Below are 53,163 nucleotides of genomic sequence, written 5' to 3'. Positions count from 1 at the left end.
CTTTGGCGGCAGGCCCGACGGTGACGGCGACCGCCCACGTCGTAGCTTCGGCGGCAAACCCGGCGGTGACGGTGACCGCCCGCGCCGCAGCTTTGGCGGCAGGCCCGACGGTGACGGTGATCGCCCGCGCCGGAATTTCGGGCCCAAACCCTCGGGGGATGGGGCGCCGAAGGGGCGTGGGGGCAAGCCTTTTGGCAAGGGCGGGCCGCGCTCGGGCAAGCCGGGCGGGCGGCCGCGCGGCTAATCAGGTCACGATAAGCGCGGATCGCATCTTGCGTCCCCGCGCCCGGCAGCTATAACCCCGGACGATTTGCGCATTTCAACGAACGTCCGGGGGCTGGCCATGCCAAAAAGAACCGATATCAAATCAATCCTGATCATCGGCGCAGGGCCTATTGTCATCGGACAGGCATGCGAATTTGATTACTCTGGCGCTCAGGCTTGCAAAGCCCTGCGCGAAGAAGGGTATCGGGTGATTCTGGTCAACTCGAACCCGGCGACGATCATGACCGATCCGGAAATGGCCGACGCGACCTATATCGAACCGATTACCCCCGAGATCGTCGAAAAGATCATCGCAAAGGAACGTCCCGATGCCCTGTTGCCGACGATGGGCGGGCAGACCGGCCTGAACACCGCTCTGGCGCTGGCCGATGCGGGGGTTCTGAACCGCTATGGGGTAGAGTTGATCGGCGCTCAGCGATCAGCCATCGAAATGGCCGAGGACCGCAAGCTGTTTCGTGAGGCGATGGATCGGATCGGGCTGGAAAATCCGCGAGCGACCATCGTATCGGCCCCGAAGCTGGCGAATGGAAAATACGACATCGCGGTCGGCGTGGCCGGTGCCATCGATGCGCTTGAGGAAATCGGCCTGCCTGCCATCATCCGACCCGCCTTTACACTGGGCGGTACGGGCGGCGGCGTGGCCTATAATCGCGACGATTACGAACGGATCGTGCGGTCCGGGCTGGATGCCTCGCCCGTCGCGCAGGTTCTGATCGACGAAAGCCTGCTGGGCTGGAAGGAATACGAGATGGAGGTCGTGCGCGACCGCAACGACAATGCCATCATCGTTTGTTCCATCGAAAACGTCGATCCGATGGGCGTACATACCGGCGATTCGATCACCGTCGCACCTGCGCTGACCTTGACGGACCGTGAATATCAGCGGATGCGGAACGGCAGCATCGCCGTGCTGCGCGAAATCGGCGTGGAAACCGGTGGCTCGAACGTGCAATGGGCGATCAACCCTGCCGATGGGCGTATGGTCGTGATCGAGATGAACCCGCGCGTCAGCCGTTCATCCGCGCTGGCGTCCAAGGCAACGGGCTTTCCGATTGCCAAGATCGCGGCGAAACTGGCGGTGGGTTACACGCTGGACGAGCTGGACAATGACATCACGCGGGTCACTCCGGCCTCGTTCGAACCCAGCATCGACTATGTCGTGACGAAAATCCCGCGCTTTGCCTTCGAAAAATTTCCCGGCAGCAAGCCCGAACTGACCACCGCCATGAAATCGGTGGGCGAAGTGATGGCGATTGGCCGCAGCTTTCACGAATCACTGCAAAAGGCGCTGGCCTCAATGGAAAACGGCCTGACCGGGCTGGACGACATTGCCATCGAGGGGGCTGCCGAACAGGGTCGCCCCGCTGTCATTGCCGCCCTGTCGCGTCAGACCCCCGACCGCCTGCGCCTGATCGCCCAGGCCATGCGCCTAGGCCTGACCGATGACGACATCCAGCGGATCACCCATTTCGACCCGTGGTTCCTGTCGCGCCTTCGCGAGATCGTCGAGGCCGAGAATACCGTCCGCGACAACGGCTTGCCACGGGAACCCGAGGGGCTGCGCGCCCTGAAAATGATGGGCTTTACCGACGCGCGCCTTGCCACGCTGACCGGCCACGACGAAACCGACATCCGCCGCGCCCGCGCTGCTGCCGACATTCGCCCGGTGTTCAAGCGGATCGATACCTGCGCCGCCGAATTCGAGGCCCAGACCCCCTATATGTATTCTACCTACGAGGCCCCCGCGATGGGCGATGTGGAATGCGAAGCCCGGCCGAGCGATGCGAAAAAGGTGGTCATTCTTGGCGGTGGCCCGAACCGGATCGGGCAGGGGATCGAATTCGACTATTGTTGCTGCCATGCCTGTTTCGCGCTGACCGCAGCCGGCTATGAAACCATCATGGTCAACTGCAATCCCGAAACCGTCAGTACCGATTATGACACCTCGGACCGTCTGTATTTCGAACCGTTGACCCTGGAGCATGTGCTTGAAATCCTGCGCGTCGAACAGGAAAACGGCACGCTTCATGGCGTCATCGTGCAGTTCGGTGGGCAGACCCCGCTGAAGCTGGCCAACGCGTTGGAGGCAGAGGGGATCCCGATTCTTGGCACGTCGCCCGATGCTATTGACCTGGCCGAGGATCGCGAGCGTTTTCAGAAATTGCTGAACGATCTGGGCTTCAGGCAGCCGGTTAACGGCATTGCCAGCTCTGATGCGCAAGCCATTGAAATCGCAGAACGGATCGGTTTTCCGTTGGTCATCCGCCCGTCTTATGTGCTGGGTGGCCGCGCGATGGAGATCGTGCGCGACATGGATCACCTGAAACGCTATATCACCGAGGCGGTCAATGTTTCGGGCAAGAACCCGGTGCTGCTGGACAGTTACCTGACCGGCGCCATTGAGGTTGATGTGGACGCGCTGTCCGACGGTGAACATGTCCATGTCGCCGGGATCATGGAACATATCGAAGAGGCCGGGGTCCATTCCGGCGATTCGGCCTGTTCGCTGCCGCCGCATACGCTGGACCGTGCCACTATCAAGGAACTGAAACGCCAGACCACTGCGCTGGCCATTGGCCTGAATGTGAAGGGGCTGATGAATGTGCAATTCGCGCTGAAGGATTACGAAATCTACGTGCTTGAGGTGAACCCCCGCGCCAGCCGCACCGTGCCTTTCGTCGCCAAGGCCACTGATTGCGCCATCGCCTCGATTGCCGCTCGCCTGATGGCGGGTGAGCCGATGTCGAATTTCCCCGCGCGCGATCCTTACCCCGAAGGCGTCGGCCCCGAGGATGACCTGCCCTTCGCCGATCCGCTGACGCTGGCCGATCCGATCACGCCGTGGTTTTCGGTGAAAGAGGCGGTGTTACCCTTTGCCCGCTTCCCAGGCGTCGATACGCTGCTTGGCCCCGAGATGCGGTCCACCGGCGAGGTGATGGGCTGGGACCGCAACTTTCCGCGCGCATTTCTGAAAGCCCAGCTTGGCGCGGGCACCACCCTGCCGCATCAGGGGCTGGTATTCATCTCGGTCAAGGATGCCGACAAGACCGGGGCGCTGGCCCATGCTGCCAGTGATCTGTGCGCGATGGGTTTCGGGATTGTCGCGACCAGTGGAACGGTCGATTTCCTGTCGGCCCACGGGGTGACGTCGCAACGTGTCAACAAGGTGTACGAGGGTCGTCCCAACATTGTGGATCGCCTGAAAAACAACGAGATCGCGATGGTGCTGAACACGACCGAGGGTGCGCAGGCCATCGCCGATTCCCGCGAAATCCGCGCGGTCGCGCTGTATGACAAGATCCCGTATTTCACCACTGCCGCCGGCAGCATCGCCGCCGTCGCCGCGATCCGGTCGCGCGAAGAGGGTGAAGTCGGGGTCAGGTCGTTGCAGGCGTGACAGTGACCATGGGCGCAGCACCAGCGTCAAATCAGAAAGTCAAAGCCAGACAACAAGATCAGATAAAAGTCGCCAGGCTTTACCAACGCCCCCGGTGATTGCCCCATATCCACCGTCAGACCCGAGCCGTAACTTGTCACGGGTTTCGGACACCGGGTCTGCCGCCGCCCAGGGGGCAGTCGGTTGCTGGCCCGGCGCGCTTTGCACTGGCTTCCGGGCCGGGAAAGCGATCACTTTGTCGGGCTATAACCGTTCGATTTAACGCTGATCCTGCGCAGATTTTGTCATCAGGAACCGCTTTCGTCGGCTGTACCTGCGGCAAGATCGGGCTGTCCGGGTCGGGTCATCTGAGGCGAGATCGGCTCTGCCGGTGCGTCAGCCCAGATAGGCTCGCAGGCCTGGCGGCGGGTTGTCCAGCAGCGGGCCGGTCGGGGTAGGGGGATGAGCGGCTCCGGCTTCGATCAGGATCGTTTCCGGGGCTAGGCTGCGGGCATCCTGCGGATCATGCGTCACCATGAGGACGGTGGCCTTGGTGTCGGCTGCGATACCGGCCAGCAGCTCCAGCATCCCGGATTTCAGCGCCGGACCAAGGGCGGCGAAGGGCTCGTCCAGCAACAGGACGGGGCGGCTGCGCAGCAGCACGCGGGCCAGTGCGACGCGGCTTTGCTGGCCGCCCGACAGGCTGGCGGGGCGGCGCGGGCCCATTCCCGACAGGCCCACCTGTTCCAGAGCCCCGGCGACCCGGCGGTGCTGGTCGCGGTCAAGGCGCAGGTCGGGGCGCAGGCCAAGACCTATATTTTGTGCAACTGTCAGGTGGGGAAACAGATTGTGGTGTTGAAACAGGAAAGAGATCGGCCGCTGGCCCGGCGGCAGGTCGGTGATGTCCTGCCCGTTCCACAGGATTCGCCCGCGGTCAGGTGCCAGAAACCCGCTGATCAGCGCCAGCAGCGTCGATTTTCCCGCCCCCGATGCGCCGATGATCGCGACGCGCGCGGCCTGCGGGATCGTCATATCCGCGCGCAGGGTGAAATCGTCCTGCGTCAGGGTGATGTCGTGCAGTTCAAGCAAGTCTGCCTCCCCGGTCGAACAGCCAGAACAGGCCGAAACTGATCGCCATCAGCAGCACTGCGCAGGCCGAGGCGTCCGCCATGCGATAAGAGTTCATCAACTGGTACAGCTTCAACGGCAGGGTCGGGCGATCGCTGGCGAACAGGGTGATCACCCCCAGATCGCCCATGGCCAGCGCGGCGGCCAGCCCCCCCGAAAACCCCAGCGGACGGGCCAGCCGGGGCAGCGTCAGAAGGCGCAGCCGCGCCCCACCGCGCATGTCCAGCGCATCGGCCAGCCGACCGTAATCAGCCTGCAGAATCAGCGCCGCAGGGATCATGGCGCGCAGGCCGAAGGGCAGGGCCATGACGGCATTGATTGCCACAGTGACGGGCAGGGCCAGCGCCTCGGTGGCAAACCAGCCGCGCAACAGGATGAACAGCCCGGTCCCCAGGACCAGCGGCGAGGCGATCAGAGGCAGCATCCCGGCAGCCTCGACCCACCGCGCGGCACCCTGCGCAATGGCCAGTGCCAGTGTCAGGCCCAGGATCATCGCCAGCCCCGCCGAGGCCAGCGCCATCGCCACCGATCGCGCAGCCGCCGCCCAGACCTCGGGCGGCAGGGTGTGGATATTTGGAATGCCCTGTATGGTCACGGCGGCGATGGGCCATAACAGAAAACCGGCGGCCAGCCCGATGACCAGCGTATCGCCGGCGCGTCTCCAGCCCGGAGGGGCGGGGGGCATGCGGATATTGTCCAGCCCCGCGCCGAAACCCGCCGGCACCGCGATCCTGCGGGTCAGCAGCAGCGCGGCAATGCAAAGCCCGATCTGCATCAGCCCCAGCATCGCTGCCCGTCCCAAATCGAAATCAAAGCGGAATGCCTGATAGATTGCCAGTTCGACCGTGGTGGCCGATGGCCCTCCGCCAAGGGCAAGCGCCACGGTGAACGAGGTCAGGCAAACCAGAAACACCGCCAGCCAGGCCCCCGGCAGCACCTCGCGCAGCATCGCGCATTCCAGATGCCGGGCGACGTCGCGCGGGCCGAAGCCAAGGCTTTCAGCCAGCCGGAACCGTTCGGCCGGGATCGTCTGCCAGCCTTGCAGGATCAGCCGCACCGACAGCGGCAGGTTGAAGAACACATGCGCAAGGATCACCCCCTGCCAGCCATAGATGCTGAACTCTGACAGGCCCATGGTGCGCAACCCGTCATTGATCGCGCCGTTGCGACCAAAGACGGCGATCAGCCCCATGATCGCCACGATCACCGGCAGGATGAAGGGTGCCCCCAGCAATGTGACAAGCGCGGCCCGCCCGGCAAAGCGCCGCCGCGCCAGCGCGCGTGCCACCGGCACCGCCAGCCCGGCGGACAGCGCCGCCGACAGCGCCGCCTGCCACAGCGTGAACCACACGGCCCGCCAGTCCCAAGGCCCAAGCCCCGACAGGCCACGCGCCTGCCAGGCGACGGCGGCCAGAGTGCCCAGAACCAGCGCCGCCAGCCCCGTCGCGACGGCTGGCCCCGGCCTCACCCTGAAAACGCCCGCAGCCATTCATCCAGTGCCGGTTTGCGCAAGGCCTCGGCCTCGTCCTCGGAATAGAACAGCGTCTTGCCGGGTCTGGGCAGGTCGCGCATGACCTGTGGCCATTCTTCTTGCGACAGTTTCGCGGGCAGAGACCAGTTGGCCAGCGGGATCAGGCGCTGAAAATCCGGGGTCAGGATCCAGTCCATGAATTGCTGTGCCAGCTTGGGCTGATCGGTTCCCTTCAACTGCGCGGCCAGTTCGGCCATGAAATAATGCCCTTCGGCAAAGATGGCGGCATGTTTGGTCGCGTCGCCCTCGGCCTCGATGTGATAGGCGGGCGAGGTGGTATAGGACAGAACCATATCAGCCTCGCCCGAGGTGAACATGCCATAGCTTTCGGACCAGCCTTTTGTCACGGTCAGCACCTTGGGGGCCAGCTTTGCCCATGCTTCGGGTGCCCGGTCGCCATAGACGGCCTTGACCCAAAGCAGCAGCGCCAGGCCGGAAATCGACGAGCGCGGATCCTGAATGACGATCTTCAGATCGTCGGGTGCGTCCAGCAATTCGTCAAAGCTGCGCGGCGGGTTGGCTGTGCGGGTCTCGTCATAGATGAACGCGGTTTCGCCCCAGTTATAGGGCAGGAAAACCGGATCGCTCCATTCGACCGGCAGGGACATGCCGGAAATGTCCTGCCCGTGCGCCGCGAACAGCCCCGAGGCGCGGGCGCGCGCCGTCACGTCGGTGTTCAGGCCAAAGACGATATCGGCGGGGCTGCTTTCGCCCTCCATCAGGATCCGGGGCAGGATGTCGCCGGTCACGAATTTCAGATCGCAGTTGCAAAAGGCTTCGAATCCTTTCTCGATCTGCGGGCCGGGGCCCCATTCGCTTGCGATATAGTCACCGGCATAGACGGTCAGAACGGGCTTGTCCTGCGCGGCGGCAGGGTCTGCTGCCAGCAGGGCAAGGGCAATCATTCGGATTTTCATCGCTGTGCCTCCTTTCATCAGAGTTACGAAAGAAAGGGCAGCGAAACCTTCCCTCCGCCGGCGTTAACCGGATCAGGTTCAACGGGTCCGCAAATGCGTCTCAGCCTATAATGGCACCCCGAGGTAAGGGTGAATGTAGAGGTTTCACCGGCGCGCGCAAGCGGTTAGAAACGCCCCGAGGCAGAGGCAAGGGACGGCGATGAGCGATCAGCCCACTCCGATGATGGCGCAGTATCTGGCGATCCGCGAGGCAAACCCCGGTGCGCTGCTGTTCTATCGCATGGGCGATTTCTACGAGATGTTCTTTGACGACGCCGTTGCTGCTGCGGCGGCGCTGGACATCGCGCTGACGAAACGCGGCACCCATCAGGGCGAACCGATCCCGATGTGCGGCGTGCCGGTCCATGCCGCCGAAAGCTATCTGCTGACGCTGATCCGCAAGGGTTTTCGCGTGGCCATTGCCGAACAGATGGAGGATCCGGCCGAGGCCAAAAAACGCGGCGCGAAATCGGTCGTGGCGCGCGATGTGGTGCGGCTGGTCACGCCCGGTACCCTGACCGAGGAATCGCTGCTAGAGGCGCGGCGGCACAATTTTCTGGCTGCCTTTGCAGTGGTGCGCGACGACAGCGCGCTGGCTTGGGTCGATATTTCGACCGGGGCCTTTCAGGTGATGGACTGCCCGCTGCCGCGACTTGCGCCGGAACTGGCCCGGCTTGCGCCCCGCGAATTGCTGGCCACCGATGGGGCGGGGCTTGACGATCTGGCCGCCGAGGCCGGGGCGGCGCTGACCGGCCTGTCCCCCGGTGCCTTCGACAGCGCGGCGGGGGCGCGGCGGCTGTCTGCGCTTTACGGGGTCGAGACGCTGGACGGGTTCGGCAGCTTTACCCGCGCCGAGATGTCGGCGATGGGGGCGATCGTCGATTACCTTGAGATGACGCAAAAGGGCAATCTGCCTCTGATGCGTCCGCCTGCGCGCGAAAGGGCGGGCGGGGCGATGCAGATCGACGCTGCCACGCGCCGCAATCTGGAACTGACGCAGGCGCTGTCGGGCGGGCGCGACGGATCGCTGCTGCATGCCATCGACCGGACGGTGACGGCGGCGGGGGCGCGGCTTCTGGAACGCCGGATCAGCGCGCCGGCCCGCGATCTGGCGCTGATCCATGCCCGGCAGGACGCAGTGGCGGGGCTGGTCGATGACGCGCGCCTTGCCGCCGATCTGCGGGATGCGCTGTCCCGCGTGCCCGACATGGACCGTGCCCTGTCGCGTCTGGCGCTGGACCGGGGCGGGCCGCGGGATCTGGCGGCGATCCGGGCCGGTCTGACGCAGGGCGCGCGCATTGCCACGCGGTTCCCGGCAGATGCTGCCGAAGTGCTGCTTGGGGCCGTGCGGGATTTGACGGGGCACGACGCCCTGATTGACCTTCTGGATGACGCGCTGGTGGCCGAACCGCCGCTGCTGGCCCGCGATGGCGGCTTTGTCGCCCCCGATTACGACGCCGATCTGGACCAGACCCGCAAGCTGCGCGACGAGGGGCGCGGCGTGATCGCCGGGATGCAGGCCGAATATGCCGCGCTGGCCGGGGTGCAAAGCCTCAAGATCAAGCACAACAACGTTCTGGGCTATTTCATCGAAACCACGGCGACCCATGCCGAAAAGATGCTGGCCCCGCCGCTGTCGGAAACCTTCATCCACCGCCAGACCACCGCCAACCAGATCCGCTTTACCACGGTCGATCTGTCGGAACTGGAAACCCGCATCCTGAATGCCCGCGACCGCGCGCTGGAGATCGAGCGCGAAATTTTTGCCCGCCTGCGCGCCGCCGTGCTGGAGCGCGCAGCGCCAATCGGACAGGCCGCCCGCGCGCTGGCCGAAATCGACCTGGCGGCGGCTTTTGCCGATATCGCCACGGGCGAGGGATGGACCCGCCCCCGCGTCGATGACAGCCGCGCCTTCGTGATCGAAGGCGGGCGGCACCCGGTTGTCGAACGCGCGCTGCGGCGCAAATCCGAGGCTTTCGTGGCAAATGACTGCGACCTGACTGACGGCGACACGCCGGCGATCTGGCTGCTGACCGGTCCGAACATGGCGGGCAAATCCACCTTCCTGCGCCAGAACGCGCTGATTGCCGTTCTGGCGCAGGCCGGCGCGTTCGTGCCCGCGCGCCACGCCCATATCGGCATGGTCAGCCAGTTGTTCAGCCGCGTGGGTGCCGCCGACGATCTTGCGCGGGGACGCTCTACCTTCATGGTGGAAATGGTCGAAACCGCCGCGATCCTCAATCAGGCCGACGATCACGCGCTGGTGATCCTTGACGAGATCGGGCGCGGTACGGCGACCTGGGACGGGCTGTCCATCGCCTGGGCGGTGATGGAACATCTGCATGCCACCAATCGCTGCCGCGCGCTGTTCGCCACCCATTATCACGAGATGACGGCCCTGACCGCCCGGCTTGATGGGGTGGAAAACGCCACCGTCGCGGTCCGCGAATGGGAGGGCGAGGTGATCTTTCTGCACGAGGTCCGCAAGGGCGCGGCGGATCGCAGCTATGGCGTGCAGGTGGCGCGGCTGGCCGGTCTGCCCGCCAGTGTTGTGGATCGCGCGCGCGAGGTTCTGGACGCGCTGGAATCGGGCGAACGCGAGGGGGCCGCACGGCCCGCCGCCCTGATCGACGACCTGCCGCTGTTCCGCGCCGCCCCCCCGGCACCTGCGCCCGCGAAACTGAAATCCAGCCCTCTGGACGCGCGCATGAAAGACGTGCATCCCGACGCCATGTCCCCGCGCGAGGCGCTGGATCTGATCTATGAACTGAAGGCCCTGACCGGAGAAAACGCATGAGCTTCAACACCTTTGGCCGCGAATTCCGGTTCACCACCTGGGGCGAAAGCCACGGCCCCGCCCTTGGCGCGACGGTTGATGGCGTCCCGCCCGGCATCGACTTGGACGAGGCATTCATCCAGCAATTCCTGGACCGTCGCCGCCCCGGCACCAGCAAGCACACCACCCAGCGCCGCGAGGCGGATCAGGTGCGCATCCTGTCGGGCCTGTTCGAGGGCATGACCACCGGCACCACGCTGCAACTGCTGATCGAAAACACCGATCAGCGCAGCAAGGATTACGGCGAAATCGCCCACAGTTTCCGCCCCGGCCATGCAGACATCACCTATCATCTGAAATACGGCATCCGCGACTATCGCGGTGGCGGGCGGTCATCCGCGCGCGAGACGGCGGCGCGGGTCGCGGCGGGGGGCGTGGCGCAGGCCGTGCTGCGCAGGTTGCTGCCGGACCTGCGCATCACCGGCTACATGGTGCAGATGGGCGCGTTGCATCTGGATCGCGCGCGGTTCGATTTGTCGGCGATTCCCGGAAATCCGTTCTTCCTGCCCGACACTGCGGCGGCGCAGGAGTGGTCCGATTATCTGGACGGGATCCGCAGGGACCAGAACAGCGTCGGCGCCGCCGTCGAGGTTCTGATCCAGGGCTGCCCGCCCGGTCTTGGCGCGCCGGTTTATGCCAAGCTGGACACCGATCTGGCCGCCGCGATGATGTCGATCAACGCGGTGAAGGGCGTCGAGATCGGCGAGGGCATGGCGGCCGCTGCCCTGACCGGCACCGCGAATGCCGACGAAATCCGCATGGGGCCGGATGGCCCGCAATTCCTGTCGAACCATGCCGGCGGCATCCTTGGCGGTATCTCGACCGGGCAGGACATTGTGGTGCGGTTTTCGGTTAAACCGACCAGTTCCATCACCACCCCGCGCCGCACGATCAACGACCGTGGCCAAGAGGTCGAGCTGATCACCAAAGGCCGCCACGACCCCTGTGTCGGCATTCGGGCTGTCCCCGTGGCCGAAGCCATGGCCGCCTGCGTGATCCTGGACCATCTGCTGATGGACCGCGCCCAGACCGGCGGACAGCGCGGGCGGATCGGCTAAGCAGGATTTCCGAAAGGTGGATGCCGGTTTTCGGATAAAAATCCCGCGAAATCAAAAAGCCTAAGCAGGCATTCGTGGGCGAAGGTGCGAGTATCTGCCTGGCGCGTTTTCAAGGTGATCCAGACGGTAAAGGCGCGGCGATGTTTTCAGCAGGACGCGCTGAAACAAGGCGTAACCCTGACGGCAGCCCAGAGATCGGGGCATTTTTTTTTACGTCACCGGGAATAATCTGCGCCGCCGAACGTCATCCGATTGTCACATAACTTTCGTAAGAGCGTCACGTGGCCCCGATAGATGACCACCAGCCCGCTTGGGGCAAAGATTGTTTCAGGAGAGATCCATGACCACCGTCAAGTTCACCGTTTCGGCGCTTGCCGTGATTGCTGCCTCGGCCACCGCTGCCGCCGCGCGCGACCAGATCCAGATTGCCGGTTCGTCCACCGTGCTGCCCTATGCGACGATCGTTGCCGAAGCCTTTGGCGAAAATACCGATTTTCCGACGCCAGTTGTGGAATCGGGCGGCTCGTCTGCCGGTCTCAAGAAATTCTGTGAGGGCGTGGGGGATAACACCATCGACATCGCCAATTCCAGCCGCAAGATCAAAGACAGCGAGATTCAGGCCTGCGCCGCTGCTGGCGTGACCGAGATCGTCGAGGTGCGCATCGGCTATGACGGCATCGTCTTTGCCAATGCCGCTGCCGGTCCGGATTTCGCCTACACGCCCGCAGACTGGTTCAACGCGCTGTCGGCCAAGGTCGTCAGGGACGGCAAGATTGTCGATAACACCGCGACCAACTGGCATGATGTCAATCCCGACCTGCCCGATCAGGAAATTCTGGCCTTCGTGCCCGGCACCAAGCACGGCACCCGCGAGGTGTTCGAGGACAAGGTGATCCTTGCGGGTTGCGAGGATTCAGGCGCGATGGAGGTTTTCAAGGCCGAACTGGGCGATGAGGACAAGGCCAAAGAGGCCTGCATGACTCTGCGCACCGATGGCCGTTCGGTCGATATCGACGGCGATTATACCGAGACACTGTCGCGAATCGGCAGTGACCCCCACGGCATCGGCGTCTTTGGCCTGTCCTTCTATGAGAACAACATGGACAAGCTGAAAGTCGGCACCATGTCGGGCGTCACCCCCTCGACCGAGACCATCGCCTCGGGCGATTATCCGGTGTCCCGCCCGCTGTATTTCTATGTGAAGAAACAACATGTCGGCACGATCCCCGGCCTTGAGGAATTCGCCCAGTTCTTCGTGGCCGACGAACTGGCCGGCCCTGATGGCCCGCTGGCGGAATACGGGCTGGTGTCCGATCCCGAACTGGCCGCGACGCAGGAAGCCGTCGCGAACCTGACCACGCTGCAATAACCCCGGCAGCGGGCGACGCGGTTGATCCGCGTTGCCCGCCTTTCCCGTCCCACGCCATCCCGCGAGGAAATCACATGCCGTTGTCCTGGGCGTTGATCGCAAGCCTGATCCTGGCCTTCGCCGGCTATATGGTCGGTCGCAGCCGGGCCTTTGCCGCCGCTGGCAGCGATGTGCGCAACCTGCACAGTCGGCCGGTCTATCACGGTTCTCTTGTCGCGCTGTCGGCGCTGTTGCCGGCCTTGGCCGTCATGACGGCCGGGGCGCTGCTGCGGATGCAGGGAATTGTCCCGGCGGAAAGTGGCAGCATCGTCGGTCTGGCCGCCCTTGCCGCCGCCGTGGCCGGACTGGGCCGGGGCGTGACGCGAATCGAGGCGGGCTTTCAGGCCCGCAATGCGGTCGAGAGGATCGTTCTGGGTCTGCTGATCCTGTGTTCGACCATCGCCATCCTGACCACTGCCGGGATCGTTCTGTCGATGCTGTTCGAGACCGGGCATTTCTTTCAGAAATACAGTTGGAGCCAGTTCTTCCTTGGCACGGAATGGACCCCGCGTTTTCAGGGCAACTCGAAACTGGGGATCATCCCGCTGATCTGGGGCACGCTGTATATCAGCCTGATTGCACTGCTGGTTGCCGTTCCCATCGGCCTGTTCGCCGCGATCTACATGTCGGAATATGCCAGCCAGCGGGTGCGCGGCATCGCCAAACCCGCCATCGAGGTTCTGGCCGGGATCCCCACCATCGTCTATGGCCTTTTTGCGCTGGTGACGATCGGGCCGATGCTGCGCGACCATTTCTCCAGTCCGCTGGGGCTGGGCAATTCCGGCTCGTCCGTGCTGACCGCCGGTCTGGTGATGGGCATCATGCTGATCCCGTTCGTCAGTTCCCTGTCCGACGACATCATCAATGCGGTGCCGCAAAGCCTGCGCGACGGCGCGTTGGGCATGGGCTCGACCCCGTCCGAGACGATCCGCCAGGTCGTTCTGCCCGCCGCGCTGCCCGGCATTGTGGGGGCCATCCTGCTGGCCGCCAGCCGCGCCATCGGCGAGACGATGATCGTCGTGCTGGGGGCCGGGGCCGCCGCAAGGATGAGCCTGAACCCGTTCGAGGCGATGACCACCATCACCGTCAAGATCGTCAGCCAGTTGACCGGCGACAACGACTTTGCCGCGCCTGAAACGCTGGTTGCCTTTGCCCTTGGGTTGACGTTGTTCGTCATTACGCTGGGGCTGAACATTGTCGCACTGTATATCGTGCGCAAATATCGCGAGCAGTACGAATGACCGATTTCCCCATGCCCGCCGACCTGTCCGCAGCCGACACGCGGAAACCCTCGCTTCTGGCACCCGATGCCCGGATGCGCCGCCGGAATGCCGCCGAGAAACGGTTCCGCATCTATGGTGCCACGGCCATCGGAATCGCCTTGCTGGCGCTGATCCTGCTGATGGCAACGATCCTGCGCGACGGGACGGCTGCGTTCCGCCAGACCTATCTGTCGATCCCGGTCGCGCTGGATGCCGCGAAGCTGGATCCAAAGGGCAACCGCGATCCTGCCCAGATGGCCAAGGTGCTGACGCTCAGCTATGGCAAGGTTCTGGACAGCGCGGTCGAAACCGCCGTCGCCGATAACGGCATTCAGATCGGGGGGCTGTCCAAAAAGGACATCGACAATCTGGTTTCGAAAGAGGCATCCGCGCAGCTGCGCAACCGGGTGCTGGCCAATCCCCAGCTGATCGGTCAGACGGTCGAGGCCGATGTCCTGGTGAATGGCCGGGTGGATGGATATTTCAAGGGCCGCGTGACCATGGCCAGCGCGGCGACCGACAGCAACACCTCGCCCCGGCAATTGCGGCTTGCCGATGCGCTGAAGGACAAGGGACTGCTGGAAACGCGGTTCAACTGGAATTTTGTTACCAATCCCGATGCTTCTGATCAGCGCCCCGAGGCGGCCGGTGTGGGCGTGGCGATCCTTGGTTCGTTTTACATGATGTTGGTGGTGCTGTTCGTGGCTGTTCCGGTCAGTGTCGCGGCCTCGATCTATCTTGAGGAGTTTGCGCCCAAAAACCGCTGGACCGACATTATCGAGGTAAATATCTCGAACCTTGCCGCCGTTCCCTCGATCGTGTTCGGCATTCTCGGCCTTGCCGCCTTCATCAACTTTGCCGGTCTGCCGCAATCGGCACCAATTGTCGGGGGGCTGGTGCTGACGCTGATGACGCTGCCCAGGATCATCATTCCCGCCCGCGCCGCGCTGAAGGCGGTGCCCCCTTCGATCCGCGATGCGGCGCTTGGGGTGGGCGCGTCAAAGATGCAGTCGGTCTTTCACCACGTCCTGCCGCTGGCAATGCCCGGCATTCTGACCGGTACGATCATCGGTCTGGCGCAGGCTTTGGGCGAGACCGCGCCGTTGCTGCTGATCGGCATGGTCGCCTTTGTGCGCGAATATCCCGCCGCGCCGCCCGAAGGGCTGTTCGATCCTGCCTCGGCCCTGCCGGTGCAGATCTATAGCTGGACGCAGCGCGCCGATCCGGCCTTTATCGAACGGGCCTCGGGCGCGATCATCGTCCTTCTGGTCTTTCTGCTGTGCATGAACCTGCTGGCCATCTGGCTGCGCCGCAAGTTCGAACGCCGCTGGTAATCTTGCCAAAGGAGGCAAACATGTACGACATGAAGCAAGTGGAGAGCATCGTGGCTCAGGATGACATCAAGATCGCCGCGCGGAAGGTGCAGGTCCATTACGGCGACAAGCACGCCCTCAAGGATGTCGATGTGGACATTCTGGACAAGACCGTGACCGCCTTCATCGGCCCCTCGGGCTGCGGAAAATCGACTTTCCTGCGTTGCATCAACCGCATGAATGACACCATTCCCATCTGCCGGGTCGAGGGCAGGATCACGTTGGACGGCGAGGATGTTTATGACCGCCGCGTCGATCCGGTGCAGTTGCGTGCCAAGGTCGGCATGGTCTTTCAGAAGCCGAACCCCTTCCCCAAGTCGATCTTTGACAATGTGGCCTATGGCCCGCGCATCCACGGCCTTGCCCGCAACCGCGCCGAACTGGAAGATATCGTCGAAAAGGCGCTGCGTGGCGCGGCCCTGTGGAACGAGGTCAGGGACCGTCTGGGCGAACCCGGCACCGGCCTTTCAGGTGGTCAGCAACAGCGCCTGTGCATTGCCCGCGCCGTCGCCACCTCGCCCGAGGTGCTGTTGATGGACGAACCCTGTTCCGCGCTGGACCCCATCGCCACCGGCCAGATCGAAGAACTGATCGACCAGTTGCGTCAGGAATTTTCCGTGGTGATCGTTACCCACTCCATGCAGCAGGCCGCCCGCGTCAGCCAGAAGACCGCGTTTTTCCATCTGGGCAATCTGGTGGAATATGGCGACACCGACACCATCTTTACCAAGCCCAGGGATTCACGGACCGAATCCTATATCTCGGGCCGCATCGGCTGATCGAGGAGCTGCAGGAATGACTAACCGGGACAGACATATATCCTCGGCCTTCGACCGGGATCTTGAGGCGATTCAGGCGCTGGTCGTCAAGATGGGCGGCATGGTCGAGGCGGCCATTCTGGACGCGGCGACCGCGCTGGAAACCCGCGACGAGGAACTGGCCGAAGAGGTGCGCCGCCGCGATAAGGCCATCGACCAGATGGAGGCGCAGATCAACGAAGAGGCCGCCCGCCTGATCGCCCTGCGCGCGCCTACCGCCACCGATCTTCGCATGGTGCTGGCGGTGATGAAGATCGCCGCCTCGCTGGAAAGGGTGGGCGACTATTCCAAGAACATGGCCAAGCGGACGCATGTGCTGTCGCAACTGCCCGCGATCAGCGGCGCGGGCATGGCGCTGCGCCGGATGAGCCAGACGGTCAGCCGCATGATGCAGGACGCGCTGGATTGTTACATTCGCCGCGATACCGATCTTGCCCATGACGTGCGCCACCGCGATCTTGAGGTGGATCAGATGTATAACGCCCTGTTCCGCGAATTTCTGACGCATATGATGGAGGATCCGCGCAACATCACTGCCTGCATGCAGTTGCATTTCATCGCCAAGAATGTCGAACGGATGGGCGACCACGCCACCGCGATCGCCGAACAGGTGATCTATCTGGTGACGGGCGAACTGCCCGACGATGCCCGCCCGAAATCCAGCAGCGTGCCGTTCGAAGGCGCGGTCGGCACCGGCAAGGGATAGGAACATGACAGCACGACAGGCCCCTTGCGTATTGGTCGTCGAAGACGAGGGCGCGCAGCGCGAGGTTCTGCGATACAATCTTGAGGCCGAAGGCTTTCAGGTCGTCGTCGCTGAAAATGGCGAGGATGCGCTGCTGCTGATGCAAGAGGAACAGCCCGATCTGGTCGTGCTGGACTGGATGCTGCCAAAGGTCAGCGGCATCGAGGTCTGCCGCCAGATCAAGGCCGATCCGGCGACGCGCGGTGTGCCGATCATCATGCTGTCCGCCCGGACCGAAGAACCCGACCGTGTACGCGGGCTGGAAACCGGGGCCGACGATTATGTCGTCAAGCCCTATTCCGTGGTCGAACTGATGGCACGCCTGCGGACCCAGTTGCGCCGCACCCGCCCCGCCACCATGGGCGAAAGGCTCAGTTTTCAGGACATTATCCTTGACGCCGCCGAACATCGGGTATTTCGCGGGGGCCAGCCCCTGCATCTTGGCCCGACCGAGTTCCGGCTGTTATCCACGCTGATGGAAAAGCCGGGCCGCGTCTGGACGCGCGAACAATTGCTGGACCGCGTCTGGGGCCGCGACATCTATGTCGATACGCGGACCATTGACGTTCATGTTGGTCGGTTGCGCAAGGCGCTGATGGCCAATGGCGGCGACAACCCGGTCCGCACGGTGCGCGGCACGGGTTATGCGCTTGGGTGATCGTCAGGCCGACATGAAGGCCGTCACCTCGGACAGGGACGGGATCGCGTCGCCCGCGCCGGGCCGCGTGACCTTCAGCGCCGCCGCCGCCGATGCCAGACGCAGCGCATCGGCAATGGTGTCGCCGCGATCCAGCGCCGCCGCGAAATAACCCGCGAATGTGTCGCCCGCGCCGGTCGTATCGACCGCAGTGACCGGAAAGGCGGCCTGCCGGTGGGTTTCGCCGCTGCGCAGATCGCGATATTCGGCCCCGTCGCCGCCGCGCGTGATCAACAGCCCCTCGACCGGCAGATCTCCGGGCAAGGCGGCGAAAAGCTGTTCCGCCTCACCCGCGTTCATCGCCAGAACCGAGACATGGCCGATCACCGCCTGCACCGCCTGCACGTCGAAGGGCGCAGCCGAATAGATCACCCGCGCGCCCGCCGCACGGGCGATCCGCGCGGCCTCGGCCTGACAGCTGGTTTCATTCTGCATCAGCAGCGTGTCGCCTGGCGCGATGCGGACAAGAGCAAGCTCCAAATCGGCGGCGTCAAGTGCCCGGTTCGCGCCGGGGTGGATGATGATCGAATTTTCGGCCTCGCTGTCCAGCAGGATGATCGCATGGCCCGTCGCCTGATCCGCCAACCGCCGGATCCCGTCGGTCAGGATGCCGGCACCCGCCAGCCGGTCCAGAACCCAGTCATCGCCTGTTCCTGTCGCGCCCAGATGCCGGGTTTCCGCCCCGGCCCGCGCCGCCGCCAACGACTGATTGGCCCCCTTGCCACCCAATCCAACGGAATAGCCGCCCGCTGCCAGCGTTTCACCGGGCCGCGGCAGATGCGGCAGGTGATAGACATGGTCGATATTGATCGAGCCCAGATTCCAGATTGCCATCATGTTCCTTTCGTTTCGACGGTATCAGACCAGCCCCCTTCTGGCTTGTCCAACGAAAAACGCGCGCCCCTGGGGGCGCGCGTTGATCCTTGAGTGCCGACCAAAGGGTCAGCCATGCAGGTGCTTGCCCTTGTGAGGTGCCCACAGCCGCTTGTTGGTCAGATACAGCAGCGCAGTCAGCACGATCAGCATCAGCACGGCGCTGAAACCCACGGCCTTGCGGTTCATCAACTTTGGCTCGGCCGTCCACATCAGAAAAGCCGACACATCGCGCGCCATCTGATCGACCGTGGCGGGCGTGCCGTCCTCATAGGTGATCAGATCGTCCGACAGCGGCGGCGGCATGGCAATATGGCCGGTCGAGAAGGCGGTGTTCTCATAGAAAACGCTGCCCGCCTGTTCCATTTCCTCGCCGGTATAGCCGGTCAGGATCGCGTGGATATATTCCGGCCCGCCAATGCCGCGAAGGAACTGGTTGATGCCGGTGCCGAGGGGGCCGTGAAAACCCGCGCGGGCCTTGGCCATCAGCGACAGATCCGGACCCATGCCATCGCCATGGACCGCCGGGAAATGGTCGGTCGGCAGGCGGGTGCGGTCTTCGCCGCTGTCGGCATCGGGAATCTCGGCCAGATTCGCGGCAAAGGCGCGAACCTGATCCTCGGGCAGGGCCGGGCCACCCACGTCGTGAAGCGTGCGGATCGGGACGAATTTCAGCCCATGGCAGGCCGCGCAGACCTCGGTATAGACCTGAAGGCCGCGCTGAAGCTGCATCTGGTCATATTTGCCGAACGGTCCCTCAAAGCTGAACGAGATGTCCTCGACATGGCCACCCTCGGCCGCCATCGCCGCGCCGGGCAGCAGCGCCGCCACGGCCATTCCCAGGGCCGCAACGGCCGAGAGCGTCTTGGTTCTCAGGGTCATCAATGGCACTCCTTATTCGGCCGGATGCGCTTTGGCGCCATAGTGATCGTTGAAATCTGCCTCGATTGTCGCGGGCATCGGATCGGGCTTTTCGGTCACACCCAACAGAGGCAGGATGACCAGGAAATAGCCGAACCAATAGGCCGCGCCGGCCAGGGCGATATAGGGATAGATGCCCTCGGCGGGTTGTGCGCCAACCCAGGTCAGGATCACGAAATCCGCCGCCAGCAGCCAGAACCACCACTTGAACAGCGGACGGTAACGGCCCGAACGTACGCGGCTGGTATCCAGCCACGGCACCAGCGCCAGCACCAGAATCGCGCCGAACATCGCGATCACGCCAAAGAACTTGGCGTCGATGATGCGGAAGCTCAGCCAGTTGACCAGTTGCACGACCCAGACATCGGCGGTGAAGGCGCGCAGGATCGCATAGAAGGGCAGGAAATACCATTCCGGCACGATATGGGCGGGCGTCGCCAGCGGGTTCGCCTCGATATAGTTGTCGGGGTGGCCCAGAAAGTTCGGCATGAAGCCGACAATGGCAAAGAACACGACCAGAATCAGCGACAGCGCGAACAGATCCTTGATCACGAAATAGGGCCAGAAGGGCAGGGTGTCTTTGGCGGCCTCTTCCTTGCTGCCGCGCCGCACCTCGACCCCGGTGGGGTTGTTGTTTCCGGTGGTGTGGAAGGCCCAGATATGGACGATCACCAGTGCCGCTATCACGAAGGGCAGCAGGTAATGCAACGAGAAAAAGCGGTTCAGCGTCGCATTATCGACCGCCGGTCCGCCCAGAAGCCAGGTCTGGATCGAAGGCCCGATGCCCGGAATCGCGCCGAACAGGCCGGTGATCACCGTCGCGCCCCAGAAGGACATCTGACCCCAGGGCAGCACATAGCCCATGAAGGCGGTACCCATCATGCACAGATAGATCAGCATGCCGACGATCCATGTCACCTCGCGCGGGGCCTTGTAGCTGCCATAGTACAGGCCGCGGAAGATGTGGATATAGACAGCAAGAAAGAACAACGAGGCGCCGTTGGCATGCAGATAGCGCAGCATATAGCCGCCATTCACGTCGCGCATGATATGTTCGACGCTGGCGAAAGCCTGGGTGACATGCGGCGTGTAATGCATCGCCAGAACGATGCCGGTGACGATTTGCAGCACCAGACAGAAGGCCAGGACGATGCCCCAGATCCACCACCAGTTCAGGTTCCTCGGGGTGGGGATCATCAGCGTGTCATAGATCAGGCTGATCGCCGGAAGGCGGCGGTGCAGCCAACGCTCGAAGCCCGTTTTGGGCTCGTAATGGTCGTGTGGGATACCGGCCATGCGTAAAGCCCTCCTCAGCCCAGCTTGATGGTCGTGTCGTCGAGAAACTCGGCGACGGGAATGTGCATGTTCTCGGGCGCGGGGCCACGGCGGATGCGGCCTGCCGAATCATAGTGTGATCCGTGGCAGGGGCAGAACCAGCCGTCGAAATCGCCGGCGCCGTCGCCCATCGGCACGCAGCCCAGATGCGTGCAGACCCCGATCATGACCAGCCATTCGCCAGCCTCATCCAGCGTGCGGTTCTGGTCCAGCGCGGGCTCGCCCGGCTTGTTGGGGTTTTCGGCATTCTGGTCGATCAGCTCGTTCAGTTGAACGGCGCGGCCTTCCTGAATTTCCTGTTCGGTCCGGCGGCGGATGAACACGGGCTTGCCCAGCCATTTGACGGTCAACTGGGTGCCAACCTCGATGCCGCTGACATCGACCTGGATCGACGACAGCGCCTGCACGTCGGCCGAGGGGTTCATCTGGTTCACAAGGGTCCAGGCGGCAGCACCAGTGGCGACCGCTCCTGCGCCCGCCGTGGCAAAGTAGAGGAAATCCCTCCTGGTGCCTACGTGATCATCTGCGTGGGACACGGGTCATTCTCCAATTCGGGCCGGGCGCGCCGGCCGATACGATAATCCGGGCCGCGTTTGATCGCAGCCTTCGCGCAGGCGGTTCTAGCGTTCAAATCCGCGTCAGTCCAGCGGGTACGCCTTGACCTTGTGGCTACGAAAGACCGCATTGTTGAAAATTTGTCGCGCCGGACGGAGATTGCTTGGGCGCATTTGTCGCAGCAAGGCCCGTGGTTTGCGCAGGCGGGATGCCCGGACCGGCAGGCGGGGCAGCAGCGCTGGCAGGCGATTCCCGCCGCACGGACCCGGATCACAGCGGTTAGCCGGGGGGCGCGGGCAGGGATGCCGGGAAGGAACCATGAGTTTACCATACCGTTCCGTATAATTTTTATTTCCGGCGATCCGCCGCACCCGATCGGTCAGCGCGCCGCAACCTGCCCAACGCCGCTGCGGCATAGAAGGCCGATGTGCCCGGACACGTGTGGCGATAGAGGCCCAGCCTGTACAAGGCGCGGGCGGCCAGCGGGCCGGGCATGTCCAGCGCCTCGCCAAACCTGTCCAGAATCGCGCGGTTTGCGGGTGTCAGCAGCGCGCGCGCACCATCCAGCGCCGCGTGGTTAGACCGCAGCCATCCCCCGTAGTTGCCCTGAAACAACCTTCCCAGCCGCAGCGCCATCGCGCGGGCCGTGTCGTTCCGCCCCATCTCGCTGTCGCCATGCTGTCGGTAGTACAGCACCGGCTCGGGGTCGTGGATCAGGGTCGCGCCCGCACCCGCCATCAGTTGATAGGCCCACCAGTCATGCGATTCGATCCCAGCCGCGCGCGCCGGTTCCAGCCCTTGCTTCAGCAAGGCAACCGCCTGCGGATTGAAGACCGAGGTATTGCCGGCCATGCAGGCCTGAATCAGCGCGTTGCGAAAGCCGAACGGCCGGACAAAACGGCGGGATTCGGTCAGAACCTGCAATTGCTCATCGCAGATGAGGGTGCGGGCGGCGTAATGCGCCGGACCAGCGACCGGCGCAAGCGCGCTGACCGCACGCTCCAGTTTGGTGTCGAACCAGACATCGTCCTGATCACAGAATGCGGCAATCGAATTTTCCGGTGTAATCCCAAGAAGATGAAGGAAATTCCGTGTGGCACCCGCCTGCGGCCCGGCCACCAGACGGACCTGCCCGTCAGGCCGTGACGCCGCGAATGCGGTGACGATTCCCAGGGTTCCATCGGTGGAACCGTCATCCGAAACGATCAGCGACCAGTTCCCATGGCTTTGCGCCGCAAGGCTGGCAAGCTGCGGCTCAAGGAACTGCGCGCCCTGAAAGGTCGCCAGAAGGATGGCGATATGCGGCTGGGATCGGGTCGGGCACATGGCAAACGGTCCTTCGGGCATCCGCGAACCTGATGCCGCGCGGCGGGGGGCGACGCAAGGGCCGGGGCGTCATAACCTGTCCTGGCGGGCGATATCCTCGATCAGAACCGCCTTGACGGTGTCGCCCCCGGCGTCGCGGGCGGCCTTCAGCAGATGTTCGCGCAGTGGGCGCAGCTTGCCCTCGGCCGTGAAATTGCCGTCGAAGCCGCCGGTATTCGCAGCGATCATCAATTGCCGCAACAGCGCGTCGCGCAGCCGGTGTTCAAGCTGGCCCAGCCTTCCCAGCTCGCTTTGGGTGGTTTCCAGCGACAGGGTCAGGATCATCAATGCGCCCATATCGCCGTTGCGGACCATCGGCACGAAGAACTGGTTCGAAAAGGTGAACCAGCCCGGTGCGCCATCGGACCCGGCCGTATGAACGGCTTTCTCGACCGCCGGGTCGGCGGGTTGTTCTGCCTCTGCGGTTTCGTCGGCCGGAGGTTCAGGGCGCAGCATGTCGCCGCCGAAGGCCCCGCCGATCAGGGCGGTCAGCGGCAGCAGCAGCATCAGGATTTTCTTCAGCATGGGGGATCCTCAGTAGGGCAGAAGGATGTCGGCGATCTGCTGGCCATAGCGTGGCTGCTGCACATCGCTGATCTGGCCGCGCCCGCCGTAAGAGATGCGCGCCCCCGCGATGCGGTCATAGGCAATCTCGTTCTTGCGGTCGATATCGGCAGGGCGGACAAAGCCGCTGACGGTCAGTTCGCGCAGCTCAAAGTTGACGCGAACCTCTTGCGTGCCCTCGATCTGCAGCGTGCCGTTTGGCAATGTGTCCACCACCGTCGCCGCCACCCGCAGCGTCAGCTTGTCCCGGCGCGAGATATTTCCGGCGCCCTTGTAGGCCGAAGACGATTTCGCCTCGGCCAGATCGTCGAAACTGGCACCATCGGGCAGCTTTCCGGCAAGACGCTGCGGGATGCCGACCATCGAGGGGATCGACAGGTTTTCGGCGGCGTTGCGTGACCGGCCCGAGGTATTGCTGATCTCGGCGCGGTCGTCGATCTCGATCACCACGGTCAGGATGTCCCCGCGGGTTGCGGCACGGCGGTCGCTGACCAGCGACGAATGCGTCCCCGCCCAGAGCGAGGCCGCGGCCTCGGGTCGGCCGGAATCGACCGGAATTTCCAGCGGCGGATTGATCATTGCCGAAAACTCGCCGCTTTGACGCGGATCGGTCAGATCAGGCGTCTGCCCCAGATCGGCCGCCCGGTTGCATGCGCCCAGCATCAGCGCCACGCAGAGAAAATGGATAGGTTTCATGCGGATTCGTCCTTTCGCCCGGCCCGGTTCAATTCGCGACAGAGACGGTGCCGTCGGGATTGACGCGGGCGGTGATGGTGTTGCGCGATTCCAGGTTCATCACCCGCACCAGATCGCCAGCCGCGCCTTCCTCCAGCGCGCGCCCGTCCGAGGTGATGCGCAAGGCGCCGCGCTGAAAGGACAGCCGCACCAATTGGTTGCGGCTGATCAGCCGGGGGGCCTGCAGCAGGCTGGTCTGGATCGGGCGGCCCTCGAAGATGGTGATCCGCGTTTGCAGGCCGATGGCCTGAGACGGGTCGGTCAGGCCGGGAACAGGGCCGTCGTGAACGCGAAGATCCGCAGCGGTGATGACGGTGCCTGCGGGCAGTGTGCGTGCGGCGGCCAGCCCGCCGGCCATCGCCGGCAGGGGCAGCAGCGCCATGATGACCAGTAGAATCCGCATCAGCGCACCTGTACCGTCGCGCCCATCATCTGATCGGCGGCAGTAATGACCTTGGCGTTCAGTTCGTATCCGCGCTGCGCCTTGATCAGTTCGGTGATCTCGCGCACCGCATCGACCGAGCTTTCCTCAAGATAGCCCTGCCGCAGAATGCCCAGCCCTTCCTGTCCGGGGTTCACGACGCGCGGGGCGCCCGAGGCGGGGGTTTCCAGAAACAGGTTCGAGCCCATCGCCTCCAGCCCCTTTTCGTTGACAAAGCCAGCCAGCGTCAGTTGACCCAGTTGTTCCGGCTCGACCCGGTCGTTGAAATAGGCGTAAACCTCGCCCCCCGCATTGATCGAGATCGAGCGCGCGTCCTCGGGGATGGTGATGCCCGGCGCGACCGGATAGCCATCCGAGGTCACGATTTGCCCGTCGGGCGATCGTTTCAGCCCGCCGTCGCGCGTATAGCCCGAAATCCCGGATGGCAGCGTCACCTCAAGATAGCCGTCGCCGTCGATGGCCAGATCCAGATCGCCGCCGGATGCGACCAGTGACCCCTGTTCCAGATTGATCGACACAGCGGTCGGCCGGACGCCAAGGCCAAGCTGGACCCCCGCCGGGATCACCGTGCCGTCGGCGGCGCTTACACTACCCGGACGCGTGGCCTGCTGATATTGCAGATCGGCGAATTCGGCGCGCCGGGCGTTATAGCCGGTGGTGGACATGTTGGCGAGGTTGTTCGAGATGACCTCGACGCGGGTTTGCTGCGCACTCATGCCGGTGGCAGCGATCTGAAGCGCTCTCATGGCGGTTCCTTTCAGCGGGTCATGGCGGTGATCGCGCTGCGAATGCGCTGATCTTCGCGGTCAAGGAAGGACTGGCCCAGCTCGTAGGCGCGCTGGACCTCGATCATGCGGGAAATCTCGAAGATCGGATCGACATTCGAATCCTCAAGAAAGCCCTGACGGATGCGGGCGTCCTCGACGGGTTCCGGGTCGCCGCTGCTGCGAAAGACGGTGCCGCCCTCATGCGTCAGATCCGCGCCCTCTGCCGGGGCAAAGACACCGATGCGCCCGAAGGGAACGCCATTGGCTGACAATGTACCATCAACCCCGACCGAAACGGCGGCGGCCCCCGCCGGGATGATGATCGGGGCCTGCCCTTCGTCCAGAAGGCGAAAGCCGTCGGCGGTCATCAATTCGCCCTCGCCCGAGGGCAGGAATGCCCCCGCACGGGTCAGACGGTTGCCGTCGGGCGTCTGGACCATGAAGAACCCGTCGCCGTCGATGGCCAGATCGAAGGCCCCGCCGGTCTGGTTCAGCACGCCTTGTCCAAGGTCAATCAGCCGCCCGCGCGCATTGGCCATGGACAGCGTGTCGCCCTTGCGATCCAGCGCCGACAGATGCTCGGCGAAGATCACGCCCTCGCGGCGAAAACCGGTGGTGTTCGCGTTGGCGATATTGTTGGCGACGACGCGCATTTCCTTCATCAGCCCCGATTGCCGGGTCAGGGCGGCATAGATGGCGTTGTCCATGTCAGCCTCCGGCGATCAGGGGGATGATCCGGCCGACATAGAAATCGGTCAGTGTGGTGGTCATGAAGCTCATCGTGACCCAGAACACGGCCAGCATCAGCCCGACCTTGGGAACGAAAGTCAGCGTCATTTCCTGTACCGAAGTCAGCGCCTGAAACAGGCCGATCACGACGCCCGCGACCAGCGCCACGATCAGCAGCGGCGCGGACATCCTGACGGCCGCCAGCAGCGCCTGACGCAGCACGTCGAAAAGCAGTGTCTCAGTGGTCATGGCGCGCCCTCAGACCGGCATCCGCAGGATTTCCTGATAGGCCTCGACGACCTTGTCGCGAATCGTCACGACCGTTTCCATGGCAAGCTGAGCCTCGGCGATGGTCTGGACCAGTTGATGTGTCTCGACCTGGCCGGTCATGGCGCCGGTGGCGGCGGTATCCACCTGCGCCATCTGCTGCGCAAAGGCATCGGCGGCGTTGCCAAGGCGGGCGACGGCATCGGGTTCGGCGTTCCGGTCGGGGGCGACGGCGGGGCGGGCGGCCTGATAGGCGCTTGCGGCATTGATTGCGGTAAACATGATGAATTCCTTCAGCGGCGCAGAAGATCCAGCAGGGACGATCCCATCTGCCGGGTCTGTTCGAAGATGCGAAGATTGGCCTCATAGCTGCGGCCCGCCTCGCGCGAATCGGCGATCTCGACGACCAGATCGACATTCGAGCCAAGGTAATAGCCATCCTTGTCCGCCATCGGATGCGACGGATCATGGATGCGCGGCAGCCCGGTCCTGTCCAGCATGGTGCGCGAAGCCTGAACCTCGCCCGTGGGGCGGCCAAAGCGGATCGTCTCGTCAAAGCTGACCAGCTTGCGGCGATAGCCGGGCGTATCGGCATTGGCGATGTTTTCGGCGGTGTGGCGCAGCCTTTCGCTTTGTGCGCGCAGCCCGGATGCGGCCAGCCGCAGGGCGGAAACCTGTTCTGTCATGTTCCGCCCTCTTAACCACGCCGACCGATACTGGTGCGCAGCAGGTCCAGCGACGATCGGTAGATCCCCAGCGACAGCTCGTGTTCGCGCCGGGTTTCGGCCTCTTTGACCATCTCGTCCTCAAGCGAGACCGAGTTGCCATTGGGCGAAAGGCCGGTTTCGACGCCAAACTCGCGCGAAGCGGCGGGCGACCAGTCGGCGCTGCCCAGATGTCCTGAACGGGTAGCGCGCAGGCCCGCCATGTCGCTGCGGCGATAGCTGTCCTCGAATGCCTCAAGGTCAAGGGTCTTGAATCCGGGCGTGTCGGCATTGGCGACATTGCGGGCGACGATGATCTGCCTTCGGGCGGCATGGTCGGTCATTGCCCGCGCCATATTCATCATTTCGATTCGTTCAAACACGAGGTTTCTCCTCAGCTTCGATAAACCCGGTCTTAACCCCATTTGGTTTAGAAACCGTTTCGTCGCGAGGCACTGGCGTTGGGCGCAGAGGGAACGGAATGGATAAAATTGAATCGATCATTCACAGGATGCGGAAGCTGAGCACAGTATCCTATCGCGGTCGCGTACAGACGATTCGCGCCGGGCTGATCAGCGTCACGGGGCTTAACGCGCATGCCTCGGTCGGGGATCGCGTCGCGATCTCGTTGCAAACGGGGCAGATGACGGGTGAAATCGTCGGCCTGACCCGCACCCATGCCGAGGTGCTGCCCGAAGGCCCCCCCGAGGGGCTGTCGATCGGTTCCGGGGTGGAACTGCTGTTCGCGCCGCTGATTTCGCCCTGTGACGCATGGATCGGGCGAATCATCGATCCGCTGGGGCAGCCGCTGGACGGGCGCCCGTTGCCGCAGGGGCCGATGCCCCGCGCCTTCCGCAGTGAAGCACCGCCCGCCGTCCGGCGCAAACGGCTGGGGGCGCGGCTGTCTACGGGGCTGGCGGTGTTCGACACGGTCCTGCCTCTGGTGCAAGGGCAGCGAATCGGCCTGTTCGCTGGCTCGGGGGTGGGTAAGTCCACGCTGCTTTCCAAGCTGGCACGGGGCGTTCAGGCCGATGTCGTGGTCATCGCGATGATCGGTGAACGCGGGCGCGAACTGCGTGATTTCGTGGAAAATACGCTTGGCCCCGAAGGAATGAAACGGGCGGTGATCGTGACGGCGACATCGGACCGCTCGCCCCTGCTGCGGCGGCGCTGCGTATGGGCGGCGATGGCGGTGGCCGAACATTTCCGCGATCAGGGCAAGCATGTCCTGCTGCTGGCCGATTCGATCACCCGCTTTGCCGAGGCCCATCGCGAGATCGCGCTGGCCGCTGGCGAGCCGCCCAGCTATCGCGGTTTTCCCCCGTCCCTGTCGAACCTGATCATGGCACTGGCCGAGCGTGCCGGACCGGGGCTGGAAGGCGAGGGCGATATTACCGGCATTTTCAGCGTTCTGGTCGCCGGATCTGATATGGACGAACCGGTCGCCGACATTCTGCGCGGTACGCTGGACGGGCATGTCGTGCTGGATCGCAGCATTGCCGAGCGCGGGCGCTTTCCGGCGATTGATGTCGTGCGATCGGTGTCGCGTGCCTTGCCCGATGCCGCAGATGCCGCCGAGAACGCGCTGATCGGTCGTGCGCGGGCAGCATGGGGGGCCTATGCCGAGTCTGAACTGATGATTCGCGCCGGTCTGTACGCTCCGGGGGCGGATCCTCAGCTGGATGAGGCCGTTTCATTGCATCCTCAGCTTGACCAGTTCGTCACCCGTGACAGTGGCTCGATTCCCGGCAGTTTCGGCCTTTTGGCCGAAGTATTGCAGGTTCCGCACCGTCCCGCGCAGTCGCGGCGGCGTAACGGAGGGTATTAAGAACATACTTAATGAATGTTAGAACACGCCCCCCTCCCATTGCTTCCTACGGGCCGATTTGCAACTGTCCTGCAGCCCCAGGAAAGGAGGTCCGAGAGTGGCCATCAGTGACTATTTTATCCGTTATCTTCAACGGCGTGACGCACTCTCTGATTCCGATCTCGCGCGGCTCAGAGCGATAAGAACTGAACAAATCAGTTTTGCTCCGGGCGAGGTGATCGTTCCGGTCGAAAGAGAGTATCGGCGCAGTTGCATGATGCTGCGTGGCCTGTCCGCAAGGTCGCATCCGCTGGCTGATCGGCCGGGGGAAAGGGTCATCACCGCGCTACACGTTCCCGGAGATTTCGTTGATCTGCACGGTTTCGTTCTGGCGGGGCTGGATCATTCGGTCATCGCGGTCGGTCCGGCCGAGGTCGAATGGGTCAGTCATGACGACCTGACCGAGATCACCGAGAACTTTCCTCACCTGACCCGGCTTCTGTGGATGGCGACGCTGATCGACGCGGCGGTGCAGCGGCAGTGGCTGGTGGCGGCGGCCTCGCTTCGGTCCAGTGCGCATCTTGCGCATCTGCTGTGTGAAATCTACACGCGGTTGAATGTCGTTGGGGCAGCCAGCAACCACAGGTTCAACCTGCCGCTGTTGCAGCGCGAACTGGCAGAGATTCTGGGCTATACCCCGATCCATGTGAACCGGGCTGTTCGCGATCTGCGCGACCGGGGGCTGATCCGCTGGACCAGCGCGGATGTCACCATCCTCGATTGGGAGGGGCTGGCCCGTCTGGCACGCTTCGAGGCAGGCTATCTGGACCTTAACCAATGCGACCGCTAGGCGGGCATTCGCGGCTTTGCTGGCGGATGCCTGGACGGGGGCATTGATTTCACGGGGCTTCCGAAAAGCGGCATCCGCCTTTCGGAAGCCCCGCCCGCGCCATCAGGCTATTGCTGGTGCAGAACCGGGGCGGGTTGCAGGTTATGTGACAGCGCGTCGTTTATTGCCTTTCGCAGCAGATCGGCATCATGCGGCGGTGCGGTCAGGTCGGCGGCGTCTTCGCTGGTATCCTCATAGACCGGCGCGTCTGCGACGTCCGGCACCGGCGCGGCAGAACGTGCAGGCGCGGCAGAACGTGCAGGCGTGGCAGCAGGCGCAGGCTGGGGCGCGATGGTCGCCAGTTGTCCCTGCCGCGCCGGACGGGCCAGCGGCGCACGCGAGGATGTCAGCACCAGCGATCCGCTATCCGCCTTTGGCTGCGCAGGAACCGGAACCTTGCTGGCGGCATCGGCAATGGTCGTGCCGGGGGCCAGAAACTCGACGATGGTGACGCCGGGCTGAACCATATGCGCCAGTTCCTCGGCGTCCCAGTTGGTCAGCCGCACACAGCCGCGTGACTGGTTGCGGAACAATTGCGAGGGCGTAGGAGTGCCGTGGATACCATATGTCGGCCGGGTCAGGTCGATCCAGACACTGCCGACCGGGCCGTTTGGTCCGGGCGCGATCATCAGCGGTCTGTCATTTTCGCCCTGACGGAAGTTCTTTGCCGGATTATAAGTATAGTTGGGGTTCAGCGCCACCGTTACCACCGTATGCGTCCCCGAGGGCGAGGGTGTCGCGTCCGACCCGATGGTCGCGGGATAGTCCACCACCATCCGCCCCGCCGCGTCATAGGCGGCGACCCGGCGCGTGGCCTTGTCCACCAGAATCCGTGTGACCTGCGCCTTGATCGGTCTGGCAGGGACCGTCACCTTGATCGTCGCGCCGGATTGCAGCGTTACGCCGGGGTTCAGGAAGTCGATGAATTTTTCGTCCATGTGGAACCGCTCGCCCAGCTTTTCGGCAATACTGGTAAACCCTTGCGAGGCCATCTGCGCCTTTTCGCCGTAATCGCTGGGGATCGTCGTGACCAGCCCGGCGGTGTCCTCGGAGGTGATGGTATAGTCCATGGTTTCGGGTTGGGCGGCGTAAGGTTGCAGCAGGTTCCAGACCGCTGCGTCCATCTGGCCGTCGATGGGCAGGCCGGCGCGACGCTCGAACGCCATGATTGCGCTGGCACTCATTTCGCCGCGAAAGCCGTCCACGACCCCCGGCGACACGCCTGACCGATCCAGCAGAACCTGTACCCGCGCCGTCAAAGCCGACCGGCCCGCAGGTAGGTCGCTGCCTGTATATTGTGCGCTGTTAATATCGGACGCACTGAATCTGGGGTTCGCATCCTGCGCATCCGCAGGCAGCGCCGCCGCAACGGCACAGGCCAGAGCCAGCGAGATCCGGCGATATCCAAGCGGCATTTTGGCCTCCGTTAACCTTCCGCACAGCATCTACGTTTTGGCAGGAAAGTGCCAGATAGATCCGTCCTCACGTTTCGGTCAATCCTGCGTTGTGACCCGGCCAGCGGGCTGATAAGCCGGACAGGGGACAAAGAGGAGAAACAATGACCGGTTCACCGCAGCCGCCGCCGGAACCTGCCGGGTGATCGGGTTGGTGCCTCGACGGGGTGTCGCGTGACGCCGTCTCTGCTGGGTTTTCTGGCCTTCGGTGCCCTTGGCCTGCTGCTTGCGCTGCGAAATCAGATTGCGCCTGCGGTCGCGGTCGTGGCTGTCGGGGGGCTGGCCGTGATCGAGCCGCTGATCGGGCACGGGCTGGGGCAAACCGTCACCGACATGTCCGCGATGCTGCGCGAGCTGCTGCGGCTTGAAACCGTCATGATCGTGGCGTTGTTCATCATGCTGGGCAATCTGGCCTTTTATGCCGGAATCTCGACCCGCATCTATGACGCCTCGGCGGTCTGGCTGAGACATGTGCCGGGGGGGTTGGCCATGGCTTCGGTTCTGGGCTGCGGAGGCTTTGCCGCCATCTCGGGGTCATCGGTCGCCTGTGCCACGACCATGGGCCGCATCTGCGTTCCCGAGATGCTGCGTCAGGGCTATGACGCGCGGCTTGCGACCTCGGCTGTGGCGGTGGGCGGTACGCTGGGGGCGCTGATCCCGCCCTCGCTGCTGTTCGTTTTTTACGGGCTGCTGGCGGATCTGCCAATTGCCCGGCTGTTCATCGCGGGGATCCTGCCGGGGCTTGTGTCGCTGGCCGCGATGCTGCTGGCGATCCTGTGGTGGGTGGCCGAGGAACCGGACATCGCCCCTGTCCCCCGCCAGCCGGCCAGAGCCAGCCGGTTACAGGCCACTATCGCCCTGTGGCCGCCCGCCTTGCTGTTTCTGGTGCTGATCGCGGGGTTGTTCCGGGGTTTTCTGACACCGGTTTCGGCGGCGGGAATATGCGTGGTGCTGGTTGCGCTGATCGGGCTGTGGCAGGGCAGGCTAAGCGTACAGCATCTGTGGCTCGTCTTGCGCGAAACCGCCGGACAGACACTGATGGCGCTGGCGCTGCTGGTCGCGGCGCGGCTGTTCATGGGGTTCATCCAGCTTGCCGGGACGGATCAGGCCATGGTCGGTCTTGCGCATGCCATGGGGCTGTCATCGCTGACCGTCGTTGCGCTATGCGCGATCATCTGCCTGATTCTGGGCATGTTCATCGAACCGATGGGCATTCTTGCGCTGACCCTGCCGCTGCTGCTGCCGCTGGTCCAGGCCTATGAGATGGATCCGATCTGGTTTGGCGTGATACTGGTCAAACTTCTTGAAATCGCACTGATCACGCCGCCAGTCGGCCTGAACGTGTTCGTCATTTCCGGCGTCACAAGAGGCACCGGGCTTGGGGTGGTCTATCACGGCGTGGCGCGGTTCCTGATGCTGGACCTGCTTGTCCTTGTTGTGCTGATCCTGTTTCCGGCGCTGTCCACCTTGTTACCTGCCGCGATGGGGCACTAATCCTCGGACACAAGCCGGTGACGCGGCGGATAGTATTGCCGCGCAAAGGAAACGGGCGTCTTGTCGGACCAATTCAGCCGTTCGATCGCCAGAACCGGGGTGCCCACCATGATCGACAGGCTGGTTGCGCAATCGCCCGTGGCGCTGTCTGCCAGGATCGAGAACCGCCCCTGCGTCAGCGGCACATTGCGCGCCAGCCATTCATGCGCGGGCTGATCCTCAAGATCGGCGCGCTGCAATTTTGGCACGCTGGAGGGGTTCAGCCAGACGGTTTCGCAACAATGCGGGGCGTCATCGGCCAGATACTGCCCCTTGACCACCAGCATTTCGTGATGCGCGCGCAGTTGCAGGGCGCGCTGCGCATAGCGATTGGTGTTGCCGCGCTCGAATCCCATCAGCCGATAGGAATAGGTCGCGCCCGTCGCCTCGATCTCGTGGCGCATCAGGGGGATTTCCAGTGTCGTCCGGCGCGATGGCGTCGTCGTCACCCGTGTGCCGACCTTTCGTCGCCGCTCGATCAGGCCGCTCTCGGCCAGTTCGCGCAATGCGCGATTCACCGTCGCGCGGGCACAGCCCAACTGGTTCGCCAGTTGCTGTTCGGTGGGAATCAGTTCACCAGGGGCCCACTCACGGGCCTGAATTCGTTCCAGAACAAGGTTGCGAACCGATTGCCAGGTGTTCATTCTTTTCGCACCCGTGTCGGTGTCATTCGACTGTAGTGTGCGCACAACGGAGAGTGGAAATTCTGTCATAATAGATTTTGTGTTTGTTAATCCCAACAGTCATATTCATAGAGCAGCAGATTAATATGAGAACCTGTCGAAATGGTCATAAGAACGATGTAAAACGACTTCCGGCTTATTTTTTTACCGATTATCAACCCCTCAGTTGTAACGTCTTGCCTGTGCTTTTTAAAGGGCTAGTGCTACCAGAGGTGCAAAAAACCGAGGTTTCCGATGAGTATCCAGTCAACTGAGCGGTTCGGAATGGCGCGTTCTCCCGAATCGGGCACTGCCTGGCTGGTTCTGCTGGCGATCAGCCTTTGCCACCTGATCAACGATGTAATGCAGTCAATGCTTGCTGCGATTTATCCGCTTTTGCGGCAGGAATTTGCCCTGTCCTACACGCAGATCGGCATCATGACGCTGGCCTTCCAGGTGACTGCTTCGCTGCTTCAACCGGCGATTGGGGCCGTGACAGATCGTCACCCCCAGCCGCGCTCGCTGTCGCTGGGGATGGGATCGACCTTTTGCGGGGTGCTGCTGCTGGCTTTTGCGGGCAGTTACGGGATGCTGCTGGCGGGGGCGATGCTGATCGGCATCGGCTCGGCCGTGTTTCACCCCGAAAGTTCGCGTGTGGCGCGGCTGGCCTCGGGCGGGCGATTCGGCACTGCGCAGTCACTTTTTCAGCTAGGCGGCAATTTCGGACAATCGCTGGGGCCGCTGCTGGCCGCTTTCATCGTTGTGCCGCTGGGGCGTCCGGCCGTGGCGTGGTTCGCGGTCGCGGCGGCGTTGGGGGCGGGGCTGCTGTATCGCGTGGGGCTGTGGGCGGATGGCCGTCGCCGGGCATCGGGCGGGCATCGCGACACGGCGCTGCGCCTGCCGCGCGATCTGGTGATCCGCTCGATTCTGGTGCTGGTGCTGCTGACCTTCAGCAAGAACGTCTATGGCGCGTCGATGACCAGCTATTTCACCTTTTTCACCATCGACAAGTTCGGCCTGGATGCGCAGGGGGCGCAGATCATGCTGTTTTTGCACCTGGTCGGCATGGCTGCGGGGGTGATGCTGGGCGGTGTGGTCGGCGACCGGGTCGGGCCGCTGCAAGTGATCTGGTTCTCGATCCTGGGCGTGCTGCCCTTCACGCTGGCCCTGCCGCATGTCGGGTTGATCGCGACCGGGATGCTGGCCTTCGTGATCGGGCTTGTGCTGGCCTCGGCCTTTCCAGCCATCATCGTCTATGCGCAGGAACTGGTTCCGGGCCGGACAGGCACTATTGCCGGGCTGTTCTTTGGCTTTGCATTCGGGATGGGTGGCATTTCGGCGGCCGCGCTTGGGGTGCTGGCCGATGCAAAGGGTCTGCCGACGGTATTCCTGTTGTGTTCCTTCCTGCCTGCGCTTGGTGTGCTGACTGTCCTTCTGCCCCGGCAGAAGCATCTGTCCCGCAGATGACCGACTCTGTGCGTTTCCTGCACATCAGTCCCGATCACTGCGGGGCCGAGGCTCTTGCGAGGCTGTTTCACCAGAACGGACACAAGGTCGCCCGGCACGAGGATGGCCGACTGGCAGCGGATATTGCCTGGGCCAGCGTGACCGGCTGGCCGCCGTTCCAGAAATGGCCCGAGGCGCGGCTGTTCACCGGGCTTTACCGGCTGGAACCGTGGTGGAGGCCGCCTCTGGCCGGCTGGCGCGGCCTTGATGTACTGCGCCGCCATTTTCCGCAGGCGCGGTTCATCCTGACCACGCGCAACATGGATGACTGGCTTCTGGACCGGATGACCCATGGCCCTGCCGCGCAGGCCGAGGCCGCGCACCGGCAGGTGGAACCGGTTGTCCTGCCCGATTTGTGGGCCGCCGACTGGCGCGATCATCTGCAACAGGTAGAGGCGTTTTTCGGTGACGATCCGGCCTTGATCCGTGTCGATCTGGATGCCGAAACGCCTGCCGATCTGTGCCGCCGCCTGTCGGCATTCCTGCCCATGCCAAAAGGGGCGGGCATGGCGGGCTGGTGGCCCAAAACCGCCCTGACGCTGGACCAGCGCCTGTTGCGGGTGGCCGAGCGTGCGCCTGCCACCCCGCGCCAGCAGGACGAGGCATTTGTCGAGGATGTCGCCGCTTTCTGCCTGCGCGACGCGCGGCCCGCCTTTGTGCCACTGCGGGGCGTGTCGCGCTTTTACTGTGAATGGGACGGGGATCGCCGGGTTCTCGCCCTGTCGGGCGAACGTCTGCCGATCCGCATCGGTCCGCAGCCGGGTCACGCCCATGACATCGCCGTCACCCGCCCCGACGCGCCGGTCAAGATGCTGCGCGCCGAGGGCGTGATCAACGACATTCTGCGGCTTGGGCGGCGCGACCCGGTGCATATCGACATGGAGGATTCGCGGTGGATCGGTTCTGCCCAAGGGGATCCGCTGCCCTGTCCGGTGCTGTGCCACAACCGCCGCGACGATGCGCGGAACGTGGTCCTTTGGCCCTTGCCCGGCCATTACGGCCCCGGCTTTCCGGGCTTTCACGCCGATGACGGTGCCGATCCGGTCCCCTTTGGCGACAAGCGCGATCAACTGGTCTGGCGCGGCATGATCTCGGGCAGCGAAAGGCGCGAGGGGGTGCGCCCCGGTCCCGCCTCGCATGTCTTTTTGCGCCAGCTTGGCGCCGCAGGCGACGATCCCGCCGCGCGTGCCGTTGCGTGGGACCGTCTTGCACGAACCAACCGCCTTGCGGTCGTGAGGCGGATTTGGGACAACCCCGACTATGATCTTGGCGTCGTCATGGCCTGGAGCTTTCGCAAATTCGCCGCAGATCCCTTTCTGGCCCCTTATTGTCGTCCGCGCCAGAACGCGGATTTTTTCAACCGGTTCCGCTATCGCCTGTGCATGGCGGGTTATGACCACGGCTCGAATTTCATGGCTTCGGTGAACAGCCGCTCGGTTCTGCTGAAGGAAGAGGATGGTTGGCAGGTCTATTATTCCGGTCGCTTCAGGCCCTGGCAGCATTACATCCCGCTGGCGCGATATTGCGACGATCTTGAGGAAAAGCTGGCCTGGGCGCGCGATCATCCTGCCGAATGCCGGGAAATGTCCCGCGCCGCGCGGGCCGAGGCCGCGCGCTTTGCAAGCCCGGCCCTGACCTGCGCCATCCGCACGCGGATCCTCGACGGCCTTGCGGCCTTGCGCTAGAACGGGGTGCCATGACCACGATCACCGCTCAGCCGATCACCGCAGATGCCTTTGCCCCTTTTGGCCAGTTGCTGACGCCGCGCGTCGTCGCCGACATGATGATCAATCAGGGCCGATGCGAGCGCCATCATGCGCTGGCCACAGTGCAGCGGGGCGGGGGCGAGGCGATCATCTCGATCTTTCGCTCGCAGCCGGTCAACCTGCCTTACCGGTGCACGCTGCTGGAATGTCACCCGCTGGGGTCACAGGCTTTCATGCCGCTGGGGCCGGACCCGTGGCTGTCGGTCGTCGCGCCCGGTGTGGACGGCGAACCCGGCGTGCCGCTGGCCTTTCTGGTGCCCTCGGGGATGGGGGTGAACCTGCGCGCGGGCGTCTGGCACGGCGTGCTGACACCGCTGGATCGCGCCGCCGATTTTCTGGTCGTGGACCGGCAGGGCGAAGGGCTGAACCTTGAGGAACGGTCGATCCCGCCCGTGACGATCATCGCATGAGCCTGCCCGATTTCAGTTTCGAGGCGGCGGCGATGCGGGCCGGGGCGCGGCGTGTCTGCGGTGTGGACGAGGTCGGGCGCGGCCCCCTTGCCGGGCCGGTGACGGCTGCGGCAGTAGTTCTGGACCCGGCAAATATCCCCGATGGCCTCAACGATTCCAAAAAGATGACGGCCCCCCGGCGCGAGGCGCTGGCCGAATGGATCATGGCGCATTGCGACTGGTCCGTTGCGCATTGCAGCGTGGCCGAAATCGACGATCTGAATATTTACCACGCCGCCCATCTGGCCATGTGCCGGGCGGTGGCGGGCCTGCGGATTCCGCCCTGCCACGCGCTGATCGACGGCAACCGCATCCCCCGCGATCTGACCCTGCCCGCCGAGGCGGTGGTCAAGGGCGATGCTCGCAGCCTGTCGATCGCGGCGGCCTCGATCGTCGCCAAGGTGTTGCGCGATCGCATCATGGTGGATTTGGCGCAACAATATCCCGGCTATGGCTGGGATGTGAACGCGGGCTATCCCACGCCCGCGCATAAACGCGCCCTGCTAGATTTGGGTGTGACCCCTCACCATAGGCGTTCGTTCAGACCGGTCCACAATATCTTGTGTAAAGATGAAACTTCAACGCGTTGATTCAAAAAAGAAATTGACGCCGAATCATGTCTGAATCATCCTTGTGCTATAGCAGATCGGCACAAGCCGGCGGACCCCAGAGGCAGACAGATGACCAAAACCAAAGAAAAACGCGTGGATTCCGCGCGGCCCCTACCGCTGAACCAGATCCTTGCTGGTGATTGCATCCAGATCATGAACTCGCTGCCTGAAAACAGCGTGGATCTGATCTTTGCCGATCCGCCTTATAACCTGCAATTGCGGGGCGATTTGCATCGGCCCGACAATTCCAGGGTCGATGCGGTGGATGATCACTGGGATCAGTTCTCGGGCTTTGCCGCCTATGACAAATTTACCCGCGACTGGCTGGCCGCCGCGCGCCGCATTCTGAAACCCGATGGCGCGATCTGGGTGATTGGCAGCTATCACAATATCTTCCGCGTCGGGGCCGAGCTTCAGAATCAGGGTTACTGGATCATGAATGACGTGATCTGGCGCAAATCGAACCCGATGCCGAATTTTCGCGGCAAGCGTTTGACCAATGCACATGAGACGATGATCTGGGCCAGCAAGTCCGAAGGCTCGAAATATACGTTCAACTATGAGGCGCTGAAATCCCTGAACGAAGGCGTCCAGATGCGCAGCGACTGGGTGATCCCGATTTGCAACGGTGGCGAAAGGCTGAAGGACGGCAAGGGAGACAAGGCCCATCCGACCCAGAAACCCGAGGCGTTGCTGCATCGCATTCTGGTCGGCACCACCAATCCCGGTGATGTCGTGCTGGATCCATTCTTTGGCACGGGCACCACCGGCGCCGTCGCCAAGATGCTGGGCCGCGATTTCATCGGCATCGAACGAGAGGCTGCCTATCGCGCCGTCGCCGAAAAACGCCTGTCCCGCATTCGCCGCTTTGATGCCGATGCCCTTGCCACCACCAAAGCCAAGCGTGCCGAACCCCGTGTTCCCTTTGGGCAGGTGATCGAACGCGGCATGTTGCGTCCGGGCGAGGAACTGTTCTCGATCGGCAACCGCCACAAGGCCAAGGTCCGCGCGGATGGCAGCCTGATCGGCAACGACGTCAAGGGCAGCATCCATCAGGTCGGAGCCGCGCTTGAGGGCGCGCCATCCTGTAACGGCTGGACCTACTGGCATTTTCGGCGCGAAGGCAAGATGATCCCCATCGACATCTTGCGTCAGCAGATCCGCGCCGAGATGGAGGGCGAGGTCTCGCGCCCCAACTGAATCCGGACACACGGTTCGCCGTCGTTCCGCCGCACCCGCTGGCGGAACCACCTTGCCCCGCCATGTTCGCATGGCGGGGTCTTTATAAGCCAGGCTTGCGGTTCATTAATTCAAACAGATAAGTCCATTTTAATGACGGGCTGATATTTTTTGATTTTCCCGCTTGCATTCTTGGGGCCGATCAAAATACAAAACGGTTTCGTATTCATTTTTCTTTGGAACCTGCTTATAATGCGTATTTCTGTCGTTGATTTGAATAATTTTTCTCGCTATCCCACGATGTCGGTGGGTTATATATCTGCCATTCTCCGCGCCTCGGGACATGATGTCAGTGTCATTTCACCTCTGGCGGTCGGCGTTCCCGGTTTTCGCCGGATCAAGCGCCCGCATATGCTGGGTTATCACGAGGCGGTGCTGCGTCACGCCACCGCAGTCAGCGCTTCTTCCACCATACGCCGGGCGCGGGGCTGGCTTGCGAGGCAGCAAAGCCCCGCCACGCAAAAGGCGCAGGGCGCGACTCTTGACGCCATCCGGGCAGAACTTGGCCGCGGCACGGATCTGTTGGTCATCTCGGCCTATACGATGTATCGCGATGTCTGCCGGGCGATTTGCGCCGAGGCCAGCAGACATGGCGTGCCCGTCCTGGTGGGCGGCCCGATGTTTACCTCGGTCGAAATGACGAAGGAATGGCTGGAAATTCCAGGGCTTTCCGCTGTGTTTGTCGGAGAGGCCGAGAAATATCTGGATGATATCCTGCAAGCCTTGTGCGGGGACGGGCGCGCTGTGCCCGGCCTTGTCCTGCCCGCGGCCGGTCAGGTCGTCGCCGCCATGCCGCTCGTTGCGCTGGATCGCATCCCGTTTCCGGATTATTCCGATTTCCCGTGGAACCGCTACCCGAACCGCATTATTCCCATGATGACGGGGCGCGGTTGCGGCTGGGGGGTCTGCACATTTTGCAGCGACGTGGCGACTGCCGCCGGAAGAACCTTCCGAAGCCGTTCGATTTCAAACGTTCTTGACGAGATGCGGTTTCAGAACCAACGCCATGACAGTCGGCTTTTCACCTTTCTGGACCTCAAGCTCAACTCGAACCCGTTGATCTGGCATGGCCTGATCGATGGGGCGCAGGGCGCGGTTCCGGGTTGCGAATGGACGGCTTCGGTTCATGTCAATGTCAATGGAGGCAACGGCCTTGGCCCGTCCGAGTTGAAAGAGGCGCGGCGGGCGGGGTTGTCGCGGATTACGACCGGGCTGGAATCCGCCTCGCAGAATGTCCTCAACATGATGGCGCGGGGCACCAATGCCGATTCTTTGTCGGCCTTTGTACGCTATGCGTCCGAGGCCGGGATCAGTGTTCGTATGACCTCGATCATCGGCTATCCGGGCGAACGACCGGAAGATGTTCTTCAGACCGCGAATTTCCTGTCGCGTCACCATGATTATATCGACCGGATCGTGATAAACCGGATCGCGCTATCCCCGGAAACCCCGCTTGGCAAGGCCATCCGTAAAAGGCCGAAGAAATATCCGGATATTTCGGTTTCCGGCTTTGATCTGAATACCGGGCTGCTGCGGCATGATAATGCGCTGTTTCGCAGGACGGATCATTTTCGTGCGGTCAAACAGATGCTGCGCGCGGCGCATGGAATCAACCGGAAGCCCTTGAAAGGTGCATCGCTGACCTTCGAAGGCGTTATGTAGATTTATAATTGTTTTCTGACAGACTTGATCGCGCAATGGTGTTATGAAATTGCTGATTAGTGCAGGGATCTCTTATCCGGATTCGGACATATGGCTGGGCCTGAACAGAACGCAGCGATCTGGTATGGTGGCGACGGCTACGATCCCGATGGCAAGGGAATCAATGGCCGCAGGGTGGCAGGGGCCTCTTTCCTCAAGGGGTTTCTGCGCCATGCTGCCGTCGATGAATTTGTGACTGTCGCGCAGACCGACGCTGCGCGGGACGAATTTCTGGCGCAGAAAAACCGCTATGCGCCCGACGCAACGCATCGCGCGGTGTCCGAACGCGATCTGCGAAAGCTGTCGCCGGTGGGCACGATCTATTATCCGGCACCCAATTTTGCCAATCTGTGCTGGCAGCGGCAAAGCTTTGGCCGCCACAACCATTCGATCTGCGGGATCACCCATACCACGGCGACACAGGCGGTGATGCGCGGCTTTTTCGATCTGCGCGCCGGGCCGCAGGCCGAATGGGACGCGGTGATCTGTACCTCGCGCGCGGTGCGGGCCGCCACCGTCCGCAATATCGAGATTGCGGACGATTTTCTGCGCACGCGTTTTGGCTTTGTTCCGCCGCGCCCGCAATTGCCAGTCATTCCCCTGGGCATCAATTGCGACGATTTCGCCCATGATCCGGCGGCGCGGGCGGCGCTGCGGGGGCGTATGGGCTGGGATGATGACGATGTCGCCATCGTCACCATTTCGCGGCTGCTGCCCTATGGCAAATTCGATCCCGGCCCGATGTTCATCGCGCTGCAACAGGCCGCCGGGATTTTGGCCGGGCAGCGGCGGCTGCATTATGTCGCCTGCGGGCTTTACGCCGACAACCACAGCCGTCAGGTCTTTGAGGATTGTGCAAGGCTGCTGATGCCGGATGTGGGCTTTCTGCATCTGCCGGGCGACGACCCGGTGGCGCGGGCCGAAACCCTGTCGGGCGGTGACATCTTTGCCTTTCCCATCGACAATATTCAGGAAACCTTTGGTCTTGCGCCGATCGAGGCGATGGCGGCGGGCCTTCCGGTAGTGGTGTCCGATTGGGACGGGATGCGCGACACGATCCCGCCCGAAGTCGGGATGCGTATTTCCACCCGCATGGTCGGCAGCGCCGCCGCTGCGGGCGAGGGGAGGGGCCATCTGTCGGGTGAATTCAGCTATCCCCAATATGGCAACCGCCTGTCGATGCTGACGCAGATTGACCTGGCCGAGATGACGGATGCATTTACCACTTTGGCGCGGGATGCGGATTTGCGGCGCCGGATGGGTGCTGCGGGGCAGGCTCGGGCGCGGGCCGATTATGACTGGCGCATGGTCGTGCCGCGCCTTCAGGATTTCTGGGCGGAACTTGCCGCAATCCGCCGCCTTTACGCCACCCGGCCCGAGCCGGGTGATCGCTTCAATCCCGTCGCGCCATCGCCCGCAGATCTGTTCGCCAGTTATGCCAGCGGCCGTCTGGATCGGGATCGTGACCGGCTGTTCGTTTCGGGCACCCCGGCAAGGCTGAAACTGATTCTTCAGGCGCGCCGTTATGCCGGGATCGGCCAGCCCGCCGAAACCCCCGGAACGCTGGAAAAAACGTTGGAGGCCTTTGCCCGGCAGGCGGGCCGAGGTGTGACCGTCAAGGAACTGGCGAAGGAACTGGGCTGGAACGTACTGACCGTGGAACGCTGTGTGCTGTTTTTCCTGAAATACGGGCTGATCACCCGCGCCGGACAGGGCGAGCGTTGAAAAACGGATGCCTGCTTTCGGGCAAGGCCCTGCAAAGTCGAAGTCATGTTGCCAGACGCGTTTAAAGGATTTTCCTGCCTGGCCATGACCTGTTGATCTGACGCTGTGGCTCGCGCAGGTTTGGTGATCAGAATCTGCTTCCGCCAGCTATGCCAACGGCCTTGAAGGCTGACCTGAGGCAATACAGTCTGACGACTTTCTTTTGATTATGTTTTCAGGCCGTAACCATTCGATTTTACGCTGATGCTGCGCCAATTTGATGATCAAATTGGCTTCCGTCATCTATACCAACTGTGGCATCAATGTCCTGACGATCCTGATGACAAGCGTAACACAGGAGGGTCAGTGGATGATTGCGGGCGCGGCCTATGGGGCGTTGCGGGGCATGGGCAGGGCACCGGGCAGGTTATAGGGTTTCCAATCCTCGATATCGGGATAAAATTGCCGCCGCCACGCCCTGACCTTTGGGTTCATGCGCCGACGCCACAGAGGCGGGATGCCTGCCACGAAGGTCATCGCCGGATAGCCAAAGGGCAGTTGCGGGGCCTGATCCCCGGCATAGGTCTGCAACAGCGGAAAGCGCCGGTCGGGTTTGTAATGGTGATCCGAATGCCGTTGCAGATTGATCAGCAGCCAGTTCGAGGCCGCGTGGCTGGCGTTCCAGCTATGATGGGGCAGGACATGTTCGTACCGCCCCTCGCCCAGATGCCGCCGGGTCAGGCCGTAATGTTCGACATAATTCGTCAGTTCGACCTGCCAGACGGCAATGAAGGCCTGAAAGACGAACAGCATCAGCCCCGCCATCCCGCCAAGTGCAAGGGCCAGCGCCAGCATCAGAGATTGCAGCAGGCCATAGCGCCAGAACGGGTTGCGAATGTCCCACGGCTTGCGCCCGGTCCGGGACAGTCGCCATGCCTCGGCCCGCCACGCGCTGCGCGGGCAGTCGCGCAGTACCCGGAAAAGAAAGCGATAGAAGCCTTCGTTATAGCGCGCGGTCACGGCATCGCGCGGCGTTGCGACCCAGGAATGATGGACCAGCAGATGCTCGGACCGGAAATGCGAATACAGTACCGTGGCCAGCAGCAGATCGCCAAGCCAGCGTTCAATGGCGGGTTTCTGGTGCATCAGCTCGTGCGAATAGACGATGCCGATGGTGCCCGACATGACGCCGATGCCAAAGAACAGCCCGATCTTTTCAAGGCCGGACAGATGCGCGCCGTGGGTTGTGTACCAGATACAGCCAAAGATCGTTACGAATTGCAGCGGGAACCAGATGATCGTGACGGCGCGATGCCAGAACAATTGGCTGGTCGCGGTATCGGTATCCGGGTTGTCGCGGTTCAGCCCGATCACGGCGTCCAGCCCGGTGGTCAGATACCACGCATAGGTCGGCAGCATGACCCACCACCAGCCGCCCCGCGCGGCGGCCAGCGCCACCAGTGGGACCATGACGACCGACATCCAGAAGGGTGCGGCGGCGGGCAGGTTGCGGGGGGCGGCGTGACTCATGGCGCAAGTCTACGCCCGAAGCTCGTCTTTCGCCACATCCCAGATCTTGCGCATCAGTCCGGGCAGGGCGTTTCGGTCGATGCGGGCAATCGGCACAAGCTGGCCGCGCCCCGGATTGCCGGTCAGATCGCCTGCCAATACCCGCATCGACAGGCTGAAATGGGTAAAAACATGGCGAACCTCGCCGATGTCGCGCCAGTTCGCGGGGCCGGGTGGGTCCATTTGCCGTCCGTCCCAGCCAGTCGAGGGGAAGGCCAGCGTGCCGCCCAGCAGGCCCTTGGCGGGGCGTTCCTCCAACACCAGCGCATCGCCATGCCGCGCGACCCAGGCGATGCCGGTACGGGCGGGTTTTTGTGCCTTTTCGGCTTTGCGGGGCAGGTCGGGCGCGATGCCCTGCGTGCGGGCGTCGCAATCAGTGGTCAGGGGGCAGATGCCGCAGGCCGGATTGCGCGGTGTGCAGATCGTCGCGCCCAGATCCATCATGGCCTGCGCGTAATCTCCGGGCCGGTGCTGCGGGGTCAGGGTGGTGGCCAGTGCGATCAGCTCTGGTTTGGCGGCGGGCAGGGGGGTCAGCACTCCGAACAGCCGCGCCACCACCCGCTCGACATTGCCATCGACCACGGTTTCAGGCGAGTCATGGGCGATGGCGGCAATGGCGGCGGCCGTGTAGGGGCCGATGCCGGGCAGGGCCAGCAACCCGTCGCGCGTTGCCGGAAAGCCGTCGCGGGCAACGATTCGCGCACAGGCCAGCAGGTTGCGCGCCCTTGCGTAATATCCAAGCCCCGCCCATTCGGCCATGACGCGGGCATCCTCGGCGGCGGCAAGATGGGCGACGGTGGGCCACAGCGTCGTGAAGCGCTGGAAATAGTCCTTGACTGCGGCGACTGTGGTCTGTTGCAGCATCACCTCGGACAGCCAGACGCGATAGGGATCGGCCCGGCCCTGACCGGGAAGAACGCGCCAGGGCAGCACCCGTGCATGGCGGTCGTACCAGTCCAGCAGTCGCGCCGCGATCACCTTGTTGTCACGCATTTTTCAGCACCACGACCACCCCTTGCGCTTTCCCATTCCGTATCCGCTGATTAAGGATAGGGCAGTGATAACCTATCCGGCAGCCATGGCCCAGAGACCCCACCCCCCTTCGACACCCGCCCGCCGCCGACGCGGCTTTGAGGCAGCGTCATCGCTGTTGTCACAGCGCGTGCAGAAGGCAGCCGAGGGGAGGGGCTTCGCGGTCAGCCGGTTGCTGACTCACTGGCCTGAAATCGCGGGCGAAAAACTGGCGGCGATCACGCGGCCCGTGCGGATCAGTCATGGTCGCGGCAGCTTTGGCGCGACGCTGACACTGTTGACCAGCGGCGCGACCGCCCCCATGGTCGAGATGCAGTTGCCGCAACTGCGCGAACGGGTGAATGCCTGTTACGGCTATAATGCCGTGCAGAAAATCGTGCTGACCCAGACCGCCGCCAGCGGCTTTGCCGAAGGACAGGCGCAATTTGTGGCCGCGCCGCCGCCCAGGCCCCCCGTGCCCGACCCCAAGGCCGAGGCCCGTGCGCGCGAGGTGGCCACGCAGTTCGATGACCCGGTGCTTGCCGAGGCGATGGCCCGGTTGGCGCTGAACATCAGTTACCACAAGAAACCGAAAGGATAACCCCATGCTGATCCGCTCTGCCGCAACCGCTCTGGCGCTGGCGCTGGCTTCGCCCGCCCTTGCGCAGACTGCCCCCGCCGAAACGGCAACCGAGGTGCAGATCCAGCCCGATGTCACGATGGGGGCCGAGGACGCGCCGCTGACCATCATCGAATATGCCAGCTTTACCTGCGGGCATTGCGCCGCGTTTCACGACGAGAACCTGCCCAAGCTGAAGGCCGAATATATCGACACCGGCAAGGTCAGGTTCATCCAGCGCGATGTCTATTTCGACCCGGTCGGATTGTGGGCGGGCATCCTTGCGCGCTGCGGCGGCGATGACAAATACTATGCCGTGTCCGACATGCTGTTTGATGAACAGCGGAGCTGGCTGGGCGGCGGTTCGGGCGACGAGATTGCCGCGAATCTGCGCAAGATCGGGCTGAAGGCCGGGATGACCGATGAACAGATGACGGCCTGCTGGGACGACAAGGCCAAGGCCGAAAGCCTGATCGCCACCTATCAGAAAAACGCCACGGCGGACAAGATCGAGGCGACACCGTCCTTCGTCATCGGCGGCGAACTGGTCAGCAACGAGTCATGGGATGCCATGAAGAAGATCATCGACGACAAGCTGGCCAAGGCGCAGTAAGCAGCGGGACTATCCGCGCCGGGTGCGTAGCCCGCACCCGGCAACCTGCGCAGCCCGGCACGGATCGCCCTGGGTCTCTGCCGGTAGGCGGAATGCCGCCGACACAGCGGGCTGCGGCCTTCTGTCCGATATAGGCAGTTTCTTCATGTTGGCTTGACGCGTCGTGCACACTACGATTTCGATGTCGGCAGTCAGTCGCGCCAAACAGGGGATCGCAAACCTATGCTGAAGGAATTCAGAGAGTTTATTGCCCGCGGGAATGTCATGGACATGGCCGTAGGTATCATTATCGGTGCTGCCTTTACGGCGATCGTCAATTCGTTGGTGGGTGATCTGATCAACCCGATTATCGGCGCGATTACCGGCGGAATCGACTTTTCCAGCCAGTATTTCGTGATGAAGGGCAATGTTCCCGATGGTGCCAGCCTCAAGGCGGCCCGCGACGCGGGGGCGGCCATTTTTGCCTATGGTTCTTTCCTGACGGCGGTCATCAACTTCCTGATCATCGCCTGGGTGGTGTTCCTGCTGGTCAAGGGCGTGAACCGCGTCAAGGATGCCGCGATGCGCGATGAGGCCCCCGCCGAAGAGGCCCCGGCCGGCCCCTCGCAAGAGGAACTGCTGGCCCAGATCCGCGATTTGCTGGCGGATCGCCGCGCCGGCTGAGCGCAGGCCCTCGACCGGTTGAACGGCGCGCCCTCTGCGGCGCGCCTTTTTCGTGCTCCGGTCGGGAAAGGCGTCAGGAAAGCTTTCAGGGCAGGATGAATTCGACGCCGGGCAGAACTGCAATCTCGGCCACGTCCTGATGATAATTCGCAGTGACCTGATCGACCAGTTCCTGCGACCAGTCGGGCAAATCCACCTCTTGATCGAATGCGCCATCCGGCGCCTCGCGCAGCAGGATTGCCGACTGCAACTCGCGGCGTTGGGTGACGGTCATCTGATCGCGCGAACCAAGCGCCTCGCGCAGCTTTTCCATGCCCGTCTCGTCCAGCACCTCTTGCACATAGGTCAGCGCACCCGACAGCGGCACATGAGAGGGAATATTGCCGATCAGGCGCACCACTTCGGGCCAGATCAGCAGTACATCCTCGTGGCACCAGGCAACCACGCGCCGCCCCTGCGCCGCCTGCACAAGCTGCTGGATCGGGTCACGCCAACGCAGATCCAGCGGCAGCTTGCCCTGCATCAGCGTGGTGTAATCCCCGCCCGAGAATTGCTGCAACACATCGGTCAGCAGTGTTGCCGGATTGCGCAGGGCCACAAAAAACTCTGCCTCGGCATTGGGAAACAGATTGGACAGCGCCGCAATCCGTCGGCCCATCTGGGCATAGAACCCTTCGCGCGTGACGGCGCGTCCGGGTGCACCCATGAAGGTCTGGGTAGAAAAGACCACGCGCCGCGGCGATTCGCTTTCCAGGATCGCGTCCAGCATGATCTGTTCCATCTCATGCGTGGCGCTGCCGCCGTTGAGGCCCATCAGCGCCTCTTCGAACAGACCGCGATGCCGGTTCGGCAGCACGACCTCGGTGCCGTGATTCAACAGCCAGCCACGGTTGTTCAGCAATGTTTTCAACAGCCGGTCGCCATCCGTCGCATGCACGCCGATATGAAACACCATCTGCATCGAGTTCGCCCCTCAATTGTATTTTATTTATACTCTGCACCGATCAAGTCAGGATAGCGGGCATTCGTGGACAGTGAAACCGCTTTACGCTATCGCGAGGGAATGAGCACACCGTCAGCCCCGTCACCGCGCCGCCGCCGTCATGATCACGCCCTGCGCCACAATGGCGGGCCGGGATGGTCGGTGGCCGCGTTGCTGATCGCCGCTCTGGTGATGATGCCGGTGGCGGCGGTGGTCTGGATGGCGCTGAACCCGTCGGACAATATCTGGCCGCATCTGTTGTCTACCGTCCTGCCGCGCTATTTCCTGAACACGGTCATCCTTGCGCTGGGGACGGGGCTGCTGTCGGCGGGAATGGGGGCGGGTGCGGCATGGCTGGTCAGCATGTATGATTTTCCGGGCCGGCGGGGGCTGGAATGGCTGCTGCTGCTGCCGCTGGCGGTGCCGGCCTATATCGGTGCCTATGCGCTGGCCGATTTTCTGGATTACAGCGGCCCGGTGCAGACTGCCCTGCGCGAGGTTTTCGGCTGGACCAGCGCCCGCGATTACTGGTTCCCGCGCATCCGCTCGATCGAGGCGGCGATCCTTGTGCTGTCGGCGGCGCTGTATCCCTATGTCTATCTGCTGACCCGCACCGCCCTGAACGAACAGTCCGGCAGCGCCTACGAGGTCGCCCGCGCCCTTGGCACCGGTCCCTGGGGGCTGTTCCGGCGCGTGGGCCTGCCGCTGGCGCGGCCTGCCATCGTCGCGGGCGCGGCCATCGCCATGATGGAATCTGTCGCGGATTACGGGGTGGTCAGCTATTTCGGGGTGCAGACGCTGAATACCGGCATTTTCACGACATGGCTGGAACGCCGCAATGCCGGAGGTGCGGCGCAGATCGCCTGTGTCATCCTGCTGATCGTTGTCATTCTGGTGCTGTGGGAACGGTTCGGGCGCCGCAATGCCCGCTATCACCAGAATGCCCGTCAGCCGCGCCCGATCATGCGGCAGCGCCTGTACGGGCTGGCCGCGGCCGGGGCGGTGCTGGCCTGTGTCCTGCCCTTTGCGCTGGGGTTCGTGCTGCCGGTGGGCGTGATTCTGACCTTTGCGCTGGCCTATCCGCAAGGCTGGGTGACGCCTGGACTGGGTCAGGCGGCATGGCACACGGTCAGCCTTGGCGCGGTCGCGTCTCTGCTGACGGTGGGGCTGGCTCTGATCCTGGTCTATGGCGTGCGGCTGTCGGGGCGGGCCATGCCGCGCCTGCTGATGCCTGTCACTGCGGTCGGCTATGCCGCGCCGGGGGCGGTGCTGGCGGTGGGCATCCTGATCCCGCTTGCGGCGCTGGATCACCGCGTTGCGGACGCATGGCTGGCCCTGACCGGAACCGATCCGGGGCTGATCCTGACCGGCAGCGGTGCAGCCATCGTCTTTGCCTATCTGGTGCGATTTTTCGCCATCGGGCAGGGTGCTATCGACGGAGCCTTTACCCGCGTCTCACCTTCGCTGCCCATGGCCGCCCGCTCGTTGGGGCGGGACACAAGGGGGGTGCTGCGCGATGTTTTCGTGCCACTGATGCGCGGCTCGATCGGCTCGGCGCTGCTGCTGGTTTTTGTCGATTGCTGCAAGGAACTGCCCGCCACGCTGCTGTTGCGCCCCTTCAACTATGAAACCCTCGCCACCCGCGCGCATGAGAAAGCCAGCCTCGAAGACCTTGGCAACGCCGCCCCCGCCGCGCTGCTGGTGGTTCTGGTGGGCTTTCTTGCGGTCGGCCTGCTGGCCCGCGCGAACCTTGGCTTGCGCAAACCGTCACCGCGCGTTATCGCAGGACAGACGGCGGCCTGATCCGCCATACACCAGAAAGATGCCGGTATAGCTCAGCTGGTAGAGCACGTGATTTGTAATCTCGGGGTCGGGGGTTCAATTCCCTCTGCCGGCACCATTTCACAAACTGCGGTTTGTGGCAGCCCGTTTCGCCGTCATGGGGGTATGCACTTTTCCAACCTGTCAAGAAGTCGGGCGACAAAGGGTGCCGGTGACGCGCTGCGCCCGGATTTTGCCGTTCGGCAGGCATCTCGGCAAGATGCTCTCTGGTTTCACATGTCGCGGAAAAATCGGCAAGACAGCAATCGTGTGCGGTGATAGGAAGGGACAGAGGGGGATCGATCATATTGTGGACGATATGACCTTGGAATCACATCATATGCGGTTCGGGCAGCCCTCTCTCCTTTTCCAGAAGCGAGGTTAACATGAAACTTGTGACATACAGGGCGGGAATCGAAGCTGGGGCAAGGCTGGGCGTGATCCTGGACGATCTGGTCGTGGATGTGGCCGAGCTTGGCGCGGCCTGCGGGCAGATTTTTCCCGACAACATGCTGGGGCTGATCGATCAGGGCCGCGTTGGATTGCAGGCGGTTCGCTCGGCGCTGGATGCAGTCGGGGGGGAATGGCCCATCGGCACGGCGGTGGCGCTGAAGAATGTCACGCTGCTGGCCCCCATCCCCTGCCCGCGCAAGAACATCTTTGGAATCGGGCTGAATTATATCGATCATGTCGCGGAAAGCGCGGCGGCGCTGGACACCTCGCCCGATCTGCCCCGCCAGCCGGTGATCTTTTCCAAGCCGCCCACCACGGTCGTGGGACCGGACCAGCCGATCCGCCATAACAAGGCGATCACGCAGCAGCTTGACTGGGAGGTCGAGCTGGCGGCGATCATCGGCACCCGCGCCACCGCCGTCAGCCGGGCCGATGCGCTGCACCATGTCTTTGGCTATTCGGTGATGATCGACGTGTCGGCGCGCGACAACCGGCGCGCGGGGCAGTGGATCTTTTCCAAGGGCATGGACAGCTATGCCCCCTTTGGTCCCTGCATCGTGACCGCAGATGACATTCCCGATCCGCAGGTTCTGGATCTGTGGCTGACGGTGAACGGCGTCGAAAAGCAGCGGTCGAACACGGCGAAGATGCTGTTCAAGGTCGATGAACTGATCGCCGACATCTCGGCCGGGATCACACTGGAGCCCGGCGACATCATCGCCACCGGAACGCCCGAAGGCGTGGGCGCGGGGCGGAATCCGCAGGAATGGCTGTGGCCGGGCGATACGGTCGTTGCCTGTGTCGAGGGTATCGGCACGCTGCGCCACCCGGTCATCGACGCCACCCCGGACGGGAAGGGGTAAGCCCATGGTCAAGGTCGCTGTCGCCCAACTGGGCTCGATTCCCGCCGACCCGCGCGCCTCGGCGGAAAAGGCCGCGCGGGCTGTTCACGAGGCCGCCTCCGAAGGCGCGCGGCTGGTTGTGTTCCCCGAGGCATTCATCGGCGGCTATCCCAAGGGGGCCAGCTTTGGCGCGCCCATCGGCATGCGCAAACCCGAGGGCCGCGAGGCATTCCGCCGCTATTTCGACGCCTCGGTGACGCTGGACAGCCCCGCGCTTGAGCCTTTGCTGACGGCCTGCGCAGAAACCGGGGCCTTTGTCGTCATGGGCTGCATCGAACGCGACGGGGCCACGCTGTATTGCACGGCGCTCTTCATCGACGGCGCGAAGGGCATCGCCGGCAAGCATCGCAAGCTGATGCCCACTGCGGCTGAACGGCTGATCTGGGGCTTTGGTGACGGCTCGACGATGCAGGCGGTCACGACTGATTTCGGTGTGATCGGCGCGGTGATCTGCTGGGAAAACTATATGCCGGCGCTGCGTATGCATATGTACGATCAGGGCGTCACGATCTATTGCGCGCCCACGGCGGACGACCGTGACACATGGCTGCCCAGCATGCGCCACATCGCGCTTGAGGGGCGTTGCTTCGTGCTGACCGCCTGCCAGTACATCACCCGCAAGGCGTTCGGCCCGGATCACGAAAGCGCCCTTGGCGACGCGCCCGATACGGTCATGATGCGCGGCGGCTCGGCCATTGTCTCGCCTCTTGGGCAGGTCATTGCCGGACCGCATTTCGAAAGCGAAACGATCCTTTACGCCACCCTGGACATGGCCGAAATCCCGCGCGCCAAGTTCGATTTCGACGTGACTGGCCATTATGCCCGCCCGGATGTGTTTTCTCTGCGGGTTAACACATCGCGCCAGCGGGCTGTCATGGCCTCGGGGGATGACGATGCGGTTTGACCTGACGCCCGAGGATCCGCAGCGCAGCTACAAGCTGCTGACCGCGACGGTGACACCCCGCCCGATCGCCTGGATCAGCAGTCAGTCGCCCGACGGCGTGGTCAATGCCGCGCCCTACAGCTTTTTCAACGCCATGGGCCACACCCCCCCAACCGTCGCCATCGGTCTGATCGCCCATCCCGAAAAGGGCCTGAAGGACAGCGTGCGCAATATTCTGGAGACCGGCGAATTTGTGGTCAATCTGGTCAGCGCCGATCTGGCGCAGGCGATGAACCAGACCTGCACCGATGCACCCTATGGCGTCAGCGAGATCGCGCTGGCCGGCCTGACGACGCTGCCATCCGCCCATATCGCCCCGCCTCGCATTGCAGGTGCACCCGTCGCGCTGGAATGCCGCCGCCATACGGTGGTCGAAACGGGCCCCGGCCAGAACATTGTCATCGGCGAGGTTCTGGCCATTCACGTCGCCGACGATTGCGTTCTTGACGCGGATCGCGCCTATATCGACACGCCCGGCCTGAACCTGATCGCGCGGCTGCACGGTTCGGGCTGGTATGCAAAAAACCCGGAAACCTTTCAGATGGCCCGCCCGGTCTATCGCGCAGAACAGGATTAAGGCATCGGCGGCCCGGCCTCTGCCCCGTCATATCGGCAGCACGGTGCTGTCCTTGACGACATCGAGAATAACCGAGCTTTGCATCTCGCGTACGCCGGGCAGGCCGACCAGCTTGCTTTGCATCAGGCGCTGGTAATGGTCGATGTCGCGGACGACGATGCGAAGGTAGAAATCGAAATCCCCCAATATCAGCAGCGCGATCTGGATTTCCGGGATCGCTCGCACGGCTTTCTGGAACGCCTCAAGGGTCTTTTGCTCGTGGGCGTGCAGCTTGATGCGGACGATCACCATGGTCTGAAAGCCCAGCTTGCGCGGATCCATGATGGTGCGCTTGCCCAGAATCACCCCGCTATTCTGTAATTGCGCAATCCTGCGAGAGCAGGGCGATTGCGACAGGCCCACCTGATCGGCGATTTCCGCCACTGCCAATCCGCCATCGTGTTGCATGACGCGCAGGATCGCCAGATCCATATTGTCCAGTTCGCGCATGAAATTCCTCAAAATATCCAAAATATTGGCTGATCTATGCCAAATTAATCGCATTCGGGAAATCGAAAGGCAAGAAAATGCACAAGAACAGGTTCATACTTGTCCCATCGTCATATCCGAGTCGGGGCCTGCCATGACACGAATCGCCATCCTTGCAGCACGCAGAACGCCAATGGCCGCCTTTCAGGGGGCATTTGCGACCCTGACGGCACCGGAACTGGCCGCCTTTGCAATTCAGGCCGCCGTGGCGGATGCGGGGGTCGCGCCGGGCGACATAGACGAGGCGGCGGTGGGGCTGGTGCTGCCCGCAGGCGTCGGGCAGGCTCCGGCGCGGCAGGCGGTGCTTGGGGCCGGGCTGCCGCAATCGGTGCCTGCCACCACCATCAGCAAGGTTTGCGGATCGGGCATGAAGGCGATCATCGACTGCGCCGCGCGGATCCGGGCGGGCGAGGGGCGGATCATGGTTGCGG

At 63.3% G+C, this 53,163-nt stretch carries 50 protein-coding genes, 1 tRNA gene and 1 riboswitch (1 of these 52 only partly in view); of the genes, 28 read left to right on the top strand and 23 right to left on the bottom strand.

Annotated elements, in window-relative coordinates; all coding sequences use genetic code 11:
• Positions 1-343 precede the first annotated feature (343 nt).
• Positions 344-3,682 (top strand): carbamoyl-phosphate synthase large subunit, encoded by a 3,339-nt coding sequence (carB, locus tag ACK5L9_RS02705; RefSeq protein WP_416909906.1) that lies wholly within the window; start codon positions 344-346, stop codon positions 3,680-3,682.
• Positions 3,683-4,057: 375 nt separating this feature from the next.
• Here carB and ACK5L9_RS02700 read toward each other — a convergent pair whose 3' ends face one another.
• From ACK5L9_RS02700 to ACK5L9_RS02690, 3 genes are read right to left on the bottom strand one after another with little or no spacing between them, the layout of a single operon-like run.
• Positions 4,058-4,750 carry an ATP-binding cassette domain-containing protein gene (locus tag ACK5L9_RS02700; RefSeq protein WP_416909905.1) on the bottom strand — a complete coding sequence of 231 codons (693 nt, stop codon included), beginning with the start codon at positions 4,748-4,750 and terminating at the stop codon, positions 4,058-4,060.
• Positions 4,743-6,278 (bottom strand): thiamine/thiamine pyrophosphate ABC transporter permease ThiP, encoded by a 1,536-nt coding sequence (locus tag ACK5L9_RS02695; protein ID WP_416909904.1) that lies wholly within the window; start codon positions 6,276-6,278, stop codon positions 4,743-4,745. The genes ACK5L9_RS02700 and ACK5L9_RS02695 overlap by 8 nt, the downstream gene beginning before the upstream one ends.
• On the bottom strand, positions 6,254-7,237 hold the full coding sequence (locus ACK5L9_RS02690; protein ID WP_416909903.1) for a thiamine ABC transporter substrate-binding protein: 984 nt from the start codon (positions 7,235-7,237) through the stop codon (positions 6,254-6,256). Before ACK5L9_RS02690 ends, ACK5L9_RS02695 begins: the two co-directional genes overlap by 25 nt.
• Before the next feature lie 32 nt (positions 7,238-7,269).
• Positions 7,270-7,368, bottom strand: a riboswitch (TPP riboswitch).
• 68 nt (positions 7,369-7,436) lie between these two features.
• Here ACK5L9_RS02690 and mutS point away from each other — a divergent pair.
• The 8 genes from mutS to phoB all read left to right on the top strand — a co-directional run bounded on the left by mutS (position 7,437) and on the right by phoB (position 17,434).
• Positions 7,437-10,073 carry a DNA mismatch repair protein MutS gene (gene mutS, locus ACK5L9_RS02685; protein WP_416909902.1) on the top strand — a complete coding sequence of 879 codons (2,637 nt, stop codon included), beginning with the start codon at positions 7,437-7,439 and terminating at the stop codon, positions 10,071-10,073.
• The gene (gene aroC / locus ACK5L9_RS02680; RefSeq protein ID WP_416909901.1) at positions 10,070-11,170 is read left to right on the top strand and encodes a chorismate synthase; all 1,101 of its coding nucleotides are present in this window, start codon (positions 10,070-10,072) and stop codon (positions 11,168-11,170) included. Before mutS ends, aroC begins: the two co-directional genes overlap by 4 nt.
• Before the next feature lie 340 nt (positions 11,171-11,510).
• Positions 11,511-12,539 carry a substrate-binding domain-containing protein gene (locus ACK5L9_RS02675; protein WP_416909900.1) on the top strand — a complete coding sequence of 343 codons (1,029 nt, stop codon included), beginning with the start codon at positions 11,511-11,513 and terminating at the stop codon, positions 12,537-12,539.
• Between the two features lie 74 nt (positions 12,540-12,613).
• Positions 12,614-13,819 carry a phosphate ABC transporter permease subunit PstC gene (gene pstC, locus ACK5L9_RS02670; RefSeq protein ID WP_416909899.1) on the top strand — a complete coding sequence of 402 codons (1,206 nt, stop codon included), beginning with the start codon at positions 12,614-12,616 and terminating at the stop codon, positions 13,817-13,819.
• Entirely contained in the window at positions 13,816-15,174 is a 1,359-nt protein-coding gene (gene pstA, locus ACK5L9_RS02665) for a phosphate ABC transporter permease PstA (protein ID WP_416909898.1), read from the top strand. Before pstC ends, pstA begins: the two co-directional genes overlap by 4 nt.
• 20 nt (positions 15,175-15,194) lie before the next feature.
• The gene (pstB, locus tag ACK5L9_RS02660) at positions 15,195-15,992 is read left to right on the top strand and encodes a phosphate ABC transporter ATP-binding protein PstB (RefSeq protein ID WP_416909897.1); all 798 of its coding nucleotides are present in this window, start codon (positions 15,195-15,197) and stop codon (positions 15,990-15,992) included.
• 16 nt (positions 15,993-16,008) lie between these two features.
• Positions 16,009-16,737, top strand: coding sequence for a phosphate signaling complex protein PhoU (phoU, locus tag ACK5L9_RS02655; RefSeq protein WP_416909896.1), 729 nt, complete (start codon positions 16,009-16,011; stop codon positions 16,735-16,737).
• Positions 16,738-16,741: 4 nt separating this feature from the next.
• Positions 16,742-17,434 (top strand): phosphate regulon transcriptional regulator PhoB, encoded by a 693-nt coding sequence (gene phoB / locus ACK5L9_RS02650; protein WP_416909895.1) that lies wholly within the window; start codon positions 16,742-16,744, stop codon positions 17,432-17,434.
• 3 nt (positions 17,435-17,437) lie between these two features.
• Here the strand turns inward: phoB and ACK5L9_RS02645 are convergent, their stop codons facing one another.
• The 14 genes from ACK5L9_RS02645 to ACK5L9_RS02580 form a co-directional block, all read right to left on the bottom strand.
• Complete coding sequence (locus ACK5L9_RS02645) at positions 17,438-18,307, bottom strand: ribokinase (RefSeq protein ID WP_416909909.1); 870 nt, start codon at positions 18,305-18,307, stop codon at positions 17,438-17,440.
• Between the two features lie 108 nt (positions 18,308-18,415).
• A complete protein-coding gene (locus tag ACK5L9_RS02640) occupies positions 18,416-19,228 on the bottom strand; it encodes a cytochrome c1 (RefSeq protein ID WP_416909894.1) in 813 nt (270 codons plus the stop codon).
• A gap of 12 nt (positions 19,229-19,240) precedes the next feature.
• Positions 19,241-20,563 carry a cytochrome b gene (gene petB / locus ACK5L9_RS02635; RefSeq protein ID WP_416909893.1) on the bottom strand — a complete coding sequence of 441 codons (1,323 nt, stop codon included), beginning with the start codon at positions 20,561-20,563 and terminating at the stop codon, positions 19,241-19,243.
• 14 nt (positions 20,564-20,577) lie between these two features.
• The gene (petA, locus tag ACK5L9_RS02630; protein WP_416909892.1) at positions 20,578-21,138 is read right to left on the bottom strand and encodes a ubiquinol-cytochrome c reductase iron-sulfur subunit; all 561 of its coding nucleotides are present in this window, start codon (positions 21,136-21,138) and stop codon (positions 20,578-20,580) included.
• Between the two features lie 367 nt (positions 21,139-21,505).
• On the bottom strand, positions 21,506-22,483 hold the full coding sequence (locus ACK5L9_RS02625; RefSeq protein ID WP_416909891.1) for a glycosyltransferase: 978 nt from the start codon (positions 22,481-22,483) through the stop codon (positions 21,506-21,508).
• Positions 22,484-22,552: 69 nt separating this feature from the next.
• Complete coding sequence (locus ACK5L9_RS02620; protein ID WP_416909890.1) at positions 22,553-23,047, bottom strand: hypothetical protein; 495 nt, start codon at positions 23,045-23,047, stop codon at positions 22,553-22,555.
• A gap of 9 nt (positions 23,048-23,056) precedes the next feature.
• Positions 23,057-23,782, bottom strand: coding sequence for a flagellar basal body L-ring protein FlgH (flgH, locus tag ACK5L9_RS02615; RefSeq protein ID WP_416909889.1), 726 nt, complete (start codon positions 23,780-23,782; stop codon positions 23,057-23,059).
• A gap of 28 nt (positions 23,783-23,810) precedes the next feature.
• A complete protein-coding gene (gene flgA / locus ACK5L9_RS02610; protein ID WP_416909888.1) occupies positions 23,811-24,224 on the bottom strand; it encodes a flagellar basal body P-ring formation chaperone FlgA in 414 nt (137 codons plus the stop codon).
• On the bottom strand, positions 24,224-25,009 hold the full coding sequence (gene flgG, locus ACK5L9_RS02605) for a flagellar basal-body rod protein FlgG (RefSeq protein ID WP_416909887.1): 786 nt from the start codon (positions 25,007-25,009) through the stop codon (positions 24,224-24,226). The genes flgA and flgG overlap by 1 nt, the downstream gene beginning before the upstream one ends.
• An 11-nt stretch (positions 25,010-25,020) precedes the next feature.
• Positions 25,021-25,737: a flagellar hook-basal body complex protein gene (locus tag ACK5L9_RS02600; RefSeq protein ID WP_416909886.1), complete on the bottom strand. Its 717-nt coding sequence runs from the start codon at positions 25,735-25,737 to the stop codon at positions 25,021-25,023.
• A gap of 1 nt (position 25,738) precedes the next feature.
• Positions 25,739-26,008: a flagellar biosynthetic protein FliQ gene (locus ACK5L9_RS02595; protein ID WP_416909885.1), complete on the bottom strand. Its 270-nt coding sequence runs from the start codon at positions 26,006-26,008 to the stop codon at positions 25,739-25,741.
• Positions 26,009-26,017: 9 nt separating this feature from the next.
• Positions 26,018-26,308 (bottom strand): flagellar hook-basal body complex protein FliE, encoded by a 291-nt coding sequence (locus tag ACK5L9_RS02590; protein WP_416909884.1) that lies wholly within the window; start codon positions 26,306-26,308, stop codon positions 26,018-26,020.
• Between the two features lie 11 nt (positions 26,309-26,319).
• A complete protein-coding gene (gene flgC / locus ACK5L9_RS02585; protein WP_416909883.1) occupies positions 26,320-26,712 on the bottom strand; it encodes a flagellar basal body rod protein FlgC in 393 nt (130 codons plus the stop codon).
• A gap of 11 nt (positions 26,713-26,723) precedes the next feature.
• A complete protein-coding gene (locus ACK5L9_RS02580; RefSeq protein WP_416909882.1) occupies positions 26,724-27,113 on the bottom strand; it encodes a FlgB family protein in 390 nt (129 codons plus the stop codon).
• 98 nt (positions 27,114-27,211) lie between these two features.
• On the opposite strand from ACK5L9_RS02580, the gene ACK5L9_RS02575 reads away from it, so the two are divergent.
• Together ACK5L9_RS02575 and ACK5L9_RS02570 are read left to right on the top strand one after the other, a co-directional pair.
• Entirely contained in the window at positions 27,212-28,558 is a 1,347-nt protein-coding gene (locus ACK5L9_RS02575) for a FliI/YscN family ATPase (RefSeq protein WP_416909881.1), read from the top strand.
• Positions 28,559-28,811: 253 nt separating this feature from the next.
• Positions 28,812-29,387 (top strand): Crp/Fnr family transcriptional regulator, encoded by a 576-nt coding sequence (locus tag ACK5L9_RS02570; RefSeq protein ID WP_416909880.1) that lies wholly within the window; start codon positions 28,812-28,814, stop codon positions 29,385-29,387.
• A gap of 107 nt (positions 29,388-29,494) precedes the next feature.
• On the opposite strand, the gene ACK5L9_RS02565 is transcribed toward ACK5L9_RS02570, so the two are convergent.
• Complete coding sequence (locus ACK5L9_RS02565; protein ID WP_416909879.1) at positions 29,495-30,841, bottom strand: L,D-transpeptidase family protein; 1,347 nt, start codon at positions 30,839-30,841, stop codon at positions 29,495-29,497.
• Positions 30,842-31,054: 213 nt separating this feature from the next.
• Here ACK5L9_RS02565 and ACK5L9_RS02560 point away from each other — a divergent pair, with 213 nt between their 5' ends.
• Positions 31,055-32,374, top strand: a complete 1,320-nt coding sequence (locus ACK5L9_RS02560) for a TRAP transporter large permease (RefSeq protein WP_416909878.1) — start codon at positions 31,055-31,057, stop codon at positions 32,372-32,374.
• Here the strand turns inward: ACK5L9_RS02560 and ACK5L9_RS02555 are convergent.
• The gene (locus ACK5L9_RS02555) at positions 32,371-33,057 is read right to left on the bottom strand and encodes a GntR family transcriptional regulator (protein ID WP_416909877.1); all 687 of its coding nucleotides are present in this window, start codon (positions 33,055-33,057) and stop codon (positions 32,371-32,373) included. The two genes, ACK5L9_RS02560 and ACK5L9_RS02555, sit on opposite strands and share 4 nt — an antisense overlap.
• A gap of 303 nt (positions 33,058-33,360) precedes the next feature.
• On the opposite strand from ACK5L9_RS02555, the gene ACK5L9_RS02550 reads away from it, so the two are divergent.
• From ACK5L9_RS02550 to ACK5L9_RS02520, 7 genes are all read left to right on the top strand, one after another.
• The gene (locus ACK5L9_RS02550; RefSeq protein ID WP_416909876.1) at positions 33,361-34,542 is read left to right on the top strand and encodes an MFS transporter; all 1,182 of its coding nucleotides are present in this window, start codon (positions 33,361-33,363) and stop codon (positions 34,540-34,542) included.
• Positions 34,539-36,266 carry a glycosyl transferase family 90 gene (locus ACK5L9_RS02545; protein ID WP_416909875.1) on the top strand — a complete coding sequence of 576 codons (1,728 nt, stop codon included), beginning with the start codon at positions 34,539-34,541 and terminating at the stop codon, positions 36,264-36,266. Before ACK5L9_RS02550 ends, ACK5L9_RS02545 begins: the two co-directional genes overlap by 4 nt.
• Before the next feature lie 11 nt (positions 36,267-36,277).
• Positions 36,278-36,757: an ureidoglycolate lyase gene (locus tag ACK5L9_RS02540; protein ID WP_416909874.1), complete on the top strand. Its 480-nt coding sequence runs from the start codon at positions 36,278-36,280 to the stop codon at positions 36,755-36,757.
• On the top strand, positions 36,754-37,386 hold the full coding sequence (locus ACK5L9_RS02535; RefSeq protein WP_416909873.1) for a ribonuclease HII: 633 nt from the start codon (positions 36,754-36,756) through the stop codon (positions 37,384-37,386). The genes ACK5L9_RS02540 and ACK5L9_RS02535 overlap by 4 nt, the downstream gene beginning before the upstream one ends.
• Positions 37,387-37,476: 90 nt before the next feature.
• A complete protein-coding gene (locus ACK5L9_RS02530; RefSeq protein WP_416909872.1) occupies positions 37,477-38,607 on the top strand; it encodes a site-specific DNA-methyltransferase in 1,131 nt (376 codons plus the stop codon).
• Positions 38,608-38,892: 285 nt separating this feature from the next.
• Complete coding sequence (locus ACK5L9_RS02525) at positions 38,893-40,308, top strand: B12-binding domain-containing radical SAM protein (RefSeq protein ID WP_416909871.1); 1,416 nt, start codon at positions 38,893-38,895, stop codon at positions 40,306-40,308.
• Between the two features lie 90 nt (positions 40,309-40,398).
• Positions 40,399-42,072 carry a glycosyltransferase family 4 protein gene (locus ACK5L9_RS02520; RefSeq protein ID WP_416909870.1) on the top strand — a complete coding sequence of 558 codons (1,674 nt, stop codon included), beginning with the start codon at positions 40,399-40,401 and terminating at the stop codon, positions 42,070-42,072.
• 366 nt (positions 42,073-42,438) lie between these two features.
• Here ACK5L9_RS02520 and ACK5L9_RS02515 read toward each other — a convergent pair whose 3' ends face one another.
• Positions 42,439-43,581 carry an alkane 1-monooxygenase gene (locus ACK5L9_RS02515; protein WP_416909869.1) on the bottom strand — a complete coding sequence of 381 codons (1,143 nt, stop codon included), beginning with the start codon at positions 43,579-43,581 and terminating at the stop codon, positions 42,439-42,441.
• Between the two features lie 9 nt (positions 43,582-43,590).
• Entirely contained in the window at positions 43,591-44,613 is a 1,023-nt protein-coding gene (locus ACK5L9_RS02510) for an A/G-specific adenine glycosylase (protein WP_416909868.1), read from the bottom strand.
• Positions 44,614-44,698: 85 nt separating this feature from the next.
• Between ACK5L9_RS02510 and ACK5L9_RS02505 the strand changes: the two genes are divergently transcribed.
• The 3 genes from ACK5L9_RS02505 (at position 44,699) to mscL (ending at position 46,526) form a co-directional block, all read left to right on the top strand.
• Entirely contained in the window at positions 44,699-45,232 is a 534-nt protein-coding gene (locus tag ACK5L9_RS02505) for a DUF721 domain-containing protein (RefSeq protein WP_416909908.1), read from the top strand.
• A 4-nt stretch (positions 45,233-45,236) separates the two neighbouring features.
• Positions 45,237-45,863: a DsbA family protein gene (locus ACK5L9_RS02500; protein WP_416909867.1), complete on the top strand. Its 627-nt coding sequence runs from the start codon at positions 45,237-45,239 to the stop codon at positions 45,861-45,863.
• Positions 45,864-46,085: 222 nt separating this feature from the next.
• Entirely contained in the window at positions 46,086-46,526 is a 441-nt protein-coding gene (gene mscL, locus ACK5L9_RS02495) for a large conductance mechanosensitive channel protein MscL (RefSeq protein ID WP_416909866.1), read from the top strand.
• Between the two features lie 85 nt (positions 46,527-46,611).
• Here mscL and ACK5L9_RS02490 read toward each other — a convergent pair whose 3' ends face one another.
• The gene (locus ACK5L9_RS02490; protein WP_416909865.1) at positions 46,612-47,487 is read right to left on the bottom strand and encodes a hypothetical protein; all 876 of its coding nucleotides are present in this window, start codon (positions 47,485-47,487) and stop codon (positions 46,612-46,614) included.
• A 102-nt stretch (positions 47,488-47,589) separates the two neighbouring features.
• Here ACK5L9_RS02490 and ACK5L9_RS02485 point away from each other — a divergent pair, with 102 nt between their 5' ends.
• The 5 genes from ACK5L9_RS02485 (at position 47,590) to ACK5L9_RS02465 (ending at position 52,204) form a co-directional block, all read left to right on the top strand.
• Positions 47,590-49,311, top strand: a complete 1,722-nt coding sequence (locus tag ACK5L9_RS02485; RefSeq protein WP_416909864.1) for an ABC transporter permease — start codon at positions 47,590-47,592, stop codon at positions 49,309-49,311.
• Positions 49,312-49,332: 21 nt separating this feature from the next.
• Positions 49,333-49,408, top strand: a tRNA-Thr gene (locus ACK5L9_RS02480).
• A gap of 307 nt (positions 49,409-49,715) precedes the next feature.
• The gene (locus ACK5L9_RS02475) at positions 49,716-50,645 is read left to right on the top strand and encodes a fumarylacetoacetate hydrolase family protein (protein WP_416909863.1); all 930 of its coding nucleotides are present in this window, start codon (positions 49,716-49,718) and stop codon (positions 50,643-50,645) included.
• A 4-nt stretch (positions 50,646-50,649) separates the two neighbouring features.
• Entirely contained in the window at positions 50,650-51,588 is a 939-nt protein-coding gene (locus ACK5L9_RS02470; RefSeq protein ID WP_416909862.1) for a carbon-nitrogen hydrolase family protein, read from the top strand.
• Entirely contained in the window at positions 51,578-52,204 is a 627-nt protein-coding gene (locus tag ACK5L9_RS02465; protein WP_416909861.1) for a flavin reductase family protein, read from the top strand. Before ACK5L9_RS02470 ends, ACK5L9_RS02465 begins: the two co-directional genes overlap by 11 nt.
• Positions 52,205-52,231: 27 nt before the next feature.
• Here the strand turns inward: ACK5L9_RS02465 and ACK5L9_RS02460 are convergent, their stop codons facing one another.
• Positions 52,232-52,693, bottom strand: coding sequence for an Lrp/AsnC family transcriptional regulator (locus ACK5L9_RS02460; RefSeq protein ID WP_416909860.1), 462 nt, complete (start codon positions 52,691-52,693; stop codon positions 52,232-52,234).
• A gap of 133 nt (positions 52,694-52,826) precedes the next feature.
• Here ACK5L9_RS02460 and ACK5L9_RS02455 point away from each other — a divergent pair, with 133 nt between their 5' ends.
• Positions 52,827-53,163 carry the start of a thiolase family protein gene (locus ACK5L9_RS02455; RefSeq protein ID WP_416909859.1) on the top strand. Its footprint extends 842 nt past the window's final position, so 337 of the gene's 1,179 nt are visible here — the first part of the coding sequence; the start codon lies at positions 52,827-52,829; the stop codon falls past the right edge of the window.

This window comes from Paracoccus sp. (in: a-proteobacteria) (assembly GCF_047973135.1).
In the GTDB taxonomy this organism is placed as follows: Bacteria; Pseudomonadota; Alphaproteobacteria; order Rhodobacterales; family Rhodobacteraceae; genus Paracoccus.
This window is presented reverse-complemented; position numbering and strand designations above follow the sequence as displayed.

Coding starts and splice junctions, on each gene's coding strand:
- ACK5L9_RS02470 (WP_416909862.1), top strand. CDS start 50,650: ATGGTCAAGGTCGCTGTCGCCCAACTGGGCTCGATTCCCGCCGACCCG.
- ACK5L9_RS02695 (WP_416909904.1), bottom strand. CDS start 6,278: ATGGCTGCGGGCGTTTTCAGGGTGAGGCCGGGGCCAGCCGTCGCGACG.
- ACK5L9_RS02620 (WP_416909890.1), bottom strand. CDS start 23,047: ATGCTGAAGAAAATCCTGATGCTGCTGCTGCCGCTGACCGCCCTGATC.
- ACK5L9_RS02475 (WP_416909863.1), top strand. CDS start 49,716: ATGAAACTTGTGACATACAGGGCGGGAATCGAAGCTGGGGCAAGGCTG.
- ACK5L9_RS02545 (WP_416909875.1), top strand. CDS start 34,539: ATGACCGACTCTGTGCGTTTCCTGCACATCAGTCCCGATCACTGCGGG.
- ACK5L9_RS02625 (WP_416909891.1), bottom strand. CDS start 22,483: ATGTGCCCGACCCGATCCCAGCCGCATATCGCCATCCTTCTGGCGACC.
- aroC (WP_416909901.1), top strand. CDS start 10,070: ATGAGCTTCAACACCTTTGGCCGCGAATTCCGGTTCACCACCTGGGGC.
- flgC (WP_416909883.1), bottom strand. CDS start 26,712: ATGACAGAACAGGTTTCCGCCCTGCGGCTGGCCGCATCCGGGCTGCGC.
- ACK5L9_RS02690 (WP_416909903.1), bottom strand. CDS start 7,237: ATGAAAATCCGAATGATTGCCCTTGCCCTGCTGGCAGCAGACCCTGCC.
- ACK5L9_RS02600 (WP_416909886.1), bottom strand. CDS start 25,737: ATGGACAACGCCATCTATGCCGCCCTGACCCGGCAATCGGGGCTGATG.
- mutS (WP_416909902.1), top strand. CDS start 7,437: ATGAGCGATCAGCCCACTCCGATGATGGCGCAGTATCTGGCGATCCGC.
- ACK5L9_RS02490 (WP_416909865.1), bottom strand. CDS start 47,487: ATGCAGATGGTGTTTCATATCGGCGTGCATGCGACGGATGGCGACCGG.
- flgG (WP_416909887.1), bottom strand. CDS start 25,009: ATGAGAGCGCTTCAGATCGCTGCCACCGGCATGAGTGCGCAGCAAACC.
- ACK5L9_RS02550 (WP_416909876.1), top strand. CDS start 33,361: ATGGCGCGTTCTCCCGAATCGGGCACTGCCTGGCTGGTTCTGCTGGCG.
- pstC (WP_416909899.1), top strand. CDS start 12,614: ATGCCGTTGTCCTGGGCGTTGATCGCAAGCCTGATCCTGGCCTTCGCC.
- ACK5L9_RS02570 (WP_416909880.1), top strand. CDS start 28,812: ATGATGCTGCGTGGCCTGTCCGCAAGGTCGCATCCGCTGGCTGATCGG.
- ACK5L9_RS02510 (WP_416909868.1), bottom strand. CDS start 44,613: ATGCGTGACAACAAGGTGATCGCGGCGCGACTGCTGGACTGGTACGAC.
- ACK5L9_RS02675 (WP_416909900.1), top strand. CDS start 11,511: ATGACCACCGTCAAGTTCACCGTTTCGGCGCTTGCCGTGATTGCTGCC.
- ACK5L9_RS02460 (WP_416909860.1), bottom strand. CDS start 52,693: ATGCGCGAACTGGACAATATGGATCTGGCGATCCTGCGCGTCATGCAA.
- ACK5L9_RS02505 (WP_416909908.1), top strand. CDS start 44,699: ATGGCCCAGAGACCCCACCCCCCTTCGACACCCGCCCGCCGCCGACGC.
- ACK5L9_RS02500 (WP_416909867.1), top strand. CDS start 45,237: ATGCTGATCCGCTCTGCCGCAACCGCTCTGGCGCTGGCGCTGGCTTCG.
- ACK5L9_RS02575 (WP_416909881.1), top strand. CDS start 27,212: ATGGATAAAATTGAATCGATCATTCACAGGATGCGGAAGCTGAGCACA.
- ACK5L9_RS02485 (WP_416909864.1), top strand. CDS start 47,590: ATGAGCACACCGTCAGCCCCGTCACCGCGCCGCCGCCGTCATGATCAC.
- petB (WP_416909893.1), bottom strand. CDS start 20,563: ATGGCCGGTATCCCACACGACCATTACGAGCCCAAAACGGGCTTCGAG.
- pstB (WP_416909897.1), top strand. CDS start 15,195: ATGTACGACATGAAGCAAGTGGAGAGCATCGTGGCTCAGGATGACATC.
- ACK5L9_RS02520 (WP_416909870.1), top strand. CDS start 40,399: ATGGCTGGGCCTGAACAGAACGCAGCGATCTGGTATGGTGGCGACGGC.
- flgA (WP_416909888.1), bottom strand. CDS start 24,224: ATGCGGATTCTACTGGTCATCATGGCGCTGCTGCCCCTGCCGGCGATG.
- ACK5L9_RS02540 (WP_416909874.1), top strand. CDS start 36,278: ATGACCACGATCACCGCTCAGCCGATCACCGCAGATGCCTTTGCCCCT.
- ACK5L9_RS02590 (WP_416909884.1), bottom strand. CDS start 26,308: ATGTTTACCGCAATCAATGCCGCAAGCGCCTATCAGGCCGCCCGCCCC.
- ACK5L9_RS02530 (WP_416909872.1), top strand. CDS start 37,477: ATGACCAAAACCAAAGAAAAACGCGTGGATTCCGCGCGGCCCCTACCG.
- ACK5L9_RS02565 (WP_416909879.1), bottom strand. CDS start 30,841: ATGCCGCTTGGATATCGCCGGATCTCGCTGGCTCTGGCCTGTGCCGTT.
- phoU (WP_416909896.1), top strand. CDS start 16,009: ATGACTAACCGGGACAGACATATATCCTCGGCCTTCGACCGGGATCTT.
- ACK5L9_RS02535 (WP_416909873.1), top strand. CDS start 36,754: ATGAGCCTGCCCGATTTCAGTTTCGAGGCGGCGGCGATGCGGGCCGGG.
- ACK5L9_RS02640 (WP_416909894.1), bottom strand. CDS start 19,228: ATGACCCTGAGAACCAAGACGCTCTCGGCCGTTGCGGCCCTGGGAATG.
- ACK5L9_RS02595 (WP_416909885.1), bottom strand. CDS start 26,008: ATGACCACTGAGACACTGCTTTTCGACGTGCTGCGTCAGGCGCTGCTG.
- phoB (WP_416909895.1), top strand. CDS start 16,742: ATGACAGCACGACAGGCCCCTTGCGTATTGGTCGTCGAAGACGAGGGC.
- ACK5L9_RS02645 (WP_416909909.1), bottom strand. CDS start 18,307: ATGGCAATCTGGAATCTGGGCTCGATCAATATCGACCATGTCTATCAC.
- ACK5L9_RS02465 (WP_416909861.1), top strand. CDS start 51,578: ATGCGGTTTGACCTGACGCCCGAGGATCCGCAGCGCAGCTACAAGCTG.
- mscL (WP_416909866.1), top strand. CDS start 46,086: ATGCTGAAGGAATTCAGAGAGTTTATTGCCCGCGGGAATGTCATGGAC.
- pstA (WP_416909898.1), top strand. CDS start 13,816: ATGACCGATTTCCCCATGCCCGCCGACCTGTCCGCAGCCGACACGCGG.
- flgH (WP_416909889.1), bottom strand. CDS start 23,782: ATGAAACCTATCCATTTTCTCTGCGTGGCGCTGATGCTGGGCGCATGC.
- ACK5L9_RS02515 (WP_416909869.1), bottom strand. CDS start 43,581: ATGAGTCACGCCGCCCCCCGCAACCTGCCCGCCGCCGCACCCTTCTGG.
- carB (WP_416909906.1), top strand. CDS start 344: ATGCCAAAAAGAACCGATATCAAATCAATCCTGATCATCGGCGCAGGG.
- ACK5L9_RS02555 (WP_416909877.1), bottom strand. CDS start 33,057: ATGAACACCTGGCAATCGGTTCGCAACCTTGTTCTGGAACGAATTCAG.